The sequence below is a fragment of the Citrobacter sp. Cf125 genome, from assembly GCF_030333935.1.
GTDB lineage: Bacteria > Pseudomonadota > Gammaproteobacteria > Enterobacterales > Enterobacteriaceae > Citrobacter > Citrobacter freundii.
Map to the genome: position 1 here is coordinate 350,781 of NZ_JAOWEY010000024.1, position 57,671 is coordinate 408,451.

The 57,671-nt window shown below is 49.8% G+C and carries 47 protein-coding genes, 1 tRNA gene and 2 pseudogenes (2 of these 50 cut by a window edge); 29 read left to right on the forward strand and 21 right to left on the reverse strand.

The genetic code is table 11. From position 1 onward, the window contains the following. Positions 1-114 carry the 5' end (the start) of a (Fe-S)-binding protein gene (locus tag OGV89_RS15935; protein ID WP_003845579.1) on the reverse strand. It extends 606 nt beyond the left edge of the window, so 114 of the gene's 720 nt are visible here — the first part of the coding sequence; the start codon lies at positions 112-114; its stop codon lies off the left edge, out of view. A gap of 581 nt (positions 115-695) precedes the next feature. Between OGV89_RS15935 and OGV89_RS15940 the strand changes: the two genes are divergently transcribed. Then, positions 696-2,249, forward strand: coding sequence for an L-lactate permease (locus OGV89_RS15940; RefSeq protein ID WP_115489371.1), 1,554 nt, complete (start codon positions 696-698; stop codon positions 2,247-2,249). A gap of 494 nt (positions 2,250-2,743) precedes the next feature. Here OGV89_RS15940 and pdxY read toward each other — a convergent pair whose 3' ends face one another. The 3 genes from pdxY to OGV89_RS15955 form a co-directional block, all read right to left on the reverse strand. Next, complete coding sequence (pdxY, locus tag OGV89_RS15945) at positions 2,744-3,601, reverse strand: pyridoxal kinase PdxY (RefSeq protein WP_282626056.1); 858 nt, start codon at positions 3,599-3,601, stop codon at positions 2,744-2,746. A gap of 11 nt (positions 3,602-3,612) precedes the next feature. Then, positions 3,613-4,878, reverse strand: coding sequence for an aromatic amino acid transporter (locus OGV89_RS15950; RefSeq protein ID WP_003837156.1), 1,266 nt, complete (start codon positions 4,876-4,878; stop codon positions 3,613-3,615). Between the two features lie 189 nt (positions 4,879-5,067). Continuing rightward, positions 5,068-6,438, reverse strand: coding sequence for a tyrosine phenol-lyase (locus tag OGV89_RS15955; protein WP_003837154.1), 1,371 nt, complete (start codon positions 6,436-6,438; stop codon positions 5,068-5,070). A 778-nt stretch (positions 6,439-7,216) separates the two neighbouring features. Between OGV89_RS15955 and symE the strand changes: the two genes are divergently transcribed. Beyond that, the gene (gene symE / locus OGV89_RS15960) at positions 7,217-7,579 is read left to right on the forward strand and encodes an endoribonuclease SymE (protein ID WP_048233978.1); all 363 of its coding nucleotides are present in this window, start codon (positions 7,217-7,219) and stop codon (positions 7,577-7,579) included. Between the two features lie 152 nt (positions 7,580-7,731). Continuing rightward, positions 7,732-8,604, forward strand: coding sequence for a phosphorothioated DNA-binding restriction endonuclease (locus OGV89_RS15965; protein ID WP_081366016.1), 873 nt, complete (start codon positions 7,732-7,734; stop codon positions 8,602-8,604). Between the two features lie 404 nt (positions 8,605-9,008). Here the strand turns inward: OGV89_RS15965 and OGV89_RS15970 are convergent. Next, positions 9,009-9,440 (reverse strand): annotated as a pseudogene (locus OGV89_RS15970) (YfjP family GTPase); the annotation flags it as partial. A 116-nt stretch (positions 9,441-9,556) separates the two neighbouring features. Next, a complete protein-coding gene (locus OGV89_RS15975) occupies positions 9,557-10,591 on the reverse strand; it encodes a hypothetical protein (RefSeq protein ID WP_286558920.1) in 1,035 nt (344 codons plus the stop codon). Positions 10,592-11,169: 578 nt separating this feature from the next. On the opposite strand from OGV89_RS15975, the gene OGV89_RS15980 reads away from it, so the two are divergent. The 5 genes from OGV89_RS15980 (at position 11,170) to OGV89_RS15995 (ending at position 16,319) form a co-directional block, all read left to right on the forward strand. Beyond that, positions 11,170-11,745: a YagK/YfjJ domain-containing protein gene (locus OGV89_RS15980; protein ID WP_286558922.1), complete on the forward strand. Its 576-nt coding sequence runs from the start codon at positions 11,170-11,172 to the stop codon at positions 11,743-11,745. 140 nt (positions 11,746-11,885) lie between these two features. Then, positions 11,886-12,092 carry a helix-turn-helix transcriptional regulator gene (locus OGV89_RS15985; protein ID WP_142515618.1) on the forward strand — a complete coding sequence of 69 codons (207 nt, stop codon included), beginning with the start codon at positions 11,886-11,888 and terminating at the stop codon, positions 12,090-12,092. 380 nt (positions 12,093-12,472) lie between these two features. Beyond that, the gene (locus OGV89_RS23025) at positions 12,473-12,733 is read left to right on the forward strand and encodes a hypothetical protein (RefSeq protein ID WP_502874041.1); all 261 of its coding nucleotides are present in this window, start codon (positions 12,473-12,475) and stop codon (positions 12,731-12,733) included. 103 nt (positions 12,734-12,836) lie between these two features. Further along, complete coding sequence (locus OGV89_RS15990; RefSeq protein ID WP_286558930.1) at positions 12,837-14,297, forward strand: DUF262 domain-containing protein; 1,461 nt, start codon at positions 12,837-12,839, stop codon at positions 14,295-14,297. Further along, the gene (locus OGV89_RS15995; RefSeq protein ID WP_286558932.1) at positions 14,298-16,319 is read left to right on the forward strand and encodes a DUF262 domain-containing protein; all 2,022 of its coding nucleotides are present in this window, start codon (positions 14,298-14,300) and stop codon (positions 16,317-16,319) included. Between the two features lie 51 nt (positions 16,320-16,370). Here OGV89_RS15995 and OGV89_RS16000 read toward each other — a convergent pair. Further along, a pseudogene (locus tag OGV89_RS16000) lies at positions 16,371-17,505 on the reverse strand (IS3 family transposase). Positions 17,506-17,717: 212 nt separating this feature from the next. Here OGV89_RS16000 and OGV89_RS16005 point away from each other — a divergent pair. From OGV89_RS16005 to OGV89_RS16020, 4 genes are read left to right on the forward strand one after another with little or no spacing between them, the layout of a single operon-like run. Next, the gene (locus OGV89_RS16005; protein ID WP_065369990.1) at positions 17,718-17,963 is read left to right on the forward strand and encodes a helix-turn-helix domain-containing protein; all 246 of its coding nucleotides are present in this window, start codon (positions 17,718-17,720) and stop codon (positions 17,961-17,963) included. Beyond that, positions 17,950-20,895, forward strand: coding sequence for an SNF2-related protein (locus OGV89_RS16010; protein WP_286558934.1), 2,946 nt, complete (start codon positions 17,950-17,952; stop codon positions 20,893-20,895). Before OGV89_RS16005 ends, OGV89_RS16010 begins: the two co-directional genes overlap by 14 nt. Before the next feature lie 50 nt (positions 20,896-20,945). Further along, positions 20,946-24,368, forward strand: a complete 3,423-nt coding sequence (locus OGV89_RS16015; RefSeq protein ID WP_286558936.1) for a site-specific DNA-methyltransferase — start codon at positions 20,946-20,948, stop codon at positions 24,366-24,368. Then, positions 24,368-27,730 carry a DEAD/DEAH box helicase family protein gene (locus OGV89_RS16020; RefSeq protein WP_286558937.1) on the forward strand — a complete coding sequence of 1,121 codons (3,363 nt, stop codon included), beginning with the start codon at positions 24,368-24,370 and terminating at the stop codon, positions 27,728-27,730. Before OGV89_RS16015 ends, OGV89_RS16020 begins: the two co-directional genes overlap by 1 nt. A gap of 198 nt (positions 27,731-27,928) precedes the next feature. On the opposite strand, the gene OGV89_RS16025 is transcribed toward OGV89_RS16020, so the two are convergent. Together OGV89_RS16025 and OGV89_RS16030 are read right to left on the reverse strand one after the other, a co-directional pair. Then, positions 27,929-29,194 (reverse strand): tyrosine-type recombinase/integrase, encoded by a 1,266-nt coding sequence (locus OGV89_RS16025; RefSeq protein ID WP_286558940.1) that lies wholly within the window; start codon positions 29,192-29,194, stop codon positions 27,929-27,931. A 186-nt stretch (positions 29,195-29,380) separates the two neighbouring features. After that, a tRNA-Leu gene (locus OGV89_RS16030) sits at positions 29,381-29,465 on the reverse strand. A gap of 220 nt (positions 29,466-29,685) precedes the next feature. On the opposite strand from OGV89_RS16030, the gene ahr reads away from it, so the two are divergent. Together ahr and OGV89_RS16040 are read left to right on the forward strand one after the other, a co-directional pair. After that, a complete protein-coding gene (ahr, locus tag OGV89_RS16035; protein ID WP_054528004.1) occupies positions 29,686-30,705 on the forward strand; it encodes an NADPH-dependent aldehyde reductase Ahr in 1,020 nt (339 codons plus the stop codon). 147 nt (positions 30,706-30,852) lie between these two features. Continuing rightward, entirely contained in the window at positions 30,853-32,355 is a 1,503-nt protein-coding gene (locus OGV89_RS16040; protein WP_054528665.1) for a helicase HerA-like C-terminal domain-containing protein, read from the forward strand. A gap of 101 nt (positions 32,356-32,456) precedes the next feature. On the opposite strand, the gene lptG is transcribed toward OGV89_RS16040, so the two are convergent. The 3 genes from lptG to OGV89_RS16055 form a co-directional block, all read right to left on the reverse strand. After that, positions 32,457-33,539: an LPS export ABC transporter permease LptG gene (gene lptG / locus OGV89_RS16045; RefSeq protein ID WP_003025875.1), complete on the reverse strand. Its 1,083-nt coding sequence runs from the start codon at positions 33,537-33,539 to the stop codon at positions 32,457-32,459. Next, complete coding sequence (gene lptF, locus OGV89_RS16050) at positions 33,539-34,639, reverse strand: LPS export ABC transporter permease LptF (protein WP_003839630.1); 1,101 nt, start codon at positions 34,637-34,639, stop codon at positions 33,539-33,541. Before lptF ends, lptG begins: the two co-directional genes overlap by 1 nt. A gap of 62 nt (positions 34,640-34,701) precedes the next feature. Then, positions 34,702-34,752, reverse strand: coding sequence for a hypothetical protein (locus OGV89_RS16055; RefSeq protein WP_212723231.1), 51 nt, complete (start codon positions 34,750-34,752; stop codon positions 34,702-34,704). A gap of 153 nt (positions 34,753-34,905) precedes the next feature. Here OGV89_RS16055 and pepA point away from each other — a divergent pair, with 153 nt between their 5' ends. From pepA to OGV89_RS16075, 4 genes are all read left to right on the forward strand, one after another. Beyond that, entirely contained in the window at positions 34,906-36,417 is a 1,512-nt protein-coding gene (gene pepA / locus OGV89_RS16060) for a leucyl aminopeptidase (protein WP_003025870.1), read from the forward strand. A 118-nt stretch (positions 36,418-36,535) separates the two neighbouring features. After that, entirely contained in the window at positions 36,536-36,979 is a 444-nt protein-coding gene (holC, locus tag OGV89_RS16065; protein ID WP_003025862.1) for a DNA polymerase III subunit chi, read from the forward strand. Further along, entirely contained in the window at positions 36,979-39,834 is a 2,856-nt protein-coding gene (locus tag OGV89_RS16070; RefSeq protein ID WP_286558942.1) for a valine--tRNA ligase, read from the forward strand. Before holC ends, OGV89_RS16070 begins: the two co-directional genes overlap by 1 nt. Positions 39,835-40,053: 219 nt before the next feature. Then, the gene (locus tag OGV89_RS16075; RefSeq protein ID WP_003025856.1) at positions 40,054-40,557 is read left to right on the forward strand and encodes a GNAT family N-acetyltransferase; all 504 of its coding nucleotides are present in this window, start codon (positions 40,054-40,056) and stop codon (positions 40,555-40,557) included. Between the two features lie 26 nt (positions 40,558-40,583). Here the strand turns inward: OGV89_RS16075 and OGV89_RS16080 are convergent, their stop codons facing one another. The 3 genes from OGV89_RS16080 to rraB all read right to left on the reverse strand — a co-directional run bounded on the left by OGV89_RS16080 (position 40,584) and on the right by rraB (position 42,813). Next, entirely contained in the window at positions 40,584-41,414 is an 831-nt protein-coding gene (locus OGV89_RS16080; RefSeq protein WP_003839625.1) for a hypothetical protein, read from the reverse strand. A 163-nt stretch (positions 41,415-41,577) separates the two neighbouring features. Then, positions 41,578-42,336, reverse strand: a complete 759-nt coding sequence (miaE, locus tag OGV89_RS16085; protein ID WP_003839623.1) for a tRNA isopentenyl-2-thiomethyl-A-37 hydroxylase MiaE — start codon at positions 42,334-42,336, stop codon at positions 41,578-41,580. 51 nt (positions 42,337-42,387) lie between these two features. Beyond that, the gene (rraB, locus tag OGV89_RS16090) at positions 42,388-42,813 is read right to left on the reverse strand and encodes a ribonuclease E inhibitor RraB (protein ID WP_003025845.1); all 426 of its coding nucleotides are present in this window, start codon (positions 42,811-42,813) and stop codon (positions 42,388-42,390) included. Positions 42,814-42,911: 98 nt separating this feature from the next. Here rraB and argL point away from each other — a divergent pair, with 98 nt between their 5' ends. Together argL and argF (OGV89_RS16095) are read left to right on the forward strand one after the other, a co-directional pair. Beyond that, positions 42,912-43,007: a putative translational regulatory protein ArgL gene (argL, locus tag OGV89_RS23030; protein ID WP_371303384.1), complete on the forward strand. Its 96-nt coding sequence runs from the start codon at positions 42,912-42,914 to the stop codon at positions 43,005-43,007. Then, positions 42,977-43,981, forward strand: a complete 1,005-nt coding sequence (gene argF, locus OGV89_RS16095) for an ornithine carbamoyltransferase (protein ID WP_003844898.1) — start codon at positions 42,977-42,979, stop codon at positions 43,979-43,981. Before argL ends, argF (OGV89_RS16095) begins: the two co-directional genes overlap by 31 nt. Before the next feature lie 106 nt (positions 43,982-44,087). On the opposite strand, the gene OGV89_RS16100 is transcribed toward argF (OGV89_RS16095), so the two are convergent. Further along, positions 44,088-44,540 (reverse strand): YhcH/YjgK/YiaL family protein, encoded by a 453-nt coding sequence (locus tag OGV89_RS16100; RefSeq protein WP_003839618.1) that lies wholly within the window; start codon positions 44,538-44,540, stop codon positions 44,088-44,090. 672 nt (positions 44,541-45,212) lie between these two features. Between OGV89_RS16100 and arcA the strand changes: the two genes are divergently transcribed. The 5 genes from arcA (at position 45,213) to OGV89_RS16125 (ending at position 50,519) form a co-directional block, all read left to right on the forward strand. Then, positions 45,213-46,433 carry an arginine deiminase gene (gene arcA, locus OGV89_RS16105; RefSeq protein WP_046670835.1) on the forward strand — a complete coding sequence of 407 codons (1,221 nt, stop codon included), beginning with the start codon at positions 45,213-45,215 and terminating at the stop codon, positions 46,431-46,433. Positions 46,434-46,442: 9 nt separating this feature from the next. After that, positions 46,443-47,375 (forward strand): carbamate kinase, encoded by a 933-nt coding sequence (gene arcC, locus OGV89_RS16110; protein ID WP_044699137.1) that lies wholly within the window; start codon positions 46,443-46,445, stop codon positions 47,373-47,375. Between the two features lie 56 nt (positions 47,376-47,431). Next, on the forward strand, positions 47,432-48,436 hold the full coding sequence (gene argF / locus OGV89_RS16115; protein WP_003025826.1) for an ornithine carbamoyltransferase: 1,005 nt from the start codon (positions 47,432-47,434) through the stop codon (positions 48,434-48,436). A 55-nt stretch (positions 48,437-48,491) separates the two neighbouring features. Next, complete coding sequence (locus OGV89_RS16120; RefSeq protein WP_003839611.1) at positions 48,492-49,895, forward strand: YfcC family protein; 1,404 nt, start codon at positions 48,492-48,494, stop codon at positions 49,893-49,895. A 144-nt stretch (positions 49,896-50,039) separates the two neighbouring features. After that, complete coding sequence (locus OGV89_RS16125) at positions 50,040-50,519, forward strand: arginine repressor (RefSeq protein ID WP_003839609.1); 480 nt, start codon at positions 50,040-50,042, stop codon at positions 50,517-50,519. Here OGV89_RS16125 and OGV89_RS16130 read toward each other — a convergent pair. Then, complete coding sequence (locus OGV89_RS16130) at positions 50,516-50,638, reverse strand: hypothetical protein (RefSeq protein ID WP_085951582.1); 123 nt, start codon at positions 50,636-50,638, stop codon at positions 50,516-50,518. The two genes, OGV89_RS16125 and OGV89_RS16130, sit on opposite strands and share 4 nt — an antisense overlap. On the opposite strand from OGV89_RS16130, the gene pyrL reads away from it, so the two are divergent. The 4 genes from pyrL to ridA all read left to right on the forward strand — a co-directional run bounded on the left by pyrL (position 50,618) and on the right by ridA (position 52,753). Further along, positions 50,618-50,719, forward strand: a complete 102-nt coding sequence (gene pyrL, locus OGV89_RS16135) for a pyr operon leader peptide (RefSeq protein WP_003025819.1) — start codon at positions 50,618-50,620, stop codon at positions 50,717-50,719. The two genes, OGV89_RS16130 and pyrL, sit on opposite strands and share 21 nt — an antisense overlap. Positions 50,720-50,755: 36 nt before the next feature. Next, positions 50,756-51,691, forward strand: a complete 936-nt coding sequence (pyrB, locus tag OGV89_RS16140; protein ID WP_003025818.1) for an aspartate carbamoyltransferase — start codon at positions 50,756-50,758, stop codon at positions 51,689-51,691. Between the two features lie 13 nt (positions 51,692-51,704). Next, the gene (gene pyrI, locus OGV89_RS16145; protein WP_003025816.1) at positions 51,705-52,166 is read left to right on the forward strand and encodes an aspartate carbamoyltransferase regulatory subunit; all 462 of its coding nucleotides are present in this window, start codon (positions 51,705-51,707) and stop codon (positions 52,164-52,166) included. 200 nt (positions 52,167-52,366) lie between these two features. Further along, a complete protein-coding gene (gene ridA / locus OGV89_RS16150; RefSeq protein WP_000047544.1) occupies positions 52,367-52,753 on the forward strand; it encodes a 2-iminobutanoate/2-iminopropanoate deaminase in 387 nt (128 codons plus the stop codon). 91 nt (positions 52,754-52,844) lie between these two features. On the opposite strand, the gene OGV89_RS16155 is transcribed toward ridA, so the two are convergent. The 4 genes from OGV89_RS16155 to mgtA all read right to left on the reverse strand — a co-directional run. Beyond that, the gene (locus OGV89_RS16155; RefSeq protein WP_003839607.1) at positions 52,845-54,131 is read right to left on the reverse strand and encodes a TRAP transporter large permease; all 1,287 of its coding nucleotides are present in this window, start codon (positions 54,129-54,131) and stop codon (positions 52,845-52,847) included. 30 nt (positions 54,132-54,161) lie between these two features. Beyond that, on the reverse strand, positions 54,162-54,671 hold the full coding sequence (locus tag OGV89_RS16160) for a TRAP transporter small permease (protein WP_048216913.1): 510 nt from the start codon (positions 54,669-54,671) through the stop codon (positions 54,162-54,164). Positions 54,672-54,733: 62 nt separating this feature from the next. Continuing rightward, a complete protein-coding gene (locus tag OGV89_RS16165) occupies positions 54,734-55,711 on the reverse strand; it encodes a TRAP transporter substrate-binding protein (protein ID WP_003839604.1) in 978 nt (325 codons plus the stop codon). Between the two features lie 378 nt (positions 55,712-56,089). Next, a protein-coding gene (gene mgtA, locus OGV89_RS16170; protein WP_048219843.1) for a magnesium-translocating P-type ATPase crosses the window boundary here: on the reverse strand, positions 56,090-57,671 show its 3' portion. Its footprint extends 1,127 nt past the window's final position; only the last 1,582 of its 2,709 coding nucleotides appear in the window; the start codon falls outside the window, past its right edge — the gene reads right to left on this strand; it ends in the stop codon at positions 56,090-56,092.

The following is a 57,671-nucleotide window of genomic DNA, read 5'->3' on the forward strand; positions in this document are numbered from 1 at the left end:
CTTCTCGGGGAAATTAACGCGACAACCCAGTTTTTCCAGCAGCAATACGGAGTCTCGTGCCATCCGTGATTTCAGTGCGTCACCAATACAGGTAACAAAGAAATTTACATTCACAATAACTACTCCATTGCTTCATTTCTGTTTATTGCGCTTGATATCGCGATATCAAACAAATGTTCATTCGTATTTCATGCCCAGTTTTTCTGTTTGCTGGTTTTACCAATACCTGGGTTCATGGTGATGCTCTGATCGTTTTCCTTTGATGGCAACTCTCCTCTTCTTATATCAGGACAATCGCAAATGTCTGTATTTTCATTTGTATGACAAAACCAAATAATCCCCTAATCGACTCGCACATGCAATACCCTGGTTTATTTATTTCGGCCTCGCTCACATTTTTATATTGGAAACCACAGCGTTATTAACACCTTAGAAAACAGTTTCAGGTGATTACCACTGTTGTCACTACCATTATTAAAAAGTTTATTAAATAACTACTTATAGGTATTCAATCGGCACTTAAGTATATTTACCCGGCATTGGATTTTAATTAAAAGATTACAATAGTTACAAAACTACAAATCATAATTACTTTATTCACTGAAGCGATTCAGTTTGCATACTTTATTAGAACAGCAATGTAGCCTCCCAACCATAAATATAAATCAGGTTTAATGAACCAATTGGGAATAGCAATGAACGAATATTTTATGTTTGCCCTGGCACTCTCTCCGTTACTACTGATGGTATTTTTAATATTGAAATTGAAAATGCCCATCCATTATTCAGTACTGATCTCTTTGGTATTCACCGCTGCACTATCGGCAATATTCTGGGAAATGCCCGTACAAAATCTAAAAGCCGCGATAGGCTATGGCGCGCTGAAGGGATTATGGCCGATTGTGATTGTGATCCTCGGCGCTATCTTCAGTTATAACGTCATGCAGGCGACCAAAGCGCTGGATATTCTGCGCGATATTCTCGCCAGTATTAGCGAAGATAAGCGTATTCAGGTGCTGCTGATTTCATGGTGCTTTGGTGGATTTCTTGAAGCCGCGGCGGGTTATGGTACAGCGGTCGCCATTCCGATCGGTATTCTTATCGCATTGGGTTTCAATCCGCTGAAGGCGGCGATTGCCTCTCTGGTGGCAAATACCGTTCCCACTGCATTCGGCGCGGTCGGGATCCCGGTTTCTATTCTGGCGGAACAGGTTAACCTGCCGGTTTATACCTTAGGCGGAACCATTATTCTGCAGCTCGCGCTGTTTAATATCCTGCTGCCGTTTGTGATTGTCTGCATTATTGGCGGCGGCCTGAAAGCCATTCGCGGCGTATTTTTAATCACGCTGATTTGCGGTATTACCACGCTGGTTCCGCAGTATTTTGTCGCTATTCATCTCGGCGCTGAATTACCCGCCTTTGCCGGTAGCCTGGTCAGCCTGTTTGCCGTGGCGATGGTTAGCCGCCTGCGCAAAGGGAAAACCGATCCCGAGTGGCGAATTGAAGTCAGCCATAACCGCGAAACCACGCCGCGTTCGGCAAAAGTGTTGTTCCGCGTGGGTTCTATCTATCTGTTTATTTTTGTCTTTATCCTGCTATGTTCGCCGCTGTTCCCGACGATAAAAGCCGCAGCCTCACAACTGGCCTCGGTGCTACATTTCACGTTGGCTGACGGCAAAACGATGGCGTTGAAAGTTGAATGGGTGACCACGCCAGGGATGTTGATCATCTTTGCGACCATTATCGGTGGTTTTATTCAGGGAGCGTCCGCACGCGGGATGCTGGAAGTATTTATCAAAACGATTTTCCAGCTTAAAAACTCTATCGTCGCAATTATGGCGATCGTCGCGCTGGCCACGGTGATGGATCTCAGCGGGATTATCTCCACGCTGGCGCAGTCGATTGTCGATCTGACCGGCAGCTCGTACGTCTTCCTCGCCCCGGTGATTGGCGCGCTGGGCACGTTCGTTACCGGCAGCGATACCAACTCGAACATTTTGTTCGGAAAACTGCAAACCATTGCCGCCAGCAAACTGCATATCGATCCCAACTGGCTGGCGGCGGCCAACACTTCTGGCGCAACGGGCGGGAAAATGATTTCGCCGCAAAGCATCGCCATCGCGGTATCCGCCACAAAAATGGACGGTCAGGCCAACCAGATCATGTCTGGCACCATGAAATACTGCTGCGCCTATATCGTGATCCTCGGCTTAAAGGTTGGCCTCTTTTATTACTGGTTTATGGCGTAAGCCATTGTCAACCCCGTCAAATTTGCGGCAACCGTATTTGACGACGCGGTGACCAAAAAGGTTTACACCTCCCCGGAAACGGAACGAGGCGCCAGACTTTACGATTTGTCGGCGCTGACTAAAATAGCGCCGATGTTTCAAATCGAGGATTGTTGTTATGTTGTTCTGGAAAAAGATGGTGAAGAAGTTCGACGCCTTTTCCGCGTTGATTCCACCACGCTACTTCCGCGTGTAATATTGGGCACTTATGCCTGATGGCGCTTCGCTTATCAGGCCTACGTTTCGCATTCATTTGTAGGCCTGCGTTTCACGCTCATTTGTAGGCCGGATAAGGCACTAGCCGCATCCGGCAGCAGCGTAAAATGTTCACCCCTTTCTCTTACGCAGTCCGCACGCTCTTAACATCACAACCCAAATACGAAGCCATGCAAAACGGTAGACCAGCGGATGCTGAAACCTCAGCAATGTCAGAAACACAGAGCCCCCTTGCGGCGTCAGATCACCGTTGCCTGATAGCGAACCTGTGGGTCCATAATCTGGTGGCGCGCGTCAATCAGCCGCAGTTCATACGAATCATGTTCTTTCGTCAGCCGCATTACCGCGTCAACAACACTGGTGGTCCGCTCCAGCGCCAGCTTGTCCTCATAACCATTGAGTAGTGAGGCCAGCATCACGCTGCAAATCAGATCCCCAACGCCCACCGGCATTTTGGTAAAGGTATACAGCGGCCGGGCAATGTGTAACGTCTGTTCCGGCGTCACCAGCAGCATTTCAAACGCCTGTTTGTTCCGCGAACAGTCGCCGAGATGCTTCACCAGCACCTTCTTTACGCCCCACGACACCAGCTGCCGCGCCGCTTCCACCACCTCGTCAAAACTACGCAGTTGTCTGCCCGTCAGCACGCCCAGCTCATAGAGATTTGGTCCCATCATGTCGGCCAGTTGAATGGCGTCATCGACAAAAAATGACTCCACGCCCTGCGCGACAATGCAGCCTTTTTGCGGGTCGCCCATTACCGGATCGCAAAAATAGAGCGCCTGCGGATTACGCTGACGAATGGTGATGACGGCGTGCTTCACCTCTTCACAATGGCGTTTATCTCCAAGATACCCGGACAATACGGCATCGCATTGCGCCAGCTTTTGCAGGTCATCCAACCCGCTGATGATCGCGCTCAGCTCGCCGTGCGGCATCGCCATACCCTGCCACATCCCATATTGGGTGTGGTTGGAAAACTGTACGGTGTAAAACGGCCAGACATCGATCCCCGAGAGCTGCATCGGCAACACAGCGGCTTTATTTCCGGCATAGCCATAAACAACCGACGACTGAACAGACAACACGTTTTTCATTTTGACTCCGTCTAACGAAACGTTGGCAGCAGACCAAATACGTCCAGAACAACCGTCAGATAGACAACCGCTCCGCAGACAATCACCAGGTTAAGCACGGTGTTATTACAGGGCGCGGTATAGCTGGCGGTTGGGAAACGTTTCCGCGCGGCTTTCACCAGGAACGGCGGCAGGATCACGCTCCAGATGGTAAAGGCCAGACCGGCGTAACCAATCGCGTGCACAAAACCGTTCGGGAAGAAAAAGCACACGGCGGCTGGCGGGAAGTAGGTCACCAGCGCGGTTTTCAGGCGGCCCATACCGTCGTCCGGGAAGTGAAACAGATCGGCGATGTAATCGAACAGGCCAAGCGTCGCCGCCAGCAGGGAACTGGCTACCGCGAAGTTGCCGAAAAAGGTGAGGATCAGATCCATATACCGGCTGGTGAACAGCCCGCTGATGGCCTCGACAAACACATCGATATTGCCGCCTTTGGCGATGATCGGCGGGAATGAGGAACGGCTGATGTTACCCATCGTCACGCCCAGCCAGAAAATATACAGCAGCAGAGCAAACAGCGTACCGATGATAATCGAACGCGTAATATTCGAGACTCCGCTTGTGCCATACAGTTTAACCAGGCTCGGCACGTTACCGTGAAAACCAAACGAGATGATGCAGAACGGCAGCGTCATCAGGATGTACGGCAGATACTGCGAATTGGGCAACGCCACCGCCACGCTGTCGATGAGTTTTGCCACTTCGATATGGCCAATCAGCCCGGAGAACGTGGCAAAGAACGCCACAAACTTACCGATAATCAGCACGGTAGTGATGCGTCCAACCAGCAGGGAGCTGTACCAGGCAATCGCGCCGACCAGCATACTGACGATCACCACCGAGATATTCGCCGGAAAGCGCACACCGCTGTATTTGAACACGGTTTGCGCCATCACCGCCGACGAACCGGAGATATAGGCATAGGTCAGAATATACAGCACAAAGCCGAAAGCGATACCAACCACGATATTCCACTTCCGGCCTAATAAATCCTGAGTAAAGGTATTAAAACTGGCACCGGCGCCATAATGCAGGTTAACTTCGACCAGCATCAGACCGGTTAATAACATCATGATGGCGATAAACAGAAGAATAACAGACGCACCGGGGAACCATACGCCGGCCATCGCAATCGGCAGGGAGAACATCCCGCCACCCACTACGGTCGCGATAACCAACATGGTTCCGCTAATCAGTCCGGGGGTACTACTCTGTCGCTCAATGGCATTAATATCCATGATAAATGTTCCTGTAGACTATTCGTTATAATTACAGCTGTCATTTGTACATCATGCGGATAATAAAAATGTCGGAGTCAGGGTTTACTTTTTTTTAGTTATGTCACGGTAACGGGCACCGCAAAGGCTTCCTGTTCATGGAAAAGGAATACAAAAAAGCCCCATCACATGATGGGGCCATAACTATTTTTAGATGTAATCAAAGCGTGCAGTAAAGAAACGCAACTGCTTAGGCTCGTAAATAAACTTCAGCCCGCGAATATCTTCTTTGTGCTGGTAAAGTTTAATAATGCCGTCAGCCACGACATCCATATGTGCGTAGGTATAAACACGACGTGGAATAGTCAGACGCACGGTTTCCAGTTTCGGTCTGTGGTGTTCACCGGTCACGTTATTACGGCCCGCAGAGATAATTCCGCGCTCCATACTGCGCACGCCGGTTTCCACATAGATGCTGGCGGCCAGACTTTGTGCCGGGAACTCATCTTGCGTCAGATGCTCGCAGAAGCGACGCGCATCGAGGAATACCGCGTGACCGCCTACCGGTTCAACAATCGGTACGCCAGCGGCTTTCAGCTTATCGCCCAGGTAGCGAACCTGCTTCACGCGGTGCTCAATGTACTCGTACTGCATAGCTTCGCGCAGGCCAATCGCCATCGCTTCCATATCACGTCCGGCCAGGCCGCCATAAGATGGCATCCCTTCGTAGACCACGACTAACTCTTTGGCAGAAGAGAACATTTCGTCATCGTTCATGCACAGGAAGCCGCCGATGTTCACCAGACAGTCTTTTTTACCACTCATGGTACAACCGTCGGCGTAGCTGAACATCTCATGCACGATCTCGGCGATGCTCTTGTTCTCAAAGCCCTGCTCTTGCTCTTTGATAAAGTAGGCGTTTTCTACGCAGCGGGTAGCGTCGTAGAACACTTTAATGCCATGCGCTTCTGTCAGTTCACGCACCGCACGCATGTTAGCCATGGAGACCGGCTGCCCACCCGCGAGGTTAACCGTCACCGCCAGGCAGATATACGCAATATTCTCTGCGCCTTTTTCATCAATCAGCTTTTGTAATTTTTTAAGATCGATATCACCTTTAAACGCAATATTCAGACCGGCATCGTGCGCTTCGTCACGAACGATATCGACAAACACCGCACCATTTTTTTCCTGGTGATAACGGGTGGTAGTGAAATACATATTCCCGGCAACATATTGCCCAGGTTTAATAGCCAGCTGCGATAACAGGTTTTCTGCGCCACGCCCCTGGTGAGTTGGAACAATATGTTTAAAGCCAAACAGTTCCTGCACTGTTCTTTCCAGATGATAGAAGTTTTCGCTGCCCGCGTACGCTTCATCACCCATCATCATTCCGGCCCACTGCTTGTCGCTCATTGCGTTAGTGCCACTGTCTGTCAGCAGGTCAATATAAATATCTTTCGAATTTAACAGGAAAGTATTGTAACCCGCTTCCTGCATTTTCTTGAGGCGTTCATCACGCGGGATCATAGATACAGTTTCAACGCTTTTAATACGGAAGGGTTCTGCCGGATAATTCATTTTGTTTCTCCAGTAACAGTGGTCATGTACGTATTAATGTGAAGTAAATCATACCTGGTTCATCAACAAACCCTGATGAAATATAACTATTCGCCTCCTGAGTCAGGGGGAGAAATAATGTGGAGGCACTATGCAAGATTTGATTGATTATGGAAATAGCCCGGTCAACATTAATCACTGGCAATAATTTAAAAAGCTGTAAATGTGGGTGATGCAAATCACACGTCATTTTTTTACCCGTTAATATTCAACAAGTTTTTTTTTGCGTTTCGATTTGCCATTCGTCGTAGTGTGTCTGCGGAGAGTGGAAATACTGAAAACATAACTTTCCAGGCTGTGCTCGTAATGTATTGGTGAATGAGTACACCTCATTTTGTGAGAGTCGGATCACTTCACGGAGTGATATTTGTGATTCACATCACTAAAAGTGTAAAGCAAAGTGTACAAAACCGTGTTGTTTCAGAGTTTGCTATTTGCTTCAGTGAGTGAGATCGCATTTTTGGCCAGATGCAGAGGAGCATTATTTTCTGGAAATGGCAGGTATTTGGCGGATTGGATGAGAATGGATTTATACGGTGAATAATACCGGATTTATTGGGGTGAAGGGGTTTTCTATTTATTCCGAAAGCGTGCTATTCGCGCTTATTTCATCTTATTTACATCTGGACTTCCCCCAAGATACTGGCGTAATTTACAGGGGTTTTATTAGCGCGATGCGAAGGTGCGCCAACACCTCCGCATCGCTAATCACAGCAACTATTAATAGAGAATAGCAGCCATGACTGATACGCATTGTATTGCAGTTTCATTTGATCCAGAAGTCCACGCCGCAGATAACCGTCGCCTGAAGGTGGGTTATGCGAGCCGTTATCCTGATTACAGCCGTATTCCGGTGAAGTTCGTCCGGTTTCCGTCCATTGTGATGAAGGGCCAGTGGCTGAAAGCCGCCGGATTCGACACCGGCACCGACGTTGATGTTCGCGTAATGCAAGGCTGCATCGTATTAACCGCCCGCGCCGCCGAACCCGAAGAGTCAGAACTAATGAAATCCCTGCGCGCCGTGGAAAAGCTCTCCGTGCGTAAGCAAAAGCAGGTACTGGAGTTTATCGGGGTAATTGCGGGGAAAGCGTTGAAGGGGTGAGTGTGTGATTGTCATTGGGGCGCCTGCGGGCGCCTTTTTGAGCTTTTACAGGTAAGCGATAAAGTGACATCGATAGTGTATCGGCCTCACACCTGTTGATCAGGTGATAATTTGCGAGCATCATCGCAATTATTTACCTGATAATGAAATCAATGACTTCCAGTAAAACCCTGCAACAGGCAATTGCCGACATCACCATCTGGCGTAAAGGCGAGCAGCGCGCGCCGCACAAGCCCCTGCTGCTGCTTCATGTGCTGGCGGGTTATCAGCAGGGTCACGGTCGCCTGTTTGACTACGGTTCGGAGGTTCGCGACCCGTTGCATAGCCTGCTGGAGCGATTTGGACCACAGCGCGCGCAATACCGCCCGGATATGCCCTTCTGGCGCTTACAGGGAGATGGGTTCTGGGAGCTACAAAACGCCGAGCACTGTTCAACATCCGGTAGCAGCAAACAGCCCCCTGCCGGGGAACTGGTAACGCACAACGTTGCCGGAGGTTTTGATGAACAGCATTTTGCCCAGTTGAAAAAGAGCAAAAGTCTCATCAACGCCCTGGCCCAGCAAATCCTCGAGGCGCACTTCACCGAAAGCATTCAGGAAGAGATCGCGGATGAACTGGGATTTGATATCCTGCAAATCCGCAAACAGCGGGACCCATTGTTCCGCCAGCAGGTTCTGCGTGCCTATAACTATGAATGCGCTATTTGTGGCTTCAATATGCGCCACGACAGCACCTCTGTCGCCCTGGAAGCCGCCCATATCAAATGGAAACAGCACGGCGGCCCGTGCGAGATTTCAAACGGCCTGGCGCTGTGTGCAATTCACCATAAAGCCTTTGATAAAGGTTCGATTGGCCTGGATGAAAGTATGCGAGTTCAAGTGTCGCCCGCAGTAAATGGCAGCGGCATGGTGGGCAGACTGTTCTGGGATTTCGACGGGAAGGAGATTGCTCTACCGATGATGCGCGAAAATTATCCACAAGAAGGGTTTGTGGAGTGGCACAGGAAAGAGGTGTTTAGAGGGTGAGTGCGAAGGCCGGACTCGCACATAATGATTAATCCTTTGATTTAAAAACAATTAATAATAGCTTTCAATTAATATACCAACTTCGATACCAACACATTAAATCATTGATTTTGGGACTCGAATCAGGGCAAAAACCACCGCTTATATCCAACCAGATTCTAATGTGAAGCCAGCATCCCCGGTTAATGCTTCTCCAAAATATCATTCATCCGTTCGTTGAATTCGCTTAATACGTCGGGTTCTGTTTGCATCGTCAATCGTCCATAAAAGCAAACACGCCTGCCGGAAGTGGCAGGCGCATTATGCAATGAATAAAAAGGGTGGAAAGCGCAGAGGTAAAAATCAGGAATGAAGCCCGAAGAATTTATGTACTCATCAGCCCGGTAGCACGCTTTGCTCTGTGAATATGCTTCACCAATAACCTGACGGTAAAAATGCTCATCAGTCGCCAGTGCCCGGTCATCAGCCTTAATCAGCCACAGCACCAGGTCAAGCCGGGGAAGCTGGTCTTGATACAGCGCAGCATACTCGTTATCACGTGCACCACTTTCGCCTACACCGGGCAGGTCCACCAGTGTCATAAACCGTTCGCCAACCTGAAGGTGAAAGCGCAGGGGTTCACGAGTACAGGCCACCACATCGCTGACCGGTGATACTTCACTGGAAAACAACGCATTACAGAGTGACGATTTCCCCGCCCCAGTTTTTCCCATAATGCCGATCGCTGGTTCGTAATTTGTGATCTTATTTATCTGCTTTATGATCCGCTCTGTGGCCCATTCCGGCAAACCCGTAAGTGAGTCCTGCAGGGACTGCTGTCCTTCCTTATTACTCATGACATCTCCTGAGACAAAGAAAACAAAAACGGCGAACCCTTGATGGATTCGCCGTTGTGCTGGTGTGTTCAGGAAAATGATATATGCCTGAGATTATTTAAGATTGAAAGCCTAGACTAATGTGACCACAATTTTTTTCTTTCATAATGGGACAGCTCCTCCTCGACTAATCTGGATATAATGTCATTTATACCCTCGCCTGTTTCTTGTTGTATTTGATTAAGCTTTTTTAATGTTACACCATCCAACTTAGGAACCTTTTCCTTTTTCTGACCAGTTCTGTTTCTTTCTCGCCAGTTTTTTTGCGCCCAGGCATTTCTCATTTCCTTAAGGAATTTTGATTTATAATCAAGGCTCTCGCTATCAATCTGAAAGCCCACAACACCCAGGTTATGAATATCACTTTCCTGCTGATCTTTCTTGCTCATTCTCTTTTTGTTTCGGGTTATGATTGAAATCATTTCGGTAAGGTCTCGCTCTGGTAATGTATAAAATGCTGCTTCTATAAATTGCCAGCGCTGGTAGCTATTAATCGGACGCAGTGGAAAGTGAACGAGATTTTTGACCATGTAATCCCATGCCCACTGAATATCTTCTTCACTTTTTTTATTTAGCCAGTCAAAAGGTTGTGGGTGGGTGTTGTACTCTTTTCTCCAATATTGCTGCATCTCTGATAAATATTTTACTTTATCTGTCAAGGGTAATTTGGTTTCGTCGACATACTGCATAATGGCATCCACATAATCATCCCGCGTGATCATATCTATGTCATCGTTTTTCATGGCAGGTTTTTTGGAAGAGTCAGAAATGGTGCATCCATTGCTTGTTATATTGGATTTGTTTTTTGCTGGATGAAACATGATGTAATACAAGGAAAAACACGCAATGCGATCGCTATCGTGCAACCATTGAAAATGCACTTCTGGCAATAATTCATTATTAACCACTGCAGCCAATAAAGTTTCGGCTTCCTTTATCTTTTCTTTGTTAGGAAGGGAGTCAACTATAGCTCTCACCAATTTATAATAGTCACCCCTAGATACCAGTTGTTTCATGTCATTATCCGAAACAGTCCTATTCCATTCATGAACGATATGATCGAGACATTTTTTATACTCTCTAATCTGTCTATAGTTTTTAATCACACCCATATATCAGCCCTCGCCAAAACACGTTTCAATCACAAACGCCCCTCCAACCTCACCATTTTTGCTCATGGTTCGAATCAAGGGAACCTACAAATCATGATATTTAAGTAAGGAATACATAAAATCATAAAATTATTCAATCTTAAAATAGTGGTTTTTTAGTGATTTTTAAGTAATATTTTAGTAATGCACTTTGTTTCTTTTCCTAGAAACCATAGCGTTGATGTGCCTGAAACACAGAAATTATAAGGGGAAATGCCTTTGAGGCAAGGATGGCAAGATTTTTTACATATGGTTGCTATGGTATTGCCCTGTATCAACAAAGGATAGTGTCAGGGTGTGGCTGCAGGTTTTTATCATTTACGCCATGCATGGGACCAGGCAACTGAATCATGCCCACCTCCACGGATACAGTTTCTACCACTAATGCATGTCTATAGAAAAAGGAAAATAAAAAGAAAGAATATAATTAAGGTTAATTAGTTTAATTAATATCCCTTCTAATCCTTACCGTCAAACCACCTGACAAAAAAAATACAACACATCCCTTTCCTCTGAACCATAACCCCAGAGGAAACAACATGAACGATAACTACCCATATATTGCCAAATATAAAATGGACTGGTTTTTACATAGCCTGATAAACAATCACCTGAACAATGTCATTGAACGCTATTCAAAGGTGATTGGTATACGACTGGACTTTTCGTACAACCAGAATTCAGAAAGTTACAACAAGGATTATAATTACCTTCAACAGGATCTGCGGAAGCTATTTAAACGAGTTGAACAGGAGTCTGGTGTTGCCGGATTCTTTTGGGTGATTGAGTATGGCGAGGACAGTAAATTTCATTCTCATACTGTGGTGTATCTGGATGGGCAAAAAAAACGCAAAACATTTCCGTTAGCAGAACGCATAGGTGCTTTGTGGAAGGAAATAACTCAGGGAGAAGGTAAATATCATCGCTGTGAATACAAGGGAAGCTATAAGGCAGATATCAACCAGATCATCAGCCACCGGGATACTGATTATATTCAAGGGTTGAGATATATCATCAGCTATCTTGCTAAGCAGGAGCAAAAGTATGGTATGAACATTTACGGAAGCAGTGAAGTACCGCTACCTAGTGGATTAGGTCGCCCAAGAAAATCTTAGGCGCAGTTTTATATCCAGGGGGCATTCCCCTAGATATGCTCCAAACTTTTTTACAACAGAAGCTATTGATGTGGAGGAGCTGGCAGTAAATAATTTTACTAACGGCTCCGGTTATTTATCCTTAATCGGAACACATCACCATGTATACAAAGCCCACATTGCTTGAAGACCAATTTATTGATATGAAATTCATTACCCAACTTACTGGCCTGAGCGACAAATGGTTTTACAAGCTCATACAGGATGGGTTATTCCCGAAGCCAATTAAGTTGGGCAGAGCTTCCCGTTGGTTAAAAAGCGATCTGGAAGAATGGTTATATTACCGTATTTATGAATCGAGAAATTAATGCGTTCCAACTTCTACATGTTTATTAATCTCATTATCAAATTCTAACGCATCTGGTCACTACGCTTCAGGGGCGTCTTGCGCCTGCCTGCAGGAGCCTGTTTATGTTTGCTAAATTCTTTATCACTCTCGGCGGCAACGCTCGTCTGACCGGTACTTAAACGAGACCGCCTCCCTTACGACCGTTATACCTGCCATCTATGCCACTCGACCGCCTTTTACCCCGCCACTCTCAATTAGAAAGCCTGCTTCAGACATATCGGAGTTGACATCAAACCAGAACATATCGCCCGTTATGATTATCTGGAGGAAAGCACAAAAACTCAGGCCCTATTGTAGTTCCTTAAGACGGTTCTGAATGGCGTGGTGTCGCTATTGCCGATGCGTGACTGGCAGTGCGTCATGTGCAGCGTAGATTTTTGCGGTGAGAAAAAATGCCAGGTGTGTAAGACGGGGTCTACTGTCGGAATTGGGATGTACAGAAGGAATAGCCCCCTAAACTTCAAAATGTTAGCGCCATATCAAGCGATGTTGGATAAGCTCACATTGATACAAAAAATTATATGTTCATTATCATTCCTTGATTCAATAATGTCATGCAACGATGGGGATGTAAAAATGTTTCATAGGGAGCGGACATGAGGACATCAAAAAAAGAGCTGCTGGAAATTGCTTCCTATTTATCAAGATATGGTAAAGAAAAACCGCTAAGTGATCTTACCCAGCAGCCATTGGAGCCACAGTCATGACGATTAAGCAGCCCGTCGAGGTCTGCATGATGGATTTTGCCACTTTGTGCAGCAATGGAGCAACTTTACAGCTCGACCACTACCAACGACCCTATGTTTGGGACAGACACAAGGTCAATCAGTTGCTGGAGGATTTGGACGAGTTCAGGCACAGCGGCAATGGGCAGAAAGTCTATTATCTAGGTACCCTATTGCTGCATCGGAATGACGAAAAAAAAGCCCGCTTTGTGATCGATGGCCAACAGCGCCTCAGTACCCTAGCAGTGCTGTATCATGCCTTGCACAATGAATTACCCAAAGGGTTAGAATTTCATTACCGCTCTCCCATCTCAGCTCGTAATTTGCGAGTAGCACGCAAGCTAATGAGCGAACATCGTGAGTCAGCTCTAGAGCCATCCATCGTTGAGCAATTGTGTTTTACGGTGATCACAGTTGAGCGCGAAGATCTCGCTTTTACCTTTTTTGATACTCAGAATTTTCGCGGAGTACCACTTAAAGCGACTGATTTGCTCAAAGCTTATCACCTGCGGGCTGTGAACGGGCCTAACGTACGGCATGTCGAGTCATTGCAGCAAATCTGTGCTCGACGTTGGGAGCATGTTCAAATGACAGGCCCTAGGCGGCAGGATTGTGAACAGCAAGATTTTGCACCCGAGCTGTTTCAGTACTATTTGTGGCGTGCCCGCAATTGGCGGGGTAATAAGCAAATGGAGCGTGAAGATCACGATAGTCTGCTGGAAGCCTTTCAACAACAGAGTGTTGGTGGTGGTGAGATTGATGAGATCCCGCTCTATCCGGGTTATCACAACCAATTTGCTAATTCCCTCAAATTGCAAAGCAGCGATGACTATCGCTTGGCATTGAACCCTTTACAAATTAGTGGAAGTGCGGCCAATTTACCATTTACCTTGCGCCAGCCTATTCATAAAGGCATCTGTTTTTTCCTTTACGCTCAAAAATATGCCTCTTTACTTGATGATCTTTTGTACAAAGAGAATACCTGCCACGAATTAGAGGCATTCCGAGAATTTTATCGGCGTGTGGTACGTGCTAATGCCTATTACTTACAGGAGCTCTTTAACTTGGCCCTTCTGATGTATGTCGACCGTTTTGGTTATCAACATCTATTAGCCTTTGCAGTGGGTTTGGAACTAGTGTTGGGGGGATTACGGTTGGAGAAAAGTTATATCTTTAAAGAATCACCACTCAAGTACTTACGTGACGCTCCTTACAATCTGCTTGATGAGATATGTGGGGCCTATCGCCCACAAGAGGTGATGACATTCTTACGTTCTGAAATCGAACGTAGTAAGGGATACGGGAAGGCTGTCTCCATCGTCCTATCTAAGGGCGTACAAGGGCGTTACCTTAATGCATTGCTGGATTATTTCAATCTTGATGGTATCCCTGAGGGTGACAGCTGGGTAATTAAACGTTGGCTAGGGATGGAAAAGTAGATGCAATATGAATCAAAATTAATGACACTTGCTCAACTCATTGATGAAAAACGACTTTTCAATATTCCTATATATCAACGCCTCTATGTATGGGGTAGTGACCAGATCAAAGTATTACTTGATGATCTAGTTTCCGCCTGTAATGCAGACAAGGATGTATTTTACTTGGGTAGTACGCTGGTGATTGAGCAAGGAAGGACAGAATCTGGGCACCCCTTGTTGGATCTGATTGATGGTCAGCAACGTTTTACCACCTTGTGGTTGCTTAGCGTAGTAATCGAGCGCCTGCTCTCATCATCGAAAAACAGTGAGCGAAGCCAAAACCCCCTTTCCTGTTTTCTCTATGCCCAGTTGGGAAATAGTCGTGAGCCGCGGATTCGGTTTGCCATTCGCCCTGAGGTAAGCCGTTTTTTTTCAGCCTTACTTGATGGCCGAGCTGCATCTGATGAGCAAAAAGCTGCTGCGTTGAGTTATGCGATGCAGGTAATGGAGGGTTACTTCACCCATAGAACGGATGACACCCACCGGATTGATCTTGTCAAATTGGGTATGTTCATCCGTGATCGGGTTCAACTGGTGTTGACCTTGGTACCGGCCAACACGGACCTTAACAAGTTGTTTGAGGTCATCAACAATCGCGGTGTGCAGCTGCAGCATCATGAAATTTTGAAAGCTCGCTTGCTGGCGTTACTGCCAGATAACGCAGAGCGCGAAGCCTATGGCCAGATGTGGGATGCCTGCTCATTTATGGGGGCCTATGTCGACAAGAACCTACGTACCGTTAAAGGAATGAAGCTGATTCCGCTTTATAATGTTGAGGATGCTAAACGAGACCGGGAGAAGCTCGCAGACCCCTTGGTTATACGTGACGTACTGCTGGAATTAGGTACACAACAAGACCTCAGACACCACTCATTAGACGATATCCTCAATGATGAGACACTCCTGACGGAGCCATCTAACAATGCTTCTGAAAATAACGAGGCCTATGAAGCCGATGATGTACGCAGTATTATCGGCTTTTCCATGCTCTTACAGCATGTTTTACGCCTTTTTCTGTTACATCAGCAACGCGATGATATCAGCAAAATCCTAGACAAAGAGCTGTTACAGATCTTCCAGACTCATTGGCTGGCGGGGCTAGCCCAGTGTGAGAAATCAGAACAAGCCAATCAGATACGTCGCTTTATCGAATTGTTGTGGCGTTGCCGCTATCTATTTGACAAACACATCATCAAATGGATTAGCGATGATGCTAATGAAGAAAGTCATGGTATTCGTCGCCTCCGAGTGAATGAAAATCGGAACGGTTACCAAAGCCTTATTCGCGCTAGCCGTGATGCCGATAGCGGGTTTGCTATGTTACAAAGCATGCTCTATCACTCACAGCAATTGACCACCCATTACTGGCTAACTCCCCTGCTTAGTTACCTACTAAACCATGGCGGTGAAAGTGCCCACCGATACCTGCAATATCTGGACAATCACTTGCTTTGCAGTGGCAGTGAACAGCCACTGATCGAACGAACCCGTACGTTTGTGTTAAATCCATGGTGCGATAGCTATCCGATCCGCGATATGCAGGCAGTGCTGAGAGCTGATGAGGGAACCGGATTTTCTCACTACTGGTTTTACAAGCTGGAATATATTCTTTGGGAGCATTACCGCTTTCAAAAAGGGAATGCCTGGCAGGCATTCCGAATGACGGCCAGGAATTCAGTGGAGCATGTTTCCCCACAGCAGCCTGAGCATTTTGATTCCAACCGAGTGAGCTCTGAAATACTGGACTGTTTTGGTAATTTAGGGCTGGTTTCACGCAGTATCAACTCAGAGTACGGCAACAAACCCTATGTTGAAAAACGGGCTCGTTTCATTGAGCGTAACCAGAGCAGGGTGGACTCACTCAAGTTGGCACTGATTTATGAAAATGAGCAGTGGAATGACGTGCTAGCATTGGCTCATCAGCAACAAATGCTTGAGGAATATAACGCATATTTTTCTGAGGTGGAGCTCGGGAAATAGCCTTCAGTAGAAATCCTGGACTGACCCCACCTCAGTAGACATTTCCTGTCCTCACGACGAAGCCTGTTCGAAAGCCTCCGGACTGACGCCGCCCAGGTGACTATGGCGCCGGGCCCGGTTGTAGAAGACTTCAATGTAATCGAAGATATCGGCCCGGGCCAGATCCCGGTTTTTATATATGCGTTTCCTGATACGTCCTTTTTTCAGTGAGCTGAAGAACGACTCCGCCACCGCATTATCCCAGCAGTTGCCACGCCGACTCATGCTCGGGGCCAGGTTGTTGGCCCGACAGAAGCGTTGCCAGTCGTCGCTGCCGTACTGACTGCCCTAGTCCGAATGCACGATAACCTCGCCGTCCGGTTTTCGTCGCCACACGGCCATCATGAGCGCATCCAGCGCCAGTTCGCGTGAAAGAGTGGGTTTCATTGACCAGCCCACCACATTCCGGGCGAAGAGATCGATGACGACTGCCAGATACAGCCAGCCCTGCCAGGTACGGATGTAGGTGATATCGGTCACCCAGACCTGATTGGGCTTTACCACGGTAAATTCACGCTGCACGCGATTAGGGGCAACAACAGAAGGCCTGCCAGCTATCCGGCGTGGTGCTTTATAACCACGCACCGCTTTGATCCGGTTCAGTTGCATAATGCGACCTACACGATTTTTACCACAGGTTTCACCGATTTCGCTCAGATCACCATGAACCCGACGATAGCTATACACGCCACCACTCAGTGCATATGAGTCTCGGATGAGCGTCAGCAGGCGTTGATTGTCTTTATCACGTGCAGATACTGATTATGCAGCCACGCATAGAATCCGGCCCTGGCGACATTCAGGACCCGATACATTGTCATGACACCCCATACAGCACGGTGTTCATTGATAAAGCGGTACTTCAGTCGGGCTCCCTTGCAAAGTACCGCGCGGCCTTTTTTAGGATATCCCGTTCTTCTTCAGTACGTTTCAGCTGCGCCCTGAGCTTCAGGATCTCACTTTTGGCTTCCAGCAAATCCCTGGCATGTTGTTCACTGTTATCGGGTTTGATGGCCCGCAGCTACTTGTAAAGACTGTGCGCAGAAACGCCCAGACGATCGGAAACTTCGGCAACGGAATAACCGCGTTCCGTGATTTTACGGACGGCTTCTTCTTTAAATTCCGGTGTAAATCGTGGTGTGCCCATACGCTCCTCCTATGCTCAAACTATAGGGCAGGATCGTCTATCAGAGCGGGGTCAGTCCAATCGGACAAGTACGTTCACATAAATGGGTTTAACTATCTCTAATACCAGCCTAACTGCGCACAATGTAATCTCAACTTGCAAAATGCTATGCAAACTCAAAGATAATGGTATGCTTCTAACCAATATTGACATTCGCAACAAGAGGCACAGCCATGATCCGCTGCCACCTCGCCCGAATGATGGGTGAACACAAGCTGCGTATTGCCGACGTTGCCAGAGAGACGGGACTCAGTCGTGCTACGGTAACGTTGCTCTATAAAGAGACTGCTCAAAAAGTGGATTTGGACACGATAGAAAAAATCTGTCTGTTATTTGGCTGTGGCATTGGCGATCTGCTGGAGCTTAAGGCTCACGGAATTAAAGCCGAAGGAGAGGAATTAAGGGATGCAGATCACTGAGTACCACGCAAAATACTACGCCCATGAGCTCACGTGCCTTCACGCGGCAGACAGTGTGGATCGGCTCTCACAGTCCCTGTTCGATGCAACGGTAGATTTGAATCCTCATCAGATTGAAGCTGCACTTTTTGCGTTGCGAAACCCCTTGCAGCAAGGTGTATTACTGGCGGATGAGGTCGGTCTTGGCAAAACCATTGAAGCCGCTCTCGTCCTCTGTCAGCACTGGGCGGAACGCCGACGTCGTTTGGTGATCGTTTGCCCGGCCGCATTACGCAAACAGTGGGCGCAGGAGCTGGCTGAAAAATTTGCACTACCCAGTAGTGTGCTGGACACAGCTGCGATCAAGTCAAGCGGGGTATCGCCAAGAACTTATCTTGCAAATACTGCAGGCAAAAAGGTAATGATTATGTCTTACCATTTTGCAGCCAAATTAGCCGACGACTTAGTGACTGTGCCTTGGGATCTCGTCGTTATTGACGAAGCCCATAAGCTAAGAAACGCCCATCGAGCAAGTAATCGCATAGGGCAAGCGCTTAAGTTGGCATTTAATGGTCGACGCAAAGTGCTTTTAACTGCGACGCCTCTGCAAAATTCCTTGATGGAATTGTATGGCCTTTCAACGCTACTCGACGAACATTTGTTTGGCGATGAAAAGACATTTCGGAAACAGTTTATTCATGGTGAAAGCGCCACAGATGAACTGAAGCAGCGATTGGCGGGTTTTGCCAAGCGCACTTTACGTAGCCAAGTACTCGAGTACGTGCGCTACACCAAACGCCAAGCCGTCACTCAGCCATTTAAACCCACAGATGCGGAACAAGACCTTTATGAGCGCATCTCTGTCTTTTTGCAGCGCGAAATATCCTTTGCATTACCTAAGCGCCAGAGACACCTAACTGGCTTGATATTGCGAAAGCTCCTGGCATCAAGCCCGTATGCCATCACCGGAACTTTGCAAACCATACTCGAGCGGTTGCAGAAAAAATTGATGGGTGACGATCAGTCAGATGAAGACCTGGCGACTCAGTTGATCGAGCAAGATGATTTAGAAGATGACTATTTGGATGATGCTGATTTTTCCGATGCTGAAACGGACGAATCGCTAGCAGAAACGATGGGAGAACCTCCAGGTTCGCCCGATGCAACCATAGAACTACAGGCTGAAATAGCAGAAATCGAGTCATTCATTCAGCAAGCTCAATCTTTAACGACTGATACCAAAGCGGAAGCGCTGCTCACTGCGCTAGATTTAGGCTTTGCCAAAATGGCAGAACACAATGGCCCGAGAAAAGCCATCATATTTACTGAATCCAAGCGCACTCAGCAGTTTTTAGCCGATTATCTCGCCAGTCATGGTTATCAAAATAAAATCGTCACCTTCAGCGGTACAAATACTGGCCCAGAAACCAATCAAATTTACCAACGCTGGTTACAACAATATCAGGGTAGTGACCGGATTACGGGCTCCGCACAAGTTGATAAACGCACAGCGCTTATTGACGAATTTCGCGAACACGCAGAAATCATGATAGCAACCGAAGCGGCTGCTGAAGGTGTTAACCTGCAATTTTGTGCATTGCTGATCAACTACGACTTACCCTGGAACCCTCAGCGCGTCGAACAACGTATTGGTCGCTGCCATCGCTATGGGCAAAAGCATGATGTCGTTGTCATTAACTTCTTAAATACTCGCAACCAGGCCGATCAACGGGTGCTTGAACTGCTCACTGAAAAATTTCAGTTATTTTCTGGTGTTTTTGGTGCATCAGATGAAGTGTTAGGGCGAATCGAATCCGGTATTGATTTTGAAAAGCGTATCGCCCGCATTTACGATACCTGCCGTAAACCACAAGACATTGAGTTGGCGTTTGAAGAACTTCAAAAAGAGCTAGAAGCAGATATTAACGACAAGCTCAAGCAAACCCAAAGCCAGCTTATTGAGCACTTTGATGAGGACGTTCACGACAAACTTAAAATTCAGTTGGATGCTACCCAGGCTCGTCTCGACAAAGTTAGCCGTTGGTTTTGGGGCGTCACCCGTTTTGCACTTAGTGATAAAGAAGGCGATAAAGAAATTGCCAATAAATTGGGAGCGAAAGCTCAGTTTGATGAACACAATTACAGTTTTGCACTAATACAGTCGCCCATTGCAAATGCACCTGCCGGCCGATATCAACTGGTGCGAGCGCAGCAAAACCAGCAGCGGCAACAAGATTTTATGGCGCACGCTTACCGCCTGAACCACCCGTTGGGTGAATGGTCGCTCGATACCGCCAAAGCCAGCGCCACTCCAGTGGCTGAGTTGGTATTTGACTATGCAGGCCATGAAACCAAATTGAGTTTAATCGCCGATCTAGTTGGAAAATCCGGCTGGCTACGTCTCGACAAACTCACGGTGAGTGCTTTGGACACGGTAGAAAGCTTGTTGTTTTCAGCAATCACCGATGATGGCAAATCGCTGGATCAAGAAGCCTGTGAGAAACTATTTTCTGTTCAAGCCAAAAAAACACAATGCACTGCGAATGCAGAGTCACCCGTGCTATTAGCCAACAATCAACAGCGGCGAATTGAAGCCAGTCTCGCGCAATTTATAGAGGAAAACCAGCGCCTGTTTAATGCTGAACGGGAAAAGCTAGAACGCTGGGCCGATGACAAACTGCTGGCCAGTGAAGGAGCATTAAAAGACACCAAAGCTAAAATTGCCCAAGTAAAACGTGATGCCCGCAAGGCGCCAACACTAGAAGAGCAATCAGAGCTACAAAATCAGTTGCGCGATCTAGAACGCCAACAACGGCGCCAACGGCAGCAAATTTTTGATGTGGAAGACGAGATTATGGCCAAGCGCGATGAACTGATTGAAGCACTGCAAGAGCGGCTCACGCAAACCACAGCAACAGAACATTTATTTACCATTCGTTGGCAAGTGGCTTAATACCAAGCTGGCAAATGAAAAATTGTGAAGTTACGAACACAGGAATATATATGAGCAAGTTTAACGAGCTAGTCACTAAACTAAGAGAAGTTTTCCAGATTGATCGCCCCGAACTGGATTTTGGTGTTTATCGCATCCTCAATGCGCGTGCCGATGAGATCAATGAATATCTGGAAAAACGCCTTAAAGAAAAAGTAGAACAGGCGTTAGCTAGTGGCAGTGCAGCCAATATCGGTCAGCTCAAAGACGATTTGAAAAAGGCCGAACAGGCTGCAACTGATGCAGGCTTTGACCCAGCTGAGTCTCCAAAAGTTAAAGAACTGAAAGCCAAAATAACCCAGGCCAGTAGCGGCAACGCCGAACATGAAAACGCCGTATTCAGCCACCTGCTGACCTTCTTCTCCCGTTATTACGACAACGGCGATTTTATCAGCCAGCGTCGTTATAAAGGTGACACCTACGCCATTCCCTATGCCGGCGAGGAAGTCATGCTGCATTGGGCCAATAAAGACCAGTACTACATCAAAAGCGGCGAAAATTTCTCCAATTACTCGTTTAAATTAGATGATGGCCGTGTGGTGCACTTCCGCTTGGTTGCCGCCGACACAGCCAAAGACAACCGCAAAGACAACGACAAAGAGCGCCGCTTTGTATTAGCTGAGCAGAAGATCATTACGCGCATCGACGACGAAGGCGAAGGGTATGAAGAAGAAATTCTTCCAGTACAGGAAGTCATCAAAAAAGACATCGATGGCAACGAAACGAAAGAGCTCATTATCCGTTTTGAATATAAAGCCATGCCGAAAGGCAGCAAGCAGGATAAGTTGGTGGAAGCGGCAGTGAGTGCTGTGCTAGCCGAAGGAGCTACAGCCAGCCGTTGGCTGGATTTAAGCAAGCGAGAACCGACAGAAAAGAACCCGAAGCGCACACTGCTTGAAAAGCACCTAACCAACTACACCACTAAAAATACCGCCGACTATTTTATCCATAAAAACCTCGGTAAGTTTCTACGTGGTGAGCTGGATTTTTATATTAAAAACGAAGTGATACACCTGGATGACGTGCAGAACGCAGAAATCTTTAGTGATATAGAAAATAATCTGCGTATGATTCAGTGCTTGCGCAGTATTGCGTTGGATTTGATTAAATTCTTGGCGCAATTGGAGGATTTTCAGAAGAAGTTGTGGACAAAGAAAAAATTTATTACGAACACCAACTACTTGATATCGCTAGATCTAGTTCCAAAAATTGTATGGCCTGAAGTTTGCTCAAATAAAGCGCAAATCCAAGATTGGATTATTAATTTTTCAATAGATAAAATTAATGGATTTTCATTACCTATCACAGAGAAGTTTTTGGGTGAGAACCAAGAGCTAATCTTAGATACAAAATTTTTCTCACCGCACTTCAAAAATAGATTAATTTCAAATTTTGAAGGCCTAGATGAATGCTTGGCAGCTGAATTGTACTCTGGCGACAATTTACATGCACTTTCAATCATTCAAGAAAAATACAGAGATAAAATCAAATTCGCATACATCGACCCACCATACAACACCGGGGGTGATGGTTTTTTCTATAGAGATACATATAAACATTCTTCATGGTTATCCATGATTCATCCAAAGTTGCAACTAACTAATTCATTGCTTAAAGAAAATGGGGTTATCTATTGCAGCATTGATGCAGTTGAAAGGGCTAGCTTGCAAACGGCGCTAGACAATACATTTGGTAATGAAAATAAAGTGGAAGAAGTTATATGGGCACAAAATACTACTAAAAACCAATCACCTACTTTTTCTACAAACCATGAATACGTTCAAGTTTATGCAAAGAATATAGAGTCGGTTAAAAAAGAGTACTTCATGTTCCGTGAAGTTAAGCCGGGCTACAAGGAAGTCAAAGAATTGATTAGTGAACTTTTACCTGATTATCCCACTATTGCCGTTGTGGAAAAGGCACTATCAAATCTTTACAAAGATCACAAAGCAGAGCTTAAGAGTCAAGGCGTAGACCCCAAGGATGACCCCTGGAAAAGCCTAACAAACTACAATCGGGCAGAATATAGAGATTTGAAAGGAAATCTAGTTTGCGAGACAGAGGCTAAAGAGAAAAAAGCTGACATTTTTGTATGGAGAGAAGTTGATACCTCACTCCCGCAGGTTAAAGAGGACTCTCAAAAAGACGAATTTCGTGACGAAAATCATCCGGATTTCCGTTTTTACAGGCCACTTCATCCCACCACTCAAAGACCTTGCACGCCCCCAAAAACCGGATGGAGATGGTCATTTGAGAGATATGGGAGACAAAATACTTCTTTTTCTGAGTTAGTAGAAAAAGATCGTATTGTTTGGGGTGAAAATGAAAGCAAAGTGCCTCAACAAAAAAGCTTTTTGGATGAAGTTTCTACAAATGTTGCAAAGTCCGTTGTGAATGATTACGCAGATGGAGAAAAGGAACTCAGAAATCTTTTTGGGAAAAGCAGAGCATTTTCTAATCCTAAACCTACTTCGTTAATAGAAAGGTTCGCGACACAGGCGGACCTTAGTGATAGTGATATAGCAATTGACTATTTTGCAGGTTCGGGAACTACAGGCGATGCAATAATCTCACTTAACAAGAAGAAAGCCAAAAAGACCAAGTTTTTATTGGTGGAAATGGGGGAATACTTTTCAAGCATTCTATTGCCGCGTATTAAAAAATCAGCTTACTCCCTACTTTGGGATGATGGACTACCAGTAAGGCTGTCATCTGCTTTAGATATTTCTCGATTAGAAAAGCAGTTGCATACAGAGCGCGATGTTGTCCAGCAAAGGAAAATTGCACAAAAAATTGAGGCTGCAAAGGGTAAGTGTGATGACGATATCGCATCAAGAAATTTTATCACAAAATATATATCTCTTGAATCTTATGAAGACACGCTTAATAACTTAGAATTGAAAAAGCCTAAAGTCGATCTTTTCGACAATAATCCCGAACTCAAAGATGACTACCTGCTTAACTATATGTTCGATGTCGAGAGTCGTGGTTCTCTGTTATCTACCGATAACTTTAAAAAGCCATTCGATTACACTATGAAGATCGCCGTAGATTCTGCCGGTGCCTTTGAAGAGCAAAAAATCGATTTAGTGGAAACCTTTAACTACTTAATTGGCTTAACCATAAAGCATATTGATGCGCAGCCTGAGCGTGGTTTTGTGACGGTAACTGGCACCCTGCCCAGTGGTGAAACCTGTTTGGTCTTATGGCGCGACTGCGAGAAGATCGATTACGAAGGCCTCAACAAACTATGCGATAAGCTGGCGCTAAACCCGGCAGACAATGAATTTGATGTCGTCTACATCAATGGCGATCATAATATTCCCACGGTACTGTCTCAAACAGCCGACGAAGGTGGCGAGACGCGCGTATTAAAACTGCGCCAGATTGAACCGGAGTTTTTGGAACGTATGTTTGCCGAGGAGGAAATTTAATGGCCTTCCCAAAAACAGCAGCAAAGACAAAGCTAAAGAAACGGAGCTTTCATCAAGAGTTAGTGCTCAACCGTTGGATGATGCGATTTTTTAAAGGCAATGAACTTGCTGCGCTAAAACTTCGTTTGGGTGATGACCTGCACGAAGGCATTGATGAAGACGGGCAAACCCTGTTCTTTCATGAACTGACGCGCAACCTGTTTGAAGTGGACTGGATTTCCGAGGCCGATTTACGCCGCTACGATTTACATATTGTTGAGCACTGGCAGGCTATTACCAAACACCGTAATCAACTGGAAGGCCATGTGCTGAACATGAAGTACTTTCAGTATTTATCGTTGTTGTTCACTGAAATATATCTGGACTGGTACTTTTCCAAGCCACAAGCATTGCTTGATGGCCTGAACGAAGAGCTGGCAACGTATAGTAAAGAGCAAGGCGCAGAAACCTTTCAGACCTATATCGCCAGCGACTTGAATAAGATCGCGTTCTGGAATGCCACGGGCAGCGGTAAAACCCTGCTATTACATGTAAATATCAAACAGTATTTACATTATTTCCAAGCTGGCAATAGCAGTCTGTACCCGGACAAAATCATTCTGCTGACACCGAACGAAGGCTTATCTAAGCAGCATCTGGAGGAATTAGAGCTTTCAGGTTTCAGTTTCAGTCGTTTCTTCGATAAGAACCGAACCAACACCTTTAAAGGCACCATCGAGATTATCGACATCAACAAGCTCGGTGACAGTATGGGCGATAAAACGGTTGCCGTTGAAGCCTTTGAAGGCAATAACCTAGTACTGGTCGACGAAGGCCACCGTGGCACCGGTACAGCCGCAGGTCCCTGGATGCAACGCCGTGATGCATTGGTACGAGGTGGTTTTGCCTTTGAATACTCGGCGACTTTTGGTCAGGCTGTGGCGAAGGGTAATACTGTCGTCAAAGCCGAAGAAGAGCTCTTGAAAAAGAAAGCCAAAACGCTGTTTGAGACAACGGCATTAAAGAAGCTGGATGACGCACAACTCGCACAGCTAGTCTTAACACAAGCGGAGCAACGCCAGGCACGCGTGACAGCTACCCGAGAGATCTATGCGAAGTGCATTCTGTTTGACTATTCCTACAAATATTTCTACGACGATGGCTATGGCAAAGAATCGCTCATTTTAAATATGAATGGTGAGGCCTACGAGCAAGCCGATAATGCACAAAAGTATTTTACTGCTTGTTTATTAAGTTTTTATCAGCAAACCTGGCTTTGGCAAACCCATCAAGGCAAGTTGAATGACTTTAATATTGCAAAACCTCTATGGGTTTTTGTGGGTAATACGGTGTCCGGAGAGGATTCCGACATTCTCGAAGTCGTGCAGTTTTTAAGTTTCTTCCTGAATGATGAGCAAACTATAAAAACTTGGCTTAAAGAGTTGGTCGATGACAAGGCGCAACTGCTCGATGCCAAACGCAACAATATTTTCCAGGGGCGGTTTAACTCTTTAATGGGGTTCAGCAACAATATCGATGGTCTGTACGCCGACATTTTGCACAAGCTGTTCAATGCCAACACCCGCCAGCGTTTAAAGCTGGTGAACATCAAGAACAGTAAAGGCGAGCTGGCACTGCGTGTGGGCGATGCCGAACCGTTTGGCCTGATCTCGATTGGTGATGACAGTGGCTTTTATAAAACCGCAGAGGAACTGGATAGCTTCGACAGTGAAGCCGACGATTTTGGCGGTGCCCTGTTCGGTACACTGAACAACAAAGACAGCAAATTGAATGTGCTGATTGGCTCTCGCAAATTTACTGAAGGCTGGAGCAGCTGGCGTGTATCCACCATGGGATTGCTGAATATGGGCCAAGGAGAAGGTTCACAAATTATTCAGTTGTTTGGTCGTGGCGTGCGCCTTAAGGGCAAAGACTTCTCGCTGAAGCGTACAACGCCAAATCAGCGCCCGAAAGGTCTGTACTTGGATAAGCTGGAAACCCTGAACATATTTGGCGTGCGCGCCAGCTATATGGCCGCCTTTAAGGATTATCTGAAGGAGGAAGGTATTACCCCAAGCGATGAAATCATCGAACTGGACTTCCCGACTCAACCAAACTTGCCGACCAAAAAGTTAAAGACTCTGGCGCTAAAGGATGGTTATAAAGACAACCAAAAGTTGGGCTTTAAACGGACCCACTATCCTTGGTTGTATGTAATCCCGGCAGAGTTTGACGGCAAGATCAAAACCCCGCATATCGCTTTGGATTTGTACCCTAGACTAGAGGCGATTAGTACAACAGAAGGCAGCGCTGTACTGCAATTGAATGTGCGCCATGAAGGAAAACTCAACCAGGCACATTTTGCATTATTTGATTTTGACCGAATTTACCTAGCGCTGCAGGCATTCAAGCAACAGCGTAACTGGAGCAACTTGCGTTTAGACAAGCAACGGTTGATCGATTTCTGTCTGGGGGAACATAGCTGGTATACGCTGTATATGCCCAAACCAGAATTTGAGGCGAAAAGCTTTGCTGACATTAAACGGTTAGAAGATATTCTGATCCGTTTATTGTGTGACTATACGGAACGGTTCTACAAGGCACTGAAAACCGGTTATGAAGGCCAGTTTTATGAAGTGATCTCCATGCATGATGAGCACGGATCCATGCTCAAACTCTACCACTTCGAAATTGATGACAGCGATGATGGTCATGAATATTTAAAGAAACTGGAAGTGCTTAAGGCTCTGGTTGCCAAGGGTGACTTGGGGGAGGCCAGCAAGTGGAATGCACCGCACATGGTCGCAATAAGCTTTGATCGGCATTTGTTCTACCCCCTGTTGTCTTTGGAAGATAAAGACGCGGTGCCATTAAAAATGCGCCCACTGGCGTTTGATGCGCCAAGCGAAATTCAATTTATTGAAGATTTGCAGGCATTTTATGGCTCGTCAGTAGGACGCGAGGCGATTGGTACGCGAAGCCTGTATTTACTGCGTAATGCGGATTCAAAGAACAAGGGAATTGGGTTTGCAACGGCAGGTAACTTTTACCCGGACTTCTTGCTTTGGCTGGTTGATGATGCAAGCGGTGAGCAGTGGCTTTCGTTTGTTGATCCAAAAGGTTTAAAGCACATGGATCTGAACCATCCGAAATTGGGGCTTTATACCGAAATCAAAAAGATTGAGGCAGACTTAACCAAGCAGGCTGCAGCTGGCGAGCCCGCGCTAACGCTCAATGCTTTTGTGCTTTCACCAACAAAATATGCTGATTTATTGAACGTCGGCGATAAAGTGAAAAAGCAAGAGCTGGAAGACAAGCACATGTTGTTCATGGAAGATGGTGGGAACAGCTACCTTAAAAAAATGTTTGACCGGATTAATTAATCACAACCAGCGCTCGGGAATCTCTAGCTCAAATTGCTTCGCTGCATATTAGAGCATAGAGATTATGCTCTGGTGATTGCTTGCTAGAATAGTGGAATTCTGATAACAACGGTAAAAAAATACAGCAACCAACCAGTCCTAAGCGGGCTGGTTGGTCTTTTTAATTTAAGCATCAACCTAGAAATAAAGGCATTCAACTCACACGCCATTACCCCGATTGATCTTCGCATAGTCAAACGGCGCAATCGCTCTCTCCCGATTCGCATCCAGAAAATCAGCCCACCACTGCAACATCAGCTTGCGCTCATCCAGATGTTCCGCTTTATGGATATACGCCGCCCGCACCGAATTGCGTTCCATATGGCTCATCTGCCTTTCAACCGCATCCTTCGACCATAGTCCTGACTCAATTAACGAACTACAGGCCATTGTACGGAAGCCGTGGCCGCAAACCTCAACCTTAGTATCATATCCCATCACCCGTAGCGCACTGTTTACGGTGTTTTCACTCATTGGCTTACGCGGATCATGATCGCCAATAAAGATCAGCTCATGTTCGCCACAGAACTGTTTTATCTGCTTCAGGATCGCCAGCGCCTGCTTTGAAAGCGGCACCAGATGAGGTTTACGCATCTTTGAACCTCGCTGAGAATGTCTCACATCAGGAATGGGCTCTCGCTCAGGTGGGATGGTCCACATTGACGTTTCAAAATCGATTTCTGACCAGCGAGCAAAACGCAGCTCACTGGACCGAATAAAGATAAGCAGAGCGAGTTCTGTCGTCCAGCGGGTTAGCGGCCTGCCGGTATAGCTATCTATTTTCTCAAGCAACTCAGGGATGCGCTTTAATTCAAGCGCCGGACGATGTTGTCGATTAGCGGAAGCAACAGCCCCAGCCATCTCTTGTGCCGGGTTATAATCAATTAACCCACTCTGCACTGCATAACGCATGATGGCCGTAGTGCGCTGTTGAAGACGAGCAGCAACCTCAAGACGTCCAGACATCTCTACGACTTTAATGGGTGCTAATAAATCGCGAGTTTTTAACTCGACGATATTACGTTCACCAAGCGCTGCAAAGAGATTATCTTCCAGGCTTTTTAGCACACGATGGGCGTGATCTTCAGACCACTTTTTATTGGTGGCATGCCACTCGATCGCCACCTCTTTGAAGGTTCGTGCTTTACTCTGTTCTACCTTATCATTTTTCTTTTTGTCTCCCGGATCGACGCCATTCGCTAGCAGCTTACGCGCTTCGTCACGACGTGCTCTGGCATCCGCCAGTGTGATTTCAGGATAAACCCCAAGTGCCAACATCTTTTGCTTGCCGTCATAACGGTACTGCAACCGCCAGTACTTAGAACCATTTGGATGGACAAGCAGGTGCATACCGCTACCATCGGTCAGCTTATATTGCTTGTCCGTTGGTTTGGCTGTTCTAACCTTGATATCTGTTAACGCCATGCTTATCCCCTCCCTGTTGGTACAAGCATTATCGAACCGGAAATACCATCATCTATACCAACATGTGTTGGTAGATGTACGTTGATGTCGGTTGACCTTGAGAGAGTTAATATAGCGGGAAAGGTAGATAAATACTGGATTTTAGACATAAAAAAAGACCTCAGTTGAGGTCCATTTACATACTTTTGGTGCCGAAGGCCGGACTCGAACCGGCACGTATTTCTACGGTTGATTTTGAATCAACTGCGTCTACCGATTTCGCCACTCCGGCACGGAAGGGATGCGGAAAACGTTGTGGATTATACCTGTCGTGCGCCACCATGCAAGCGCCAGCGTGTGTCTGGCTCGCTAAGTGTTGAAAATTTCAGCATTACCTTTCTTACCTGTAACCATCATCACAGTTTGCCCTCTTCTTAACCCCCCCTTCTGCGAGGCGTCCCGTTTCCCCATGCTCTACACTTCCAGTTCAACACCACACTGAGGGAAACACGATGTCGATGATAAAAAGCTACGCCGCAAAAGCGGCGGGCAGCGAACTCGAACTCTATGAATATGATGCGGGCGAGCTCAAGCCGGAAGATGTCGAAGTCCAGGTCGATTACTGCGGTATCTGCCATTCTGATTTGTCGATGATCGACAACGAATGGGGATTCTCTCAGTATCCGCTGGTTGCCGGGCATGAGGTGATTGGTCGCGTGGCGGCGCTCGGCAGCGCGGCGCAGGATAAGGGTCTGAAGGTTGGTCAGCGCGTCGGTATTGGCTGGACGGCGCGCAGTTGCGGGCACTGCGACGCCTGTATCAGCGGCAATCAGATTAACTGCCTGGAAGGTTCCGTTACCACTATTCTTAATCGCGGCGGCTTTGCCGAGAAGCTACGAGCCGACTGGCAGTGGGTGATCCCGCTGCCGGAGAGTATCGATCTGGCGGCCGCTGGCCCATTATTGTGCGGCGGCATTACGGTGTTCAAACCGCTGCTGATGCACCATATCACAGCCACCAGCCGTGTCGGGGTGATCGGCATCGGCGGGCTGGGGCATATCGCCATTAAGCTGTTGCATGCGATGGGCTGCGAAGTGACCGCGTTCAGCTCCAATCCGGCGAAAGAGCAGGAAGTGCTGGCGATGGGAGCGGATAAGGTGGTCAACAGCCGCGATCCGGATGCGCTAAAAGCGCTGGCGGGCCAGTTCGATCTCATTATTAACACAGTTAACGTCGATCTCGACTGGCAGCCCTATTTTGAAGCGCTGGCCTACGGCGGTAACTTCCATACCGTCGGTGCAGTGCTGAAGCCGCTGCCGGTACCGGCGTTCACCTTAATTGCCGGGGATCGTAGCATCTCCGGTTCGGCGACCGGGACGCCATTCGAGCTGCGCAAGCTGATGAAGTTTGCCGGGCGCAGCAAGGTGTCGCCTACCACCGAGCTGTACCCGATGTCGCAAATTAACGAAGCAATCCAGCATGTGCGTGACGGCAAGGCCCGCTACCGCGTGGTGCTGAAAGCCGACTTCTGATCGTCTTTGCCGGGAGGCGTAAGCTTCCCGGCTATTCTCCCCGCTATTCCAGGCAGGTAAAATTCTCCTCACAATCTCCGCAATTTAGCGGTGAAGAGTGCATCACGGTTGCCTATACTCCAGGCAGGATAAATGGAGGAAATCTCAATGAGCGCACCCCTGCTAATTGCCCGCACGCCGAACACCGAACTGTTTTTACTGCCAGGCATGGCCAACCGTCACGGGCTGATTACCGGCGCGACCGGGACCGGTAAAACCGTCACACTACAAAAGCTGGCCGAATCGTTGTCCGAGATTGGCGTACCGGTATTTATGGCCGATGTGAAAGGTGACTTAACCGGCGTAGCCGAAGAAGGACAAGCCTCTGAAAAGCTACTCGCCCGCCTGAAAAACATCGGCATTACCGACTGGCAACCGCATGGTAATCCGGTCACGGTGTGGGATATCTTCGGCGAAAAGGGTCACCCGGTGCGAGCCACGGTATCTGACCTCGGGCCGCTGCTGCTGGCTCGTCTGTTGAATCTCAACGACATTCAGTCCGGCGTGCTGGATATTATCTTCCGCATTGCCGATGACCAGGGCCTGCTGCTGCTCGATTTCAAAGACCTGCGGGCCATTACTCAGTACATCGGCGATAACGCTAAATCCTTCCAGAATCAGTACGGCAATATCAGCAGCGCTTCGGTCGGGGCTATCCAGCGCGGACTGCTGTCGCTGGAGCAGCAGGGAGCGGCACACTTCTTTGGCGAACCGATGCTGGACATCAAAGACTGGATGCGTACCGACGCCAGCGGCAAAGGGATGATTAATATCCTCAGCGCCGAGAAGCTCTACCAGATGCCCAAACTGTACGCCGCCAGCCTGCTGTGGATGCTCTCAGAACTGTACGAACAGTTGCCGGAAGCGGGCGATCTGGAGAAGCCAAAACTGGTGTTCTTCTTTGATGAAGCGCATCTGCTGTTCAACGATGCCCCGCAGGTGCTGCTGGATAAAATCGAACAGGTGATCCGTCTGATCCGCTCGAAAGGGGTCGGCGTGTGGTTCGTCTCGCAAAACCCGTCGGATATTCCGGACAACGTGCTTGGTCAGTTGGGGAACCGCGTGCAGCACGCCCTGCGCGCGTTCACGCCGAAAGATCAGAAAGCGGTGAAAACCGCGGCGCAAACCATGCGCGCCAACCCGGCATTTGATACCGAAAAAGCCATTCAGGAGCTGGGAACCGGCGAGGCGCTGGTGTCGTTTCTGGACGCCAAAGGCAGCCCGTCGGTGGTTGAACGGGCGATGGTGATTGCTCCCTGCTCACGGATGGGACCGGTGACGGACGACGAGCGCAACGGGCTGATTAATCACTCTTCGCTGTACGGCAAATATGAAGAAGATATCGACCGAGAGTCCGCCTATGAACGTTTACAGCAAGGTGTGCAGGCCAGTACCGAGCAGCAAAATACGCCTCCCGCCAACGGTAAAGCGGTCGAGGTGGACGGCGGTATTCTCGGTGGATTGAAGGATATTTTATTTGGCAGCACAGGGCCGCGCGGCGGCAAGCGCGATGGCGTGGTACAGAGCGTGGCGAAAAGCGCGGCGCGACAGGTTACTAATCAGATAATCCGCGGCATGTTGGGGAGTTTGATGGGCGGGAGAAAACGCTAGCCCGTATTACGTTGCCGGATGGCGGCTTAACGCCTTATCCGGCCTATGGGTCCGGAGTAGGCCTGAAAAGCGCAACGCCATCAGGCCTACGATTACTGTGATTACGATTTACGCAGCATCAGCCACAGGCTTATCAGGAAGAAGCTGGCGCTTGGCAGCAGCGCACCGATAATCGGCGGAATGCCGTACACCAGCGTCAGCGGGCCAAAGATTTGGTCCAGCACATAGAACACAAAACCGAAGCTAATCCCCGTCACCACACGCACCCCCATCGGGACGCTACGCAGCGGACCAAAGATAAACGACAACGCCATCAGCATCATGACCGCCACTGATAGCGGCTGGAAGACTTTGCTCCACATATTGAGCTGGTAGCGTCCGGCATCCTGGCCGCTCGACTTCAGGTACTTCACGTAGTTATGCAGACCGCTAATCGACAGCGCGTCAGGATCCAACGCCACGACGCCGAGCTTGTCGGGCGTCAGGTTGGTTTTCCAGGTGCCGCTCACCGTTTGCGAACCGGTGATTTGTTTCGGATCGGTCAGGTTGGATTCATCCACCTGCGACAAACGCCAGACCTTCTGCTCCGGGTCAAACGTCGCGCTCGCAGCGTAACGTACAGACTGCAGACGACGCTTGTCGTTAAACGAGTAGATGCTAATCCCGCCCAACTCGGCCTCGCCTTTCACCCGCTCGATGTAGACAAAGCTGTCACCGTCTTTCGCCCACAAACCCTGCTGGGTAGAGAGCAGCGAGCCGCCGTACATCTGCTGCGCACGGTAGTTACGCGCCATCTGTTCACCCTGCGGTGCGACCCATTCGCCAATGGCCATCGTCAGCAGCACCAGCGGAATCGCGGTTTTCATCACCGACAACGCCACCTGCATACGGGTAAAGCCAGAAGCCTGCATCACCACCAGTTCACTGCGCTGGGCCAGCATGCCCAGCCCCAGCAATGCCCCCAGCAGCGCCGCCATCGGGAAGAAGATCTGGATATCTTTCGGCGCACTGAGCAGGGTATACAGCCCGGCGCCCATCGCATCGTAGCTCCCCTGCCCGGCTTTTTTCAGTTGGTCAACGAACTTGATGATCCCGGAGAGCGACACCAGCATGAACAGCGTCATCATGATGGTGGTGAAAATGGTTTTACCGATATAGCGGTCAAGTACACCAAAAGGCTGCATTATACCGCTCCTTTACGCATAAAACGGGCACGCAAGCGGCGCATCGGCACCGTATCCCAGAGGTTAAGCACAATCGCCAGCGCCAGATAAGCCAGGTTAACCACCCACATCCAGAACACCGGATCCAGCTTACCTTTACCACCGTTCGACTTCAGCGATGTCTGAACCAGGAAGAACAGCAAATAGAGCAGCATTGCTGGCAGCATCGACAACACGCGACCCTGACGCGGGTTTACCACGCTCAGCGGTACAACCATCAGCGCCATCATAAATACGGTGAATACTAACGTGATACGCCAGGTCAGCTCCGCGCGGGCGCGATCGGTGTCGGTCGCCAGCAGCGTACGCATGGTCATCTGTTCGGTATCGTTTGGATCCAGCGCCACGGCCTGATGGCCGATAATCGCCTGATAATCCTGGAAGTCGGTAATGCGGAAATCGCGCAGCAGCGCGGTACCTTCAAAGCGCGTCCCCTGGTTTAGCGTCACAACCTGAGAGCCATCGCGCAATTGGGTAAGATGTCCGGAATCGGCTACGACGACCGAAGGACGAGCGTTGCCTTTCGGGCGGATTTGCGCGAGGAACACGTCTTTGAAGTTGCTGCCGTCAACGCTTTCGATAAACAGCACCGAACTGCCGTTGGTCGCCTGCTGGAATTGCCCCTGAGCAAGCGCCGCCATACCGGGGTTCGCTTTCGCCTCTGCCAGGACTTCGTCCTGATGTCTGGAGGACCACGGTCCGGCCCACATCACGTTGACCGCCGCAATAATACTGGTAAACAACGCCAGCACCATCGCCGCTTTAACAAGCACAGCCTTGCTCAGCCCACAGGCATGCATGACCGTAATTTCACTTTCGGTATACAGTTTGCCCAGCGTCATCAGCAGCCCGAGGAACAGGCTTAAGGGCAAGATAAGTTGCGCCATTTCTGGCACGCCCAGCCCCAGCAGCGAGAGCACCAGATTTGCCGGGATATCACCGTCAACAGCCGCACCAAGGATCCTGACCAACTTTTGACAAAAGAAGATCAAAAGCAGGATGAATAGGATCGCAAGTTGGCTTTTGAGCGTTTCCCGAACCAGATATCTTATGATTATCACTTTAAATACGCCCGTAAAAACCCGTCTTTTGCCGGAATTTAGCTTGTTTCATGGCTTAAACGTCATTTATTCTCTTGAGTCGTCGAAATCGTCGCTAAGATCATTATACTCAACGGATCCACCTCTCAGAAATTGTTCTGACGTGCCAATGCCGTAATAACGTTAAGATTAACACGAAGTCACCGCAACAGCGGGTATGAGTTACGAAAGCTTGCAATTCTATCCGTAGCCACCGCCGTTGTCTTTAAGATTCAGGAGCGTAGTGCATGGAGTTCAGTGTAAAAAGCGGTAGCCCGGAGAAACAGCGGAGTGCGTGCATCGTCGTGGGTGTCTTTGAACCACGCCGCCTCTCTCCGATTGCAGAGCAGCTCGACAAGATCAGCGACGGGTACATCAGCGCACTGCTGCGTCGTGGCGAACTGGAAGGCAAACCGGGTCAAACCCTGTTGCTGCACCATGTTCCTAACGTTCTGTCTGAGCGAATTCTCCTTATTGGTTGTGGCAAAGAGCGCGAACTTGATGAGCGCCAGTACAAGCAGGTCATTCAGAAAACCATCAATACGCTGAATGATACTGGCTCAATGGAAGCCGTCTGCTTTCTGACTGAGCTTCACGTCAAAGGGCGTAATAACTACTGGAAAGTGCGCCAGGCCGTTGAGACGGCACAGGAAACGCTGTACAGCTTTGACCAGTTGAAGACCAACAAAAGCGAGCCGCGTCGCCCGCTGCGTAAAATGGTCTTCAACGTGCCGACCCGCCGCGAGCTGACCAGCGGTGAGCGTGCGATCCAACACGGTCTGGCAATCGCCGCTGGCATTAAAGCGGCGAAAGATCTCGGCAACATGCCGCCAAATATTTGTAACGCAGCTTATCTGGCCTCTCAGGCGCGTCAGCTGGCAGACAGCTACAGCAAAAATGTGGTGACCCGCGTGATCGGCGAGCAGCAGATGAAAGAGCTGGGTATGCACTCTTATCTCGCCGTCGGTCACGGTTCGCAGAACGAGTCGCTGATGTCAGTCATCGAGTACAAAGGCAATCCGTCCGAAGACGCGCGTCCGATTGTGCTGGTCGGTAAAGGGTTAACCTTCGACTCCGGCGGTATCTCCATCAAACCAGCCGAAGGCATGGATGAGATGAAGTACGACATGTGCGGCGCGGCGGCTGTGTACGGCGTGATGCGCATGGTGGCCGAGCTTCAGTTGCCCATCAACGTCGTCGGCGTACTGGCGGGCTGCGAAAATATGCCGGGTGGCCGCGCGTATCGCCCAGGCGACGTGCTGACCACCATGTCTGGTCAGACCGTTGAAGTGCTCAATACCGACGCCGAAGGCCGTCTGGTGCTGTGCGACGTGTTAACCTACGTCGAGCGCTTTGAGCCGGAGGCGGTGATTGACGTTGCGACCCTGACCGGCGCGTGCGTGATTGCGCTGGGCCATCACATCACCGGCCTGATGTCGAACCACAACCCGCTGGCGCATGAGCTGATCGGTGCGTCCGAGCAGGCTGGCGACCGCGCGTGGCGTTTGCCGCTGGGTGATGAATACCAGGAGCAGTTAGAGTCTAACTTTGCGGATATGGCGAACATCGGCGGACGTCCTGGCGGCGCCATTACCGCGGGCTGCTTCCTGTCACGCTTTACCCGTAAGTACAACTGGGCGCACCTGGATATCGCTGGTACCGCATGGCGTTCAGGGAAAGCCAAAGGCGCAACCGGTCGTCCGGTCGCGTTACTGTCGCAGTTCCTGCTCAATCGCGCGGGTTTTAACGGCGAAGAGTGATGTAAAACGCCGGGTGGCGGCTTCGCCTTACCCGGCCTACAACGTCACTCAACCGTAGGCCGGGTAAGCGTAGCGCCACCCGGCTTTGCATTTAAATCCACCACAAGAAGCCCCATATATGAAGAATGCGACGTTCTATCTTCTGGACAACGACACACAACAAGATGGTTTAAGCGCCGTCGAGCAACTGGTGTGTGAAATTGCCGCAGAACGTTGGCGGGCTGGCAAGCGCGTGCTTATCGCCTGTGAAAACGAAAAGCAGGCTCTTCGACTGGATGAAGCCCTGTGGGCAAGACCGGCAGAAAGCTTTGTTCCGCATAATCTGGCGGGCGAAGGCCCCAGAGGCGGCGCGCCGGTAGAGATTGCCTGGCCGGAGAAACGCAATAGCAGCCCGCGCGACCTGCTCATCAGTTTGCGCGTTGGCTTTGCAGATTTTGCCACCGCTTTCACAGAAGTGATAGACTTCGTTCCTTACGAAGATTCTTTGAAACAATCGGCACGCGATCGCTACAAAGCTTACCGCGTGGCTGGTTTTAACCTGAATACGGCAACCTGGAAATAATGGAAAAGACATACAACCCACAAGATATCGAACAGCCGCTTTACGAGCACTGGGAAAAGCAGGGCTATTTCAAACCTAACGGCGATGAAAGCAAAGAGTCCTTCTGCATCATGATCCCGCCGCCGAACGTCACCGGCAGTTTGCATATGGGTCATGCTTTCCAGCAAACCATCATGGATACCATGATTCGCTACCAGCGCATGCAGGGTAAAAACACCCTGTGGCAGGCTGGTACCGACCACGCGGGTATCGCTACCCAGATGGTGGTTGAGCGTAAGATTGCCGCTGAAGAAGGTAAAACCCGTCATGACTACGGTCGCGAAGCGTTTATCGATAAAATTTGGCAGTGGAAAGCGGAATCCGGCGGCACCATTACCCGCCAGATGCGCCGTCTCGGCAACTCCGTTGACTGGGAGCGCGAGCGTTTCACTATGGACGAAGGTCTTTCCAATGCCGTGAAAGAAGTCTTTGTTCGCCTGTACAAAGAAGACCTGATTTACCGTGGCAAGCGCCTGGTAAACTGGGACCCGAAACTGCGCACCGCTATTTCTGACCTGGAAGTGGAAAACCGCGAGTCTAAAGGCTCCATGTGGCATATCCGCTATCCGCTGGCCGACGGCGCGAAAACCGCAGACGGTAAAGATTACCTGGTCGTGGCGACCACCCGTCCGGAAACCATTCTGGGCGACACCGGCGTGGCCGTGAATCCGGAAGATCCGCGCTATAAAGATCTGATCGGCAAATTCGTTATTCTGCCGCTGGTTGACCGCCGTATTCCGATCGTCGGTGATGAACACGCCGATATGGAAAAAGGTACCGGCTGCGTGAAGATCACCCCGGCACACGACTTTAACGACTACGAAGTCGGGAAACGTCACGGCCTGCCGATGATCAACATTCTGACCTTTGACGGTGACATCCGTGAAACCGCGGAAGTGTACGACACCAAAGGTGAAGAGTCCGACGTTTACTCCAATGAAATCCCGGCTGAGTTCCAGAAGCTGGAACGCTTTGCCGCGCGTAAAGCGATCGTCGCTGCCATTGATGCGATGGGCCTGCTGGAAGAGATCAAACCTCACGATCTGACCGTTCCTTACGGCGACCGTGGTGGCGTGGTTATCGAACCGATGCTGACCGATCAGTGGTACGTGCGTGCCGACGTGCTGGCGAAACCGGCGGTTGAAGCGGTTGAGAATGGTGACATCCAGTTTGTACCGAAGCAGTACGAAAACATGTACTTCTCCTGGATGCGCGATATTCAGGACTGGTGTATCTCCCGTCAGCTGTGGTGGGGTCACCGTATCCCGGCATGGTATGACAACGACGGCAACGTATATGTTGGCCGTACCGAAGACGAAGTGCGTCAGGAAAACAACCTCGGCGCCGACGTTGCGCTGCGTCAGGACGAAGACGTTCTCGATACCTGGTTCTCCTCCGCGCTGTGGACCTTCTCTACCCTGGGCTGGCCGGAAAATACCGACGCGCTGCGTCAGTTCCACCCAACCAGCGTGATGGTTTCCGGCTTCGACATCATCTTCTTCTGGATTGCCCGCATGATCATGATGACCATGCACTTCATCAAAGATGAAAACGGCAAGCCGCAGGTTCCGTTTAAGACCGTCTACATGACCGGTCTGATCCGTGATGACGAAGGCCAGAAGATGTCCAAATCCAAGGGCAACGTTATCGACCCGCTGGATATGGTCGACGGTATCTCACTGCCGGAGCTGCTGGAGAAACGCACCGGCAACATGATGCAGCCGCAGTTGGCTGAGAAGATTGCCAAACGTACCGAGAAGCAGTTCCCGAACGGTATTGAGCCGCACGGCACCGACGCCCTGCGCTTTACCCTGGCGGCGCTGGCTTCGACCGGCCGCGATATCAACTGGGACATGAAGCGTCTGGAAGGTTACCGTAACTTCTGTAACAAGCTGTGGAACGCCAGCCGCTTCGTGCTGATGAACACTGAAGGAAATGATTGCGGCTTTAACGGCGGCGAAATGACCCTGTCACTGGCAGACCGCTGGATCCTCGCTGAATTCAACCAGACCATCAAAGCGTACCGCGAAGCGCTGGATAACTTCCGCTTCGATATCGCTGCGGGCATCCTGTACGAGTTCACCTGGAACCAGTTCTGCGACTGGTATCTGGAGCTGACCAAGCCGGTAATGACCGGAGGAACTGATGCTGAACTGCGCGGCACCCGCAATACGCTGGTGACCGTGCTGGAAGGTCTGCTGCGCCTGGCGCACCCGATCATTCCGTTCATCACCGAAACCATCTGGCAGCGCGTGAAGGTGATTTGTGGCAACACCGCAGATACCATCATGCTGCAGCCGTTCCCGGAATATAACGCGGCTCAGGTAGATGAAGCGGCGCTGGCCGATACCGAATGGCTGAAGCAGGCGATCGTTGCCGTACGTAATATTCGCGCGGAAATGAACATTGCCCCGGGCAAACCGCTGGAGCTGCTGCTGCGTGGTTGCAGCGCGGATGCGATGCGTCGTGTAAACGACAACAAGAGCTTCCTGCTTAACCTGGCGCGTCTGGAAAGCATCACCGTGCTGCCAGCCGATGACAAAGGTCCGGTCTCCGTGACCAAAATCATCGACGGCGCCGAGTTGCTGATCCCGATGGCTGGCCTCATCAACAAAGAAGATGAACTGGCGCGTCTGGCGAAAGAAGTGGCGAAAATCGAAGGTGAGATTGCCCGTATCGAAGGCAAACTGTCCAACGAAGGTTTCGTTGCCCGCGCACCGGAAGCGGTCATCGCCAAAGAGCGTGAGAAGCTGGACGGTTACGCAGAAGCGAAAGCGAAGCTGATTGAGCAGCAGGCAGTTATCGCCGCGCTGTAATCATCGTGCCTGTACGTTTGCCGGATGGCGCTTGCGCTTATCCGGCCTACGGGCACCGTCAACGTAGGTCGGATAAGTGTTGCGCATCCGACGCCGCAGACAATAAAAGCCTCTGACGCATATGCTCAGAGGCTTTTTATTGAATTATCCTCGCTTGCGCTTCCCCTCACCGCAGTGGTATTAACTGCATATGTCTCACTTTTATGTCATGAGTTCGCTATGAGTGCCATTACCTCCGTCGCGGCAACGCTGCGCCGAATTTCTGCCGATGATAACGCCGCAATTGCCCGCGTTATCCGCAAAGTTTCCGCTGAATACGGCCTGACCGCCGATAAAGGCTACACCGTTGCCGACCCTAATCTGGACGAATTGTTCCAGGTTTACAGCCAGCCGGGCGCGGCCTACTGGGTGGTTGAGCAAAACGGTGAAGTCGTGGGCGGCGGCGGTGTTGCACCGTTAGGATGTAGTGAACCAGACATTTGCGAGCTGCAAAAGATGTACTTCCTGTCGAGCGCGCGCGGTCAGGGGCTGGCGAAAAAACTGGCGCTGATGGCGCTTGAACATGCCCGTGAGCAAGGTTTTAAGCAGTGCTATCTTGAGACCACGGCTTTTCTGACTGAGGCAATCCGCCTGTATGAGCATTTAGGCTTTGAGCATATCAGCGAAGCGCTGGGCTGTACCGGGCACGTAGATTGTGAAGTGCGAATGTTAAAGCCCCTCTGACCTTACGCCGAGAGGCTTTAACCGCGTTACTGCATCTCGGCTGAGAGCATCAGTCGAATAACGCCAGCCGCGCGAGCGGTTGGCAGCTTCAGCACCTGTGACCATAAATCTTGCACCATTTCACAGGCGACTTTCTCTTTGCCCACGCCTTTACTCGGATCGGCCATGATTTGGATATCCGGTCCAAAGCGTTGTACCAGCCCCGGACTGATGGATTGCAGATCCTGAAGCGCCAACTGTTTTTCTTCCGCCGTAACCGTATGTTTGTTCGGGCCATAGGCCGCGTGCATCATACTCATGTCGCTGGCCATACGACGGTTCATGAGCTCGCGCGGAATAATACGCACCGGGTTAATCCCGCCTTTCACTGCCGGGAACAAAAAGCGAAAACATTCGTCATTGCCCACTTTTGCCACCGCGGCAATCTGCTCGAGATTAATCTTCATATACTCGATCACGTTGGCATCAGGCGCCTGCTGCAAACGCGCCATCTGTACCTGTAGGATCTGCGGCTGAATAGCGTCGATAATCTGCTGTTCGCTTTTCCCCGCCTCTTTCAGCTGCGTTGCCTGGGTGAGGATGTTCTGCCACAGCGCTGGCTCCTGCTCCTTAAGCACCTGATAAACGGGCATGGACAGCATCGCGTTTTCAAATTTCTGCGCATCCGTCAGACCATAATCCGGGCTTTCGCGTGGGATCAGGTAGTGCACATCAAACAGATTCCACGCGATAATCGCCACCACAAAGACCACCGCGCCGGAGACCTTGCCCAGCCAGCCTTTTTTGCGAAACATGCCGACGACGATAGCAATCACCGCCCCGATATAACCTGCCAACAAAACGTGTGCCCAGTTCATTAACCATCCTTATGCCAAATCGTCTCTGTTACAGGGATATATTTCCCCTTCGATGTTTTGATTATTACGGCAGCAGCGAGCTATTTCCAGCCACCAGATTTTGCTAACAGAAACAGGAAGGATTAAACCGCGCGGCGATGGGCACGCGCGTCAAAGAAAGGAACTAAGCTGGCACACCGCTGTGAAAGCGGAATTCATCGTCAGGAGAGGTGATCAACGCGGCTTCTACTTCGCCAAAAAACTGCACCCGGCTACTGATATCATCGGTTGAAACCTGCTGCGCCAGCGCCAGGTAATCCTGATAGTGCCGCGCCTCGGATCGCAGCAGCGACAGATAAAACGCCTGCAAATCGTCATCCAGATACGGTGCGAGCGCGGCGAACCGTTCACAGGAACGCGCCTCAATGTAAGCCCCGCAAATCAGTTTATCGATTAATGTCAGCGGCTCGTGGGTGCGCACCTCTTTGAGCATGCCTTTGGCGTAACGGCTGGCGGTAATCTTAATATAGGGAATGTTGCGACTCATCATCGCCTCACGCACCTGCCAGAAATGATGCAGTTCTTCTTTGATCAGCAAAACCATGCTGTCGATAAGCTTGCGTCCCCACGGGTCGTCGGTTTGCGGCATCACGCTTTTGCTTATCTGTTTATTCAGCGCGATAAAATCCGGCTCATCCCCTTCTCTGAAAGCAAACGCTTCATAGGGTTTCAGCCAGTCCAGCAGCGCCTGAGATCCCTGTTTATCTGCGACATACTTACGCACCAGCAGCATCGCCGTTTGCGCCGCTTTCAGCTCACAGACGAGGTGGTCGGTCAATAACAGAGGCAGATTAGCCGGGTCTCGCGCTTTATCAAGCCAGGCCTGGGGCGTTTTACAGTGCAGGAAATTGTGGATCGGGGAGAGTATTTGCAGATAATCCATACATTGTCCTTGGCCTGCGGCAGCCTGGGCTACCGCAGGTCAGTAGATGACTTAGTGACGCACGCCGTCATCATCTTCGTCGACGAGATCTTCATCGTCGCCGTCTTCACCTTCTTCGCCGTTCGGGTCTTCAAAATAGGTGCCCCAACCGTCGTATTCCACATCATATTTTTCAGCCAGGTTCATCAGCTGCTCAACCTGAGCATCGATCAACTCCGCATTCAGTGCACATTCGCTCAAAATGTCACAGCAAATAACCGTGTCGCCTTCTTCCACTTCCAGCTCTTCCGGCTCGGTCACTTCATAACCCAGCTTGAAGGCTTCTACTGCCGCTTTTTCCAGGGTTTCGAAGTCATCCGCGGAAAGGTGATGCTCAATGGTGTACAGCGCGTCTGGATCGCTGCCATCTTCGAGTAACTCTTCAATAATCAAGCGCGTTTCTTCACGCTGTTCTTCCAGTAGTTCCGGGTTTGCCATGGCTCGTTCCTCATAATGTCCTGCCGATACTCTTATTGTCACATACCGCTGTCATTGCCTCCACCTTTCCAGGAAAGATTTGTTAAACAAGGTTGCAAATGAATAAACACCCATATAAATTGAATTTTAATTCAATAAATGGCCTAAGCCATGTGAGGGAACCATGTCTGCGTTTTATCATAAACATTTTTTGAAACTGCTTGATTTCACCTCTGCTGAACTCACGTCACTGCTCCAGCTCGCCGCGCAGCTAAAGGCAGATAAGAAAAACGGCACTGAAGTCGCAAAGCTCACCGGTAAAAACATCGCGCTCATCTTCGAAAAAGACTCAACCCGCACCCGTTGCTCTTTCGAAGTTGCCGCATACGACCAGGGCGCTCGCGTGACGTATCTCGGGCCAAGCGGCAGCCAGATTGGCCATAAAGAGTCGATCAAAGACACCGCCCGCGTGCTCGGCCGCATGTACGACGGTATTCAGTATCGGGGACACGGCCAGGAGATTGTCGAGACGCTGGCGGAATATGCCGGAGTTCCGGTGTGGAACGGATTAACCAACGAGTTTCATCCCACCCAGTTGCTGGCGGATCTGTTAACTATGCAGGAACACCTGCCGGGTAAAGCGTTTAATGAGATGACGCTGGTCTACACCGGTGATGCCCGCAACAATATGGGCAATTCCATGCTGGAAGCCGCTGCGTTAACCGGGCTGGATCTGCGCCTGGTCGCACCGCAGGCCTGCTGGCCAGAGGAAAGTCTGGTTGCAGAGTGCAAAGCGCTGGCGCAGAAAAACGGCGGCAATATTACGCTGACCGAAGATGTCGCCGCGGGCGTGAAAGGTGCGGACTTTATCTATACCGACGTCTGGGTATCAATGGGCGAAGCAAAAGAGAAGTGGGCCGAACGTATTGCGCTGCTGCGTAAGTACCAGGTTAATAGCACGATGATGGCGTTGACCGGCAATCCACAGGTGAAATTCCTGCACTGCCTGCCCGCGTTTCATGACGATCAAACCACGCTTGGCAAACAAATGGCACAGGAATATGGTCTGCACGGCGGTATGGAAGTGACCGATGAGGTCTTTGAATCACCCGCCAGCATCGTATTTGATCAGGCGGAAAACCGGATGCACACCATCAAAGCGGTGATGGTGGCGACGCTGGCGAAGTGAGGGCATGGATGAAAAGAATGCCGGATGGCGATGCTAAGCATCTTATCCGGCCTACAACCGCGCTCTCGTAGGCCGGGCAAGGCGAAGCCGCCTCCGGCAAATACGCTTATGCCACTTGCATTTTCACTACGGCTTTGCGTACCAGCGCTGGAGCACCGACCGCGCACAGCGGTTTATGCACTTCACCCGGATAGAACACCACGAAATCACCTTCGTTCAGCACCACCGTTTTCTCCTGTACCCCTTCCGGCAGGAAGGCGATATCTTTATCCGCCAGCCAGTCAGTTTCCGGCGCGCCCGCAGGCTGCGTGCTGAAGGTCATTCCTTCCTGGCCTTTGAGCAGGATCTGAATATCCAGATAGCGGGCGTGATACTCGGCGCGGCGCTGTGCAAACGGCTCCGTCATATCTTCGGCAATCAGATAAAACAGACGATCGCCGTCGATGTCATGCTTACCTTTTTCCGTCGCATCCGTCACATGCGCTTTAATGTGTTCAATTGCCTGACGCAGCTCTTCCGGCAGCCAGGCATCCAGGTTGTGAATATTGCCAACAATCATCTCAAACCCCTTAATTAAAACATCGTTTCATTTTAGTTGTTATACGAAAAAACGGCCTGCCATACTACTGCTATTTGCCGATATTTTGCGTCAACGCATGTTTATCGCTGATGGTGTTAAATAATTGCTAACTCTCAGCCACAGGTTATGCATAAACTTTGCATAACTTTCGGCTACCCTTTTCCAACAAGATCAGTAAAATACTGTTATTAAAGGCTTTATTAGAAAAACCAGCTATCGATCACAGTTCACCTCTCCTTCGCAATCCTTCTTCATCGTCATATTTATTTTGAAATAAACTTTACCGCGCAAATAATAAAATCATATATTCGCATAATAATTCACAATACAGAAAAAAACACAAACAAATCAATGCATTACTTATATTGCAGCACACTAAAAGTGTACATAAAATTAACACCGATAAATAACAAGACATATTCCCGCGTAGTAATTCAATTATTCATGTTTTTATTTTATTAATTCTCCGAGCCATATCATAAATTAAACATCAAAAGTCAAATATCGACCTGACTGTGAAATAAATCACGTTTCCTCATCAAATAAGATCTAAATATAGATTCCGAAATCAGCTGAAAAGTCATGACTGCAATAAATATTATTTGCAGGCACATCCTCTTTATTTTTTAAAATAGTATTAAAGGAATAATGATGGAAAAGCATTATGTCGGGTCTGAAATCGGTCAATTACGTAGCGTAATGCTACATCGCCCTAATCTCAGCTTAAAAAGGCTGACACCATCAAATTGCCAGGAACTACTTTTTGATGATGTTCTTTCGGTAGAACGTGCAGGAGAAGAGCATGACATTTTCGCCAACACGTTACGTCAGCAAGGGATTGAGGTTCTGTTACTCACTGATTTATTGACACAAACCTTAGATGTCCAAGATGCCAAAGACTGGTTGCTGGAGACACAAATCTCTGATTATCGCCTTGGCCCCGCTTTCGCCACGGATATTCGCGCCTGGCTTGCAGATATGCAGCACCGGGAACTGGCCCGGCATTTAAGCGGTGGGCTAACCTACGGAGAAATTCCTGCCTCAATCAAAAATATGGTGGTCGATACTCACGATATTAATGACTTTATTATGAAGCCATTACCAAACCACTTATTTACCCGCGACACCTCATGCTGGATATATAACGGTGTGTCAATTAACCCAATGGCAAAAACCGCGCGGCAAAGAGAAACCAATAACCTGCGGGCGATCTACCGTTGGCACCCTCAATTTGCTGATGGTGAATTTATTAAATATTTCGGCGATGAAAATATTAATTACGACCACGCCACATTAGAAGGTGGAGATGTGCTGGTCATTGGTCGCGGCGCGGTACTCATCGGTATGTCGGAACGCACCACGCCGCAGGGCATTGAATTCCTTGCCCAGTCGCTGTTTAAGCATCGCCAGGCTGAACGCGTCATCGCGGTTGAACTGCCGAAACATCGCTCTTGTATGCACCTCGATACCGTCATGACCCACATTGATATCGATACCTTCTCCGTCTACCCGGAAGTGGTACGCCCGGATGTCCAGTGCTGGACCCTGACGCCAGACGGGCGCGGCGGCTTGAAACGCACCCAGGAAAGTTCTCTGGTACATGCCCTCGAAAAAGCGCTGGGCCTCGACCAAATCACGCTGATAACCACCGGGGGCGACGCCTTCGAAGCTGAACGCGAACAGTGGAATGACGCCAACAACGTCCTGACGCTACGCCCCGGTGTGGTCGTGGGCTACGAGCGCAACATCTGGACCAACGAGAAATACGACAAAGCGGGCATCACCGTTTTACCCATTCCTGGCGACGAACTTGGACGTGGACGCGGCGGCGCACGCTGCATGAGCTGCCCACTGGAACGCGACGGTATCTAAGGAAAAGTCATGGAAAACAAACCTACTCTGGTTGTGGCGTTGGGCGGCAATGCGCTGCTCAAACGCGGCGAGCCGCTGGAAGCTGACATCCAGCGCAAGAACATTGAGCTGGCGGCAAAGACTATCGCTCAGCTCACACAGCAATGGCGCGTGATTCTGGTGCACGGCAATGGCCCACAGGTTGGACTTTTGGCGTTACAGAACAGCGCTTATGACCGCGTCACCCCTTATCCGCTCGACATTCTCGGTGCGGAAAGTCAGGGAATGATTGGCTATATGCTGCAACAAGCTCTGAAAAACCAGCTGCCGCAACGTGAAATCAGCGTCCTGCTGACTCAGGTTGAAGTCGATGCCCACGATCCAGCCTTCAGTAATCCGACCAAATATATCGGACCGATTTACGACGACGCTCAGGCTAAAACGCTACACGCGGAAAAAGGCTGGATTTTCAAAGCCGATGGTAAAGCGTTCCGTCGCGTTGTGCCCTCTCCACAACCCAAACGTATCGTTGAAAGTGATGCTATTCGCACATTGATCGCCCGCGATCATCTGGTGATTTGCAACGGCGGTGGCGGCGTACCGGTGGTGGAAAAAGCCGATGGCTTCCACGGCATTGAAGCAGTGATCGACAAGGATCTCTCCGCCGCCCTGCTCGCCCGCCAACTCCATGCCGATGCTTTGTTGATCCTCACCGATGCTGATGCCGTGTACCTCGACTGGGGCAAACCTACCCAGCGCCCACTGTCCCAGGTCACCCCGGAACTGCTCGGTGAAATGCAATTCGACGCCGGTTCAATGGGCCCCAAAGTCACCGCCTGCGCGGAATTCGTCTCTCACTGTCGTGGGATTGCTGGCATCGGTTCACTGGCCGACGGCTCGGCCATTCTCGCCGGCGACAAAGGCACGCTAATTCGTCTCGAAACCACCGACGCTAACGCGTAGGACTTTTTTTGCCGGATGACGGCTTCGCCTTATCCGGCCTACATAAGGACATTTTCATGACTGTTAACCTGAAAAATCGCAATTTTCTCAAACTGCTGGACTACACCCCGACGGAAATCCAGTACCTGATCGATCTGGCTATCGAGTTAAAAACGGCAAAAAAGGCCGGGCGCGAAAGACAGACGCTGGTCGGTAAAAATATCGCGCTGATCTTCGAAAAAACCTCAACCCGTACCCGCTGTGCCTTTGAAGTCGGCGCTTTCGATCAAGGCGCACAGGTGACCTATCTCGGCCCAAGTGGATCGCAGATCGGCCATAAAGAATCAATGAAAGATACTGCCCGCGTGCTAGGCCGCATGTACGACGGCATTGAATATCGCGGATACGGCCAGGACATTGTGGAGGAACTGGGGCAATTTGCCGGAGTTCCTGTTTGGAATGGACTGACAAATGAATTTCACCCCACCCAGATCCTCGCGGATCTGATGACCATGCTGGAACACGCGCCGGGTAAAACCTTGCCGGAACTGAGTTTCGCTTATCTCGGTGACGCCCGCAATAACATGGGTAATTCCCTGATGGTTGGCGCAGCGAAAATGGGGATGGATATCCGTCTGGTCGCACCTAAATCCTTCTGGCCTGACGAGGCACTGGTTGCCGAATGCCGTGAAATTGCCAGCGTGACTGGCGCACGCATTACGCTCACAGAGGATGTTGAGGAAGGCGTATACGACGTCGATTTCCTCTACACCGATGTCTGGGTCTCTATGGGCGAACCCAAAGAAGCCTGGGCAGAACGCGTTAGCCTGATGACGCCCTATCAAATTAACCAGCGGGTCATCAACGCAACCGGTAACCCCAATGTGAAATTTATGCACTGTCTGCCCGCCTTCCATAACGAGCACACAAAGGTTGGACGTGAAATCGAAATGGCCTACGGCCTGAAAGGGCTTGAAGTCACGGAAGAGGTTTTTGAGTCAGCTCATTCCATCGTCTTCGACGAAGCAGAGAACCGGATGCATACCATTAAAGCAGTAATGGTAGCGACCCTCGGCGACTAACCCCTGCGGGCGTATGTCGCCTGACGGCATATGCCCAAGCTATCCGGAGAACATCATGGGCAAATTCAAATTTCCCAGCGCATATACCATCCTGTTTATTCTCATTGCACTCGTCGCGGTTATGACCTGGATAGTCCCGGCAGGGAAATACCAGATGGCGATGAATGCTACTCTGGGCAAAGAAGTGCCAGTTGCCGGTACTTATGCCCCCACAGAGGCGCACCCGCAAGGTTTTACCGCTGTACTGCTGGCCCCGATTGACGGTCTTTACAACCACGAAACCTATACCGCAGGCGCAATTGATGTGGCGTTGTTTGTCCTGATTATTGGTGGGTTTCTCGGCGTAGTAAACAAAACAGGCGCCATCGACGCAGGTATCGAGCGCGTGACGGTCAGGTTGAACGGTAAAGAGGAGTGGATGATCCCCATTCTAATGGGGCTTTTCGCCGCCGGAGGTACGATTTACGGGATGGCGGAGGAATCACTCCCATTCTACACATTGCTGGTTCCGGTCATGATGGCCGCACGCTTTGATCCGTTGGTTGCCGCCGCCACCGTTCTGCTCGGCGCAGGCATTGGTACACTCGGCTCGACAATCAACCCTTTCGCAACGGTTATCGCGGCTAACGCCGCCGGGATCCCCTTCACCCAGGGAATGCTGATGCGCATTCTGCTGCTGGTCGTCGGCTATGTTATCTGTGTGGTGTGGGTCATGCGTTATGCGCGCAAAGTCCGCAATCACCCGGAGCTGTCGATTGTGGCGGATAAAATGGAGGAAAACCGTGCGCATTTTCTCGGCAATCGCGGCAATACCAATCTTGAATTCACAGCCACGCGTAAGTGGATCCTGCTGATATTCGCCGCCGCCTTTGCGGTAATGATTTATGGCGTCGCGGTACTCGGATGGTGGATGGCAGAAATATCCGCAGTCTTTCTGGGTTCTGCCATTATCGTCGGCGTGATTGCCCGCATGAGTGAAGAAGCCTTCACCAGTACCTTCATTGACGGTGCGCGGGATCTGCTTGGCGTGGCGCTGATTATCGGCATTGCACGCGGTATCGTCGTGGTGATGGACAACGGCATGATCACCCACACTATTTTGCACAGCGCCGAAAATTTAGTCTCCGGTCTGTCCACCACCATTTTCATCAATGTAACCTACTGGCTGGAAGTATTGCTCTCCTTCCTGGTCCCTTCCTCGTCTGGCCTGGCGGTGCTCACGATGCCCATTATGGCCCCGCTGGCCGACTTCGCGCATGTACAGAGGGATCTGGTCGTCACCGCGTATCAATCCGCTTCCGGCATTGTGAATCTGATTACACCCACCTCAGCCGTCGTGATGGGTGGGTTAGCCATCGCCCGTGTTCCTTACGTGCGCTACCTGAAATGGGTCGCCCCGCTCCTGCTCATTTTGACGTTACTGAACATGGCCGTCCTGAGTATCGGCGCGATGTTGTAGCCCTTTTAGCCGTCGGATCCCGACGGCTTTTTTGAGCGCATTCTCGTTTTTCTGCGCAACCGCCCGTTTGAGCCGTTATTGATACTGCAAATGTGGTGAATTTCGCCATCACATTGATACAAATGATAAACTTAGGGTGTATTTATGAAGGAATTCGATGATTACTCGACCAAAGAGCAGAAACAATTGGCGATTTGTCAGCGCCTGATTAGCGAAAAAAGCTATCTTTCTCAGGAAGCGCTTCGCCGCGATCTCCAACACCATGGTTTTACCGGAATTAGCCAGTCAACGGTATCCCGTCTGCTGAAACTGCTCGGGGCTATAAAAATAAGAAATACAAAAGGGCAAAAAATTTATTCTGTAAATCCGCAATCGCGACCCGCTCCTGATGCTGCCCGATCGATTGCTGAAATGGTGGTCAGCGTTGAGCACAATAGCGAATTTATCCTCATCCACACGGCGGCAGGTTATGGCCGTGCCGTTGCCAGAATCCTCGATTACCACGCGTTACCAGAGATTCTGGGTGTCATCGCTGGCAGCAGTATTGTCTGGGTTGCGCCGCGAGTTGTGCAGCGAACAGGGCTGGTGCACAAGCAGATTAACTATCTATTTAAAATGAATTAAAATTCATAAGAACCGTTTGCGGTGAATAAATTGTGCATTTTCCGCTTGATCCCATAACGGAGCTGAGTATAATCGCGGACAATTTGCCGGGAGGATGTATGGTTCAGTGTGTACGACATTTTGTCTTACCGCGTCTGAAAAAGGACGCTGGCCTGCCGTTTTTCTTTCCGTTGATCACCCATTCCGAGCCCCTCAATTGAGGGGCTTTTTTTTTGCCCAGGCGTCAGGAGATAAACATGGCTAACCCGCTCTATCAAAAACACATCATTTCCATAAACGACCTCAGCCGCGATGACCTCAATCTGGTCCTCGCGACGGCGGCGAAATTAAAAGCTAACCCACAGCCGGAGCTGTTAAAGCATAAGGTTATCGCCAGCTGCTTCTTTGAAGCGTCAACCCGCACCCGTTTATCCTTTGAAACCTCCATGCACCGCCTGGGCGCCAGCGTGGTGGGTTTTTCTGACAGCAGCAACACGTCGCTGGGCAAAAAAGGCGAAACCCTGGCCGATACCATTTCCGTCATCAGCACCTATGTCGACGCCATCGTCATGCGTCATCCGCAGGAAGGCGCCGCACGTCTGGCTACAGAGTTCTCCGGTAACGTTCCGGTACTGAACGCAGGCGACGGCTCCAACCAACATCCCACCCAAACGCTGCTGGACCTGTTTACCATTCAGGAAACGCAGGGTCGCCTGGACAATCTGCACATCGCCATGGTGGGTGACCTGAAATATGGCCGTACCGTCCACTCCCTGACCCAGGCGCTGGCGAAGTTCGAAGGTAACCGTTTCTACTTCATCGCCCCGGACGCACTGGCCATGCCGCAATACATTCTGGATATGTTGAACGAAAAAGGTATCGCCTGGAGCCTGCACGGCACTATCGAAGAGGTGATGGCGGAGGTCGATATCCTCTACATGACCCGCGTACAAAAAGAGCGTCTGGACCCGTCCGAATACGCCAACGTGAAAGCACAGTTTGTCCTGCGCGCCAGCGATTTGAACGGCGCCAGAGCGAACATGAAGGTGCTGCATCCGCTGCCGCGCATCGATGAAATCACCACCGACGTCGATAAGACGCCGCACGCCTGGTATTTCCAGCAGGCTGGCAACGGCATCTTCGCCCGCCAGGCGTTACTGGCACTGGTACTGAATAGCGAACTGGCACTGTAAGGGAGAAAAAGAGATGACACACGATAACAAACTGCAGGTTGAAGCCATCAAACGTGGCACCGTGATTGACCATATTCCCGCACAGGTTGGTTTTAAGCTGCTGACGCTGTTCAAATTGACGGAAACCGACCAACGTATCACCATCGGTCTGAACCTGCCGTCTGGCGAGATGGGCCGTAAGGATCTGATTAAAATCGAAAACACGTTCCTGACCGACGAGCAGGTAAACCAGCTCTCCCTGTACGCCCCGCAGGCAACGGTAAACCGCATTGACGATTACGATGTGGTGGGTAAATCACGTCCGAGCCTGCCTGAGCGTATCGATAACGTGCTGGTTTGCCCGAACAGCAACTGCATCAGTCATGCTGAGCCGGTTTCTTCCAGTTTTGCAGTGAAAAAACGTGCCGATGACATCGCACTCAAATGCAAATACTGTGAAAAAGAGTTTTCGCATTATGTGGTGCTGGCCAACTAATTGGGGTTGGTTATGAGATCCCGGCTCCCGTTACACATAAGCATTCGCAATGCATCGAGGCGGCAAGTCCGATTATCACTGGGAGCATAGTAAACTATGTGACCAGGGTAAGAGGACGTAGCCAACGAAGAGGCAGTGTGAAGGATGACGTGTATAATGGGCGGGAACATTCTACTACCGCTGTAAATTCAGGAGAAATCATGAGCAAGACTATCGCGACGGAAAATGCACCAGCAGCAATCGGCCCATACGTTCAGGGCGTTGACCTGGGTAGCATGGTAATCACTTCCGGTCAGATCCCGGTCGATCCGAAAACCGGTGCCGTAGCGGAAGACGTATCCGCTCAGGCACGTCAGTCGCTGGAAAACGTAAAAGCTATCGTTGAAGCAGCAGGCCTGAAAGTGGGCGACATCGTAAAAACGACCGTTTTCGTTAAAGACCTGAACGATTTCGCCACCGTAAACGCGACCTACGAAGCATTCTTCACCGAGCACAACGCGACCTTCCCGGCGCGTTCTTGCGTAGAAGTTGCCCGTCTGCCGAAAGACGTGAAAATCGAGATTGAAGCGATCGCCGTTCGTCGCTAAGTCTCCTTGTGCCGGATGGCGGCTTCGCCTTATCCGGCCTACGCAAGCGTAGTTTGTAGGCCCGGTAAGCGTGAGTGCCACCGGGCATTTATCACATCACGCCAAACAATTTCGGCAGGAACAGTGAAATCGCCGGAATGTATGTCACGAGCATCAGCACCAGGAATAGCACGAGGTAGAACGGCAGCATCGCCTTTACCACCTGCTCTATTTTCTGCTTACTCACCGCACTGGCCACAAACAGCACCGACCCTACCGGTGGCGTAATCAGGCCGATCCCTAAGTTCACCAGCATGATCATGCCAAAATGGACTGGATCAATGCCGAGCGCGTTGGTCACCGGCAGCAGAACCGGCGTCAAAATCAGGATCAGCGGCGCCATATCCATCAGCGTACCGATCAGCAGCAGCATGATGTTAATGCACATCAGAATGACGTATTTGTTGTCCGAGATGCTGGTGAAAGCTTCAGTGATACGCATCGGCAATTGCATATAGGTCATAACGGCGCCGAACGCAGCGGCAAAGCCTATCAGGATCATGACGATCGTGACCGTTTTCACCGTGCGGAACATCAGCTTTGGCAGCTCAGACCATTTATAGTCACGATAGATAAACATGGTGACAAAGAAGGCCCAAAGGCAGGCAATCGCCGCAGATTCCGTCGCGGTAAAGATACCTGACAGGATGCCGCCCATGATGATCACAACCGTCATCAGGCCCCACAGCGTATCGACGAAAATCTTCAGCGCCTGGCGAAACGGTACGCGTTCCCCTTTTGGATAACCGCGCTTGTGCGCAAAAGCCACGCACATCACCATCAGACTGAAACTTAACAGCAGGCCCGGCAGGATCCCGGCGATGAACAGTGCGGCAATCGACACCGTTCCGCCTGTAGCCAGCGAGTAAATAACCGAGTTATGGCTGGGCGGCGTAAGAATCGCCTGCACCGAACCACTGGCCGTTACCGCCGCGGCAAAGTCGCGCGGATAACCTTTTTTATCCATTTCCGGGATCATTACCGAACCAATGGATGCGGTATCCGCTACAGACGATCCAGAAATAGCGCCAAAAAAGGTTGATGCCACAATGTTTACCAGCGACAGTCCGCCGCGAATAAAGCCAACAAAAATATAGGCAAAGTTCACCAGTCGCCGCGCAATTCCCCCTTCGGCCATAATAGCCCCGGCCAGAATAAAGAACGGGATCGCCAGCAGGGAGAACTTATTCACCCCGCTGGTCAGTTGGATCATCACCGCTTCCAGCGGAATATCAATGTACCAGGCGCCAATGATGGCGCTAATGCCAACCGCATACGCTACCGGTACCCCAATTGCCAGCATAATGCCGAGCGTAAAGACGAGAATAAATGCATCCATCTGCTTTCCTTTCTGAAATGGGGGCGGTAACTAGCTGGTCGATCCCAGCATGACAACGGGACGTTGGTACTGCGGACCACGGAAAATCTTTTCTGCGATAAACAGCAGCGTTATGGCAGAGCCAATCGGCAATGGAAGGTAGTTTTGCCCGGCACTTAAAAGTGGGAATTCGGCCACGGGCTGTTCCCACAGCTCAAGACAGAGATTGGTTCCGTACCAGAGGATAAAAAGGCTTATCGCCACTAACATAACGTCAGCGATTACCGAGCAATAACGGCGGGAAGCATCACCCAGACGGTCAATCACCATACTTACCGCGATATGCGAGCCTGCACGATAGCTCACCGCCGCGCCAATAAAGGTGAATGTCACCATACACAGAATAGCGACGGGTTCAGGCCATGACAGGGCGTTATTCAGAACATAACGCGCGAATATACCAATGGGGATAATGGCGACCATGACTAATAATGCGATACCGGCAATCCACATTGACACCCGATAAAGAAAATCCATTACCGATGAATAGCATTCACCCATAATCATCACCTCGAATTAATCAAAAGATTCAGGCGGAGGGTTGATATCCTCCACCTGATGAATTACTTCACATCCTGAATTCGTTTGATCAAATCCTGGTGGTCTTTACCGTAATTATCCCGCACTGACTGCGTGGCTTTATAGAAATAGTCCGTATCAATATCGTGGAACTGAACGCCGTTGGCTTTCATGGTCTCCAGCGATTTTGCATTATAATCCTGCCAAAGTTTTCGTTGCTCTACCTGTGCTTCTTTGGCGAGTTTAATAATGAGGTCCTGGTCTTCTTTTTTTAACTTATCCCATTTGGCTTTCGAGAACAGAAAAAGCTCAGGAATAATAAAGTGTTTGCTCCAGGTATAGTTTTTCACGACCGGCAAATAGTTATGCGCAACAAACGTTGGCGGGTTATTTTCCGTGCCATCAATAACGCCGGTCTGCATGCCGCTAAATACTTCACTAACGCCCATGACAACGGAGTTAGCGCCCATCGCCTTCAGGGTATCCAGCGCTATCGGACTCCCTTGAACACGGATTTTCATACCGTGTAAATCTTCCGGTTTCACCACCGGATTTTTGGTGATCAGGTTACGCGTTCCGGCATCCATCCAGCCGAGGAACACCAGCCGCGATTTGGCGTTGGCCGTCAGGCGGTCGCCAATCTCCTGACCAATCATGCCGTCGAGAACCTTATGCAGATGGTCTTCATCACGGAAAATATATGGCAGGGTAAACACGTTAATTTCAGGGAGAATAGCGGCGACTGGCGTCATTGAGACACGAATAATATCGATAGCGCCTAATTGTGCCTGCTCAATCATCTGTTTTTCGTCGCCTAACACACCACCGGGAAAGGTTTTAATCTCCAGACGACCTTCGGTGGCGGCGCTAAGTTTTTCCCCCATATGTTTCACGGCAACAACGTTCGGGTAATCAGCCGGATGCACATCTGCGGCGCGAAAGGTTTGTGCCAGCGTTGCATGACTCGCCAGTAATACAGACGCGCCAATACACAGACTTAACAGGTTTTTTGTCAGTTTCATTTGTCCTTCTCCAGAAGTTCATAATATCCATTAACAGGAATAGCTTGCAGAGCAAATGACTGCCGGAATTAAAAACGGGCAGCGAGAAACTTTCTTAACGACGTTACCTGCGCAGACTAACTGGTGTAACAATTTATTTCGATGACTACGTTCACAAAAAATAGCAGACGCTTAAAATTTTTAGCACACTGTTTCATTTTTGCAATACAGATCGTTTTATTGATAAAAAAACAACGCAAGGAAGGCGATTTGATACTAACAACCCGCGTTAGCATTTCAATAAAAATAAAACACCAATATTTCGGGAGAATATCTTTCGAATGAAAAAGAGAAATGCAGGATGGTATTAACACCATCCTGCAGAAGAGAAGTTGAGGATTACTGCCAGCCGTAGCGGCGGCTATAAAAACCTTTCACAAGCTGGGTTAATGTCATGTAACCCGCCAGAATCGCAATCAGCCACGGGAAGTAGCTCAGCGGCAGCGCCTGCAATTGCAGATAGCTGGCCAGCGGCGAGAACGGTAATGCAATGCCCACCACCATTACCACCAGCGTCATCAGCATCAGCGGCCATGCGGCGCGGCTTTGGATAAACGGCACGCGACGGGTACGGATCATATGCACAATCAGCGTTTGCGACAGCAGACCCACCACAAACCAGCCAGACTGGAACAATGTCTGATGTTCAGGTGTATTGGCATGGAAGACGAACCACATCAGGCAGAAAGTCAGAATGTCAAAGATCGAGCTGATCGGTCCAAAGAAGATCATAAAGCGGCCCAACTCGGCGGGATTCCAGCGCTGCGGCTTTTTGATCTGCTCTTCATCAACGTTATCAAACGGAATCGCCACCTGGGATACATCATACAGCAGGTTCTGAATCAGTAAGTGCAACGGCAACATCGGCAGGAACGGTAAGAAGGCGCTCGCCACCAGCACGCTAAACACATTACCGAAGTTAGAACTGGCCGTCATTTTGATGTACTTCAGCATGTTAGAGAAGGTACGGCGTCCTTCGATTACCCCTTCTTCCAGCACCATCAGGCTCTTTTCCAGCAGGATGATATCAGCCGCTTCACGGGCAATATCAACCGCGCCGTCAACGGAGATACCAATGTCCGCCGCGCGCAGCGCCGGGGCGTCGTTAATGCCATCCCCCATAAAGCCGACCACATGACCTTCGCGCTTGAGCAGCGTGACAATACGCTCCTTGTGCATTGGTGTCAGGCGGGCAAACAGCGTGGTGCGCTGGGCAAGTTGGGCCAGTTCGTCATCGCTTAACCCCTCAATGCTGCTGCCGATCACCACATCGCCCGCATCCAGCCCCACTTCATGACACACTTTCGCCGCCACCAGCTCGCTATCGCCCGTCAGAATTTTCACCGTAATACCGCTGGCTTTCAGCGCTTTAAGCGCCGGTGCGGTGGTCTCTTTCGGCGGATCGAGGAACGCGATATAGCCTTCGAGGATCAGATCGGATTCATCAATACGCTGGTAATCACCTTCACGCGCTGGCAGGTATTTCGTCGCCACCGCCACCACGCGCAACCCCTGGCGGTTCAGCGTGTCCGTGACGCGTTTCACCCGACGCAGCATGTTGTCATCTAACGGAACAATCTCACCATTGTGGCGCACCTGGGTACACACGCTGAGGATCTCCTGTAGTGCCCCTTTACAGACCAACTGGTGCACATCGGTTTCTTCTGCCACCACCACCGACATACGGCGACGTTCGAAATCAAACGGGATCTCATCGATTTTTTGCCAGCGGGTAGAGAGCCGGCGGGCGGATTCTTCGTCCACGCCTTCCAGCACTGCCGTATCCAGCAGATTCTTCAGCCCGGTCTGGTAGTGGCTGTTCAGCCACGCAGAATGCAGGACGTGTTCGCTGGGCTTTCCAGATATATCAGTATGATTCTCCAGCACTATTTTATCTTGTGTCAGAGTGCCGGTTTTATCG

What these genes read in the sequence shown, in the direction of transcription:
- arcA (WP_046670835.1), top strand. Translation starts at nt 45,213, where the DNA reads ATGGAAAAGCATTATGTCGGGTCTGAAATCGGTCAATTACGTAGCGTA.
- argF (WP_003844898.1), top strand. Translation starts at nt 42,977, where the DNA reads ATGTCTGCGTTTTATCATAAACATTTTTTGAAACTGCTTGATTTCACC.
- OGV89_RS15940 (WP_115489371.1), top strand. Translation starts at nt 696, where the DNA reads ATGAACGAATATTTTATGTTTGCCCTGGCACTCTCTCCGTTACTACTG.
- OGV89_RS15980 (WP_286558922.1), top strand. Translation starts at nt 11,170, where the DNA reads ATGAACGATAACTACCCATATATTGCCAAATATAAAATGGACTGGTTT.
- OGV89_RS15990 (WP_286558930.1), top strand. Translation starts at nt 12,837, where the DNA reads ATGACGATTAAGCAGCCCGTCGAGGTCTGCATGATGGATTTTGCCACT.
- OGV89_RS15995 (WP_286558932.1), top strand. Translation starts at nt 14,298, where the DNA reads ATGCAATATGAATCAAAATTAATGACACTTGCTCAACTCATTGATGAA.
- rraB (WP_003025845.1), bottom strand. Translation starts at nt 42,813, where the DNA reads ATGGCAAACCCGGAACTACTGGAAGAACAGCGTGAAGAAACGCGCTTG.
- OGV89_RS16160 (WP_048216913.1), bottom strand. Translation starts at nt 54,671, where the DNA reads ATGGGTGAATGCTATTCATCGGTAATGGATTTTCTTTATCGGGTGTCA.
- pyrI (WP_003025816.1), top strand. Translation starts at nt 51,705, where the DNA reads ATGACACACGATAACAAACTGCAGGTTGAAGCCATCAAACGTGGCACC.
- pdxY (WP_282626056.1), bottom strand. Translation starts at nt 3,601, where the DNA reads ATGAAAAACGTGTTGTCTGTTCAGTCGTCGGTTGTTTATGGCTATGCC.
- OGV89_RS16130 (WP_085951582.1), bottom strand. Translation starts at nt 50,638, where the DNA reads ATGTCGTACACACTGAACCATACATCCTCCCGGCAAATTGTCCGCGAT.
- OGV89_RS16020 (WP_286558937.1), top strand. Translation starts at nt 24,368, where the DNA reads ATGGCCTTCCCAAAAACAGCAGCAAAGACAAAGCTAAAGAAACGGAGC.
- ridA (WP_000047544.1), top strand. Translation starts at nt 52,367, where the DNA reads ATGAGCAAGACTATCGCGACGGAAAATGCACCAGCAGCAATCGGCCCA.
- pyrB (WP_003025818.1), top strand. Translation starts at nt 50,756, where the DNA reads ATGGCTAACCCGCTCTATCAAAAACACATCATTTCCATAAACGACCTC.
- pyrL (WP_003025819.1), top strand. Translation starts at nt 50,618, where the DNA reads ATGGTTCAGTGTGTACGACATTTTGTCTTACCGCGTCTGAAAAAGGAC.
- OGV89_RS15975 (WP_286558920.1), bottom strand. Translation starts at nt 10,591, where the DNA reads ATGGGTGTGATTAAAAACTATAGACAGATTAGAGAGTATAAAAAATGT.
- OGV89_RS16025 (WP_286558940.1), bottom strand. Translation starts at nt 29,194, where the DNA reads ATGGCGTTAACAGATATCAAGGTTAGAACAGCCAAACCAACGGACAAG.
- OGV89_RS15955 (WP_003837154.1), bottom strand. Translation starts at nt 6,438, where the DNA reads ATGAATTATCCGGCAGAACCCTTCCGTATTAAAAGCGTTGAAACTGTA.
- OGV89_RS15950 (WP_003837156.1), bottom strand. Translation starts at nt 4,878, where the DNA reads ATGGATATTAATGCCATTGAGCGACAGAGTAGTACCCCCGGACTGATT.
- OGV89_RS16125 (WP_003839609.1), top strand. Translation starts at nt 50,040, where the DNA reads ATGAAGGAATTCGATGATTACTCGACCAAAGAGCAGAAACAATTGGCG.
- pepA (WP_003025870.1), top strand. Translation starts at nt 34,906, where the DNA reads ATGGAGTTCAGTGTAAAAAGCGGTAGCCCGGAGAAACAGCGGAGTGCG.
- OGV89_RS16080 (WP_003839625.1), bottom strand. Translation starts at nt 41,414, where the DNA reads ATGAACTGGGCACACGTTTTGTTGGCAGGTTATATCGGGGCGGTGATT.
- OGV89_RS16070 (WP_286558942.1), top strand. Translation starts at nt 36,979, where the DNA reads ATGGAAAAGACATACAACCCACAAGATATCGAACAGCCGCTTTACGAG.
- OGV89_RS16165 (WP_003839604.1), bottom strand. Translation starts at nt 55,711, where the DNA reads ATGAAACTGACAAAAAACCTGTTAAGTCTGTGTATTGGCGCGTCTGTA.
- OGV89_RS15985 (WP_142515618.1), top strand. Translation starts at nt 11,886, where the DNA reads ATGTATACAAAGCCCACATTGCTTGAAGACCAATTTATTGATATGAAA.
- OGV89_RS16075 (WP_003025856.1), top strand. Translation starts at nt 40,054, where the DNA reads ATGAGTGCCATTACCTCCGTCGCGGCAACGCTGCGCCGAATTTCTGCC.
- ahr (WP_054528004.1), top strand. Translation starts at nt 29,686, where the DNA reads ATGTCGATGATAAAAAGCTACGCCGCAAAAGCGGCGGGCAGCGAACTC.
- OGV89_RS16040 (WP_054528665.1), top strand. Translation starts at nt 30,853, where the DNA reads ATGAGCGCACCCCTGCTAATTGCCCGCACGCCGAACACCGAACTGTTT.
- OGV89_RS15965 (WP_081366016.1), top strand. Translation starts at nt 7,732, where the DNA reads ATGACTTCCAGTAAAACCCTGCAACAGGCAATTGCCGACATCACCATC.
- symE (WP_048233978.1), top strand. Translation starts at nt 7,217, where the DNA reads ATGACTGATACGCATTGTATTGCAGTTTCATTTGATCCAGAAGTCCAC.
- argF (WP_003025826.1), top strand. Translation starts at nt 47,432, where the DNA reads ATGACTGTTAACCTGAAAAATCGCAATTTTCTCAAACTGCTGGACTAC.
- OGV89_RS16005 (WP_065369990.1), top strand. Translation starts at nt 17,718, where the DNA reads ATGATCCGCTGCCACCTCGCCCGAATGATGGGTGAACACAAGCTGCGT.
- argL (WP_371303384.1), top strand. Translation starts at nt 42,912, where the DNA reads ATGAATAAACACCCATATAAATTGAATTTTAATTCAATAAATGGCCTA.
- OGV89_RS16015 (WP_286558936.1), top strand. Translation starts at nt 20,946, where the DNA reads ATGAGCAAGTTTAACGAGCTAGTCACTAAACTAAGAGAAGTTTTCCAG.
- OGV89_RS16155 (WP_003839607.1), bottom strand. Translation starts at nt 54,131, where the DNA reads ATGGATGCATTTATTCTCGTCTTTACGCTCGGCATTATGCTGGCAATT.
- miaE (WP_003839623.1), bottom strand. Translation starts at nt 42,336, where the DNA reads ATGGATTATCTGCAAATACTCTCCCCGATCCACAATTTCCTGCACTGT.
- lptG (WP_003025875.1), bottom strand. Translation starts at nt 33,539, where the DNA reads ATGCAGCCTTTTGGTGTACTTGACCGCTATATCGGTAAAACCATTTTC.
- OGV89_RS16120 (WP_003839611.1), top strand. Translation starts at nt 48,492, where the DNA reads ATGGGCAAATTCAAATTTCCCAGCGCATATACCATCCTGTTTATTCTC.
- holC (WP_003025862.1), top strand. Translation starts at nt 36,536, where the DNA reads ATGAAGAATGCGACGTTCTATCTTCTGGACAACGACACACAACAAGAT.
- OGV89_RS23025 (WP_502874041.1), top strand. Translation starts at nt 12,473, where the DNA reads ATGCGTGACTGGCAGTGCGTCATGTGCAGCGTAGATTTTTGCGGTGAG.
- OGV89_RS16100 (WP_003839618.1), bottom strand. Translation starts at nt 44,540, where the DNA reads ATGATTGTTGGCAATATTCACAACCTGGATGCCTGGCTGCCGGAAGAG.
- OGV89_RS16010 (WP_286558934.1), top strand. Translation starts at nt 17,950, where the DNA reads ATGCAGATCACTGAGTACCACGCAAAATACTACGCCCATGAGCTCACG.
- arcC (WP_044699137.1), top strand. Translation starts at nt 46,443, where the DNA reads ATGGAAAACAAACCTACTCTGGTTGTGGCGTTGGGCGGCAATGCGCTG.